Raw genomic sequence first — 54170 nt, forward strand, 5'->3', positions numbered from 1 at the left:
ATGGGGCGCAAACCCCTGAGGCGCAGGCTTGACGTCTATCTCAACGGGCGACTTGCCGGGTACTACGACTTTCATCCCTCTGCCGGCGCGCGCTTTCGGTACGATGCCGCCTGGCTGGGCTGGGAATACCGGTTTCCGATTTCGCGCGCCCTGCCGCTGACGCCCGACACCCAGGCGGGCGACAATGTGGGCGCGGTATTCGAGAACTTGCTGCCGGATGTTCCGGAGTTGCGCAAGGTGATCGCCGAGCGCACCGAGGCGCGCAGCGATCGCCCGCACGATCTCTTGGCCGCGATCGGCAAGGAATGTGTCGGGGCGATGCAGTTCCTTCCGCATGGGGCCGCACCCGGCGATCCGTTCAGGATCGACGGCACCCCGCAATCGGACGCGCAAATCGCCGAGACGCTCCGGTCGCTGAGCACCGTGCCGCTGGGCATCGACCCGGAGGCGCCGTTTCGGATTTCGCTGGCCGGCGCGCAGGAAAAGACCGCCTATCTCAGACAGGACGATGTCTGGTTGCGCCCGACGGGGATGACGCCCACGACGCATATTTTCAAACGCCCCATGGGGATTGTCGGCGGCGGGTTGGACCTGTCGGGCAGCGTCGAGAACGAGTTCCTTTGCCTGGCGCTCGCCCGGGGCATGGGGCTCGAGGCGGCGCAGGCGGAAATACACCGGTTCGAAGATCAGGTCGCGCTGGTTGTCGCCCGGTTTGACCGGAGGCTGCGGCGGGCAGGGGGGCTGGTGCGGGTTCCGCAGGAGGATTTTCTGCAAGCCCTGGGCCTGTTCTCCGGCGACAAATACCAGCAGCATGGCGGCCCGTCGATGGCCGACTGCTTTGCGCTGCTTCGGCAGGCCGATGATCCGATCGGCGATCAGACGCGGTTTCTGAAGGCGCAGATATTCAATTGGTTGATCGCCGCGATCGATGGTCATGCCAAGAACTACTCGATCTTTCTGGAGGGCGACGGTTTTCGCCTAGCGCCGCTCTACGACATCATCAGCGCGGCGCCGGCGCGGCTTCGTTCGAATGTCCGGCACAAGGATCTGCAATTGGCGATGTCGGTGGGCAAGCGCGGGCACTATCGCCTGGATCAGATCGTGCCGCGCCATTTCGACGAAACGGCGGCGCGCGCCGGCGTGCCGCTCGCGGTCCGCCACCGCGCTTTCAAGGAACTTGCGGCGGCAGCGCCCGGGGCGCTCGAAAGCGCCCCCGATGCGCTGCCCGCGAACTTTCCCGCCGACCTCGCCGACCAGATCCTGCGGTATGCCGCGGACCGGCTGAGGCTGTTGACGGAATACGCCGACAACCTGGGATGAGCGATCGGAAAGGTCGGGGGCCAGAGAGCGGCGTTTGCTTTGGAAGCGTTTATTTTCAATGGTATCAGTATATTACATAATTCGGCCTATGCGTTTACAAGCCTGCGGCGCGCGCCATACTCGCTCTGCCCCGAGCTCGGCGGCCGTTATTCCGAAGCCTGCGCCGCCTTCCACTCGGGCAGCGGAAAGAGCCTGTCGTAGGCCCAATTGAAGCCAAAGGCATAGACCATGTAAAACAGTGCGAACGACACATCCATCACAAAGGCCTGCCAGAGCGAGATGCCGAGATACCAGGCAATGAACGGCATCAGCATAACGAGCAGCCCGACCTCGAACAGCACCGCGTGCAGAATACGCAGGCGGCCGGTTTTCAAAGTGGTGCCGGAGAGCCGCCGCATGGCCAGGTCAAAGATATAATTATACAAGATATTCCAAAGGGTTGCGAGCGTCGCGCCGACGATGCTGACAACCCCGATGTCCTGCATCGGCATGGCAAAGACCGTCGCCCCGAGCGGGATCATCAGGATCAGGGCGAGCAGTTCGAAACTGATGGCATGGCGAAGACGATCAAGCGGAGAGCGCATGGCAACCTCTGAGATGGTGCCGGGTCGTCCCGGAAATTGTCCGTTCTGGGGAGGTCGTCCTCGCGTATCGGCAGATAGGAAGCCCGGGCCGCGCCGTCAAGGGGCCCGGCCCGTTCCGGATTACAGCCGGATATCGTCGAGCCGCTGGTCGCCGGGCAGCTTGGAGCGTTCCAGGATGATCTGCGAGATCGCCCGCGCCCGCACCGGATCGAGCGCGGCAAGGATCGGCGCGGCGTCGCGTTCGTCCATCGTGCCCATCACCATCACCGAAACCTCGAGGTCGAGATCGTTCATGATCGCCGCCGCATCCTTGGGCTTCATGTTGCGGTAGAGCGCCACCAGCCGGTCGACATCGGCGGTATGTGCCGCCTCGATGCGCGCCATCAGGGTTTCCAGCTCGGTTTTCAGGTCGGCCAGCCGCTGGCGTTCGATTTCCAGCGTTTCGGAGGCCAGGTCATGTTCGGCCGCGCGTTCGGCGCCGCGGGCCTTCTGCGCCTCCAGCAGCTCGCGCTCGCGACGGATCGAGGCCAGCAGCGCCTCCGGCGCCTCGCAGCTCTGCGGCGCGGTGCTAGCGGCCTGCGGCGCAGGGGCCTCGTCGGTGGCGGCCGAGGCGGCCGAGATGAAACCGGCCAGCGCCGGCGGCATCCCGGGGTCGGACCGGTCGAGGAAGGTGGTCGCCGCCTTGGCAAGCGCCAACGCGGCAATCGCCGGCAGGATGAGGGTGAAGGGACGCATCAGGCCTCGCGCTGGCGAACGGTGTCGAAAAAGCCGCGGATCAGCTCGGACTTGCCGGAAATCGGCGTCGCATCGGCCGGCCGTGGCGCTGGTTCGCGTTTGCTGCGAAAGGCCGGCTCGGCGCCCGGATCGGAGGTCTCCGGCGCGGCCTCGGCGCGGGCTTCGGGCCGAGGTGGCTCGGGGCGTTTGCGCAGCGGCGCCACCTCGCGCGCGGCGCGCAGGGCCGACACGGTGCTTTCGCTGCGGTCCACCGCCTGGCTGAAGCTGCCGATCATCGGCTCCATCTCGCGCATGGCCTCCATCATCCGGCGCACCCGGCGGTCGACGAGCCAGGCATAGCCCAGCGTCCCGACAAGCAGCACAAGGACAGCAATATCAATCGCGAAGGACATCTGACAGCTCCTCTTCCTGATAGAGTTTTTCGGTGAATTTCAGCGCCACGCGCCCGTTCTTGCGCCGCCCGACCTCGGCCCGCGCGATATCGAGACCGGAACAGCGCAGCGTCACCGGATCCTCGGCCTGAAGCCCGAGGTCGAGCACCTGCCCCGGCGTCCAGGCCAGAACGTCGCGCAGCGGCAGCGCCGCCTGATGCATCACCGCCGCCAGTTCGACGCTGGTGCCGCCCAGCATGTCGGTCATCTTCTGTCGCCAGCCGCTGTCGCCGCCCAGCTGGCCGCCGGTGAAATTCTGCGACAGCACGTCGGCCACCTGTTCAAAGGCGGTGTTGGGCAACAGGAAGATCAGCTCGCCGATCCGTTCGTCGATCTCGACGCTGACCACCGCGCGCACGCAGGCGCTGGCCGGCGGCGCGATCAACAGACCGCGCGGGTTGGTCTCGAGATAGTCGATGCGGAAACTGACCGGCGACACCTTGTCGAAGGCGGCCGAAAGGTCGGTCAGCACGGTGTCGCAAAACACCCGGCCGACGCGTTTCTCGATGCCGGTGAAATTGCGCGATTGCGGCCGCCCGGCCGGGCACATGCGCCCGCCGAAGGTGACCTCGACGATGTTGAACAGCAGTTCGGGGCTGACGATCATCGCGATGGTGCCGCCCCAATCCTCGGCCTCGGTCACCGCGATCAGCGCCACATCCGGCAGATCGGCGATGGCCTCCTGGCAGGACAGGTAGTCGATGCTCTTCAGCTCGGTCTCGGCGACGCCGCCGAAATGGCTGCGCAGCACCTGCGCCAAGGACAGCGCGAAGCGGTCGAAAGCGACTTCGAGCATCGGCAGGCGGGCATAGGACTCCTTGGCGCGCTGCACCATGAGCTCTTGCACGGCGCGGGTGGTGCTGGTCTGGGCGGTGTCGGCGGTCATTGGATGATCAGGTCCGCGATTAGGAATTGCTGCGGCGCGTCGCTTTCCGAAATCGCCCGGGCGCGGCGCAAGAGCTCGGCTTTCAGCCGCACCAGGCCGATACTGCCTTGCAGGTCGGTTTCATTGAGCTGGCGCAGGTACTCCTGGAAACTGTCGCGCAGGAAAAGCTTGCGGGTCTCGATATTGTCGGCGCCGGGCAGCGTGGCGTCATAGGCCAGGGCGATGTTGAGCTTGAGAAAGCGCGAGGTCTGCCGGCCGGTGGCGGTGGTCGCGGTGATATTGACGATGATCTCCTGAAACGGCGTGACAACCACGTTGTCCTTGGCCGGGGTGTCGGCGGACGGAGCCGCCTCGGGCCCGGCATCGGCCGTTGCCTCTTCGGGGGCGGCTTCGGCATCGCCAAGAGGCAGCAGCGACAGGGCCCGTTGCGGGCCGATCGACACCACCAGCCCGCCCGCCAGCGCCAGCCCGCAGGCCAGCAGCAGCGCGAAAACGCGCAGCAGCCGGCCGCCCTTGCTGGGCGCCTTGGGTGCCTGATTGGCCGAGGATGCCGCCATGGATCAATGCTTCCGAGTTCATCCAGTTCTTGGTGCATGATGCGAAAACATCGCCGGTATGGCAAGTATAAAACAGTATAATATCCTTGATAGACAAGAATAGATGTGGTTAGTTTCTACAAGAAATAGTTGCGGGCAGATTTCCACGTGCAGGCAGTCATCGAAAACCTCAAATCGCTTGGCAGACCGCGGCTGATCGCTCTCGGGGCGGTCGGGCTGGCGCTGGTGCTGGCGGTCTTCGTGGGGCTGACGATGCTCGGCTCGCGCGATTACGTGGCGCTCTATCGCGACCTGTCGCCAGCCGAGGCCGGGCCGATCGTCGAGGCGCTGGAACAGGCCGATATCGCGGCGCAGGTCGAGGCGGCGGGCACCGCCGTCAACGTGCCGGCCGAGGATCTGGCGCGCGCCCGCATGGTGCTGGCCGGCGCCGGCCTGCCCGGCGATGGCACCCCCGGCTGGGAGCTGTTCGACGGCGGCACCGGGCTGGGGATGAACAGCTTCATGCAGCGGGTGAACCGGCTGCGCGCGCTCGAGGGCGAGCTAGCCCGGTCGATCCAGACCATCGACGGCATCGAGGCGGCGCGGGTGCATCTGGTGCTGCCCGAACGCGAACCCTTCAGCCGCGAGCGGCCCCGGCCCTCGGCCTCGGTCATCGTGCGCGGCGCGCGCCAGATCGCCACCCGGCAGGCCCAAGCGATCCGGTCGCTGGTGGCCTCGGCTGTGCCCGACCTCTCGCCGACCCAGGTGACGGTGCTCTCGGCCTCGGGCGAGACCATCCTGGCCGAAGACGGCGCGCCGGGCAGCGAGGCCTCGCTGCAATCGGCGCGGGCGCAGATCGAGGACCGGCTGTCGCAGCGCATCGCCCAGATCCTGACGGCGCGGGTCGGGGCCGGCAATGCGCGCGTGCAGGTCAGCGTCGATCTCTCGACCGAACGGCGGGTGATCCACCAACAGACCTTCGATCCGGCCCAGCGTGTCGTCCGCTCGACCGAGACCCGCGAGGAAAGCCGCGAGGACCAGCGCGCCGCCAGCGGCGAAGTCGGCGTTGCCGACAACATTCCCGCCGCGCTGGCCGCCGATGTGCCCGGTGGCGCGTCGAACAGCTCGAACAGCACCAACGAGGTGATCAACTACGAAATCGGCGGCACCACCTCGGAGATCGTGCAGGAGCCGGGCGAGATCGAGAAGGTCTCGGTCGCGGTACTGGTCAATGGCATCTACAACGTGCAGGGCGGCGGCGCGGTTGATTACCAGGAACGCGGCGCCGACGAGCTGGCGCAGCTTCAGGCGCTGGTGCAGAGCGCCATCGGCTTTGACCAGACGCGCGGCGACAGCGTCGAAGTGGTCAGCCTGCGGTTCATGGATTACTCGATGGATGTGGGCGAGCCGATCGGCGGCGGCTTTACCCGCCTGCTGACCGACAATCTCGGCACCGCGCTGCGCGGCACCTTTGCGCTGGCGCTGGTGGGCTCGGTGCTGCTGCTGGGGGTGCGCCCGGCGCTGAACCGCATCCTGCAACCCCAAGCACTGCCCGAAGGCGGCGACGCCCTGACCCCGCCCGCCGATGCCGCCCGTCTGGCCGGCGGCACGGCAACCGGCGCGGCCACCGGCAATGGCCCGGCTGCGGCCGACGCGGGGCCGGTGTATCAAAGTGGCACGATCCTCGATCCGCTGCCGCCGGGATCGGAAGGCGATACCGTGGCGTTGGCCTCGGTTCAGGGCGGGGTGCAACGCGGCTGGATCAACACCGTCGGGCAGCTGATCGAGCATGAGCCCGAGGATGCGGTCAAGGTGCTGCGCGGCTGGCTGGCAGAGGGGCCGAGCGCATGAGCTATCTTTTCGATCGCAATTTCGACGCCGAGACCGAGGCCCTGACGCCAGAGGCGGCCCCTGCCCCGGAACCGCTGTTCACCCGCTCCGATCACGAACTGGCGCTGGCAGAAGCGCGGGCGGCGGCCTTCGAGGCGGGGTATCAGAAAGGCCGGGCCGAGGCGCAGGAGGCGGCGCTCGCTTCGGATGCCACGCGCCGGTTGCAACTGGCCGAGGCGGTGGTGCCGGTGCTGCGCGATCTGTTTGCCGATGCCGAAGCGCATCATGCCGCGCTCGAGGCGCAGATGATCGATTTCGTGCTGTCGGTGTTCGAGCAGCTGGCCCCCGATGTCAGCGCGGCACTGGCCGAAGGGCAGGCGCGGCGCGAGGCGCGTTCGGCGGTGCGGATGGCGCTGGGGGCGGCGCAGTTGACGCTCTATTTCCCGCCCGACAGCCTCGAAGCCGCCACAGCCGAGCTTGAGGCCGCCGCGCGCGAGGCGGGCTTTGGCGGCCGGCTGTCGCTGCGCCCCGATCCGACGTTGCAGGCCGGCGCGGTGCGGGCCGCCTGGGACCAGGGTGTGATGGCCTACAGCTTTGCCGAGATTTGCGCCCGCATCCTCGAAGCGCTGGGCCTGGCGCGGCAGGAGATCGAGCAGAGGCTGGGGCAGAAACTCACAGGAGAGCCGTCATGAACGAAATGACCGACACCAGCGGCGAGGCCGTCACCGAAGACGGCCCCCCCGCGCTCGAGGCGCCGGAGGCCCCGCAGGCCGATACCGGAACGGCGGCGGCCGCCGCCGCAGCCGCGGCCATGGGCGGCGGATCGGGGATCGATGCGATGCTGAACGTCGGGCTCGACGTGCAGATCGTGCTGGGCCGCGCCAAGATGCCGATTGCCCAGCTGCTCAAGCTCAGCCGCGGCTCGATCATCGAGCTGGACAAGGCGATCGGCCAGCCGGTCGAGGTGGTGATCAGCGACCGGCTGGTGGCGCGCGGCGATCTGGTCAAGCTGTCCGACGACCGTCTGGGGGTCTCGCTGACCGAGATCGTCAAGGATTACGTGTCCGAGAAATGACCCTGTCGCGGGCCCTTCCGGTCGGCCTTGTCGCCGTGCTGCTGTTGGGCTGGGCCGCTGCGCCGGCCGGCGCGCAGCAGGCCGGCAGCGACCTGCTTGGCGCGATCGGCGATGCGCTGAGCGACGCCCCCGCCGGATCGGACGAACGCGCCAGCCTCTCGGGCCGGATCATCCAGCTTGTCGCCGCGATCACCGTGCTGTCGCTGGCGCCCGGGCTGCTGGTGATCATGACCAGCTTTACCCGCTTCGTCATCGTCTTCTCGATGCTGCGCTCGGCGCTGGGGCTGAACCAGACACCGCCCAACATGGTGCTGAGCTCGATGGCGCTGTTCATGACCTTCTTCGTCATGCAACCGGTGTTTCAGGACGCCTGGGACAGCGGCGTTCAGCCGCTGATGGACAATGCGATCAGCGAGGAACAGGCGCTGCGCCGGATCGGTGATCCGTTCCGTGCCTTCATGTTCGTCAACACCCGCGAAAAGGACCTGGCGCTGTTCCACGAGATCGCCGGGCGCGACGCCGCCGAACAAGTGCCGCTGGCCGCAACCGCCGAAGAGGCCGACTGGCGCACGCTGGTGCCGGCCTTCATGATCTCGGAGCTGCGCCGCGCCTTCACCATCGGCTTTCTGATCTATCTGCCGTTTCTGGTGATCGATCTGATTGTCGCCTCGGTGCTGATGAGCGCCGGCATGATGATGTTGCCGCCGGTGCTGATTTCACTGCCGTTCAAGGTGATCTTCTTCGTTCTCATCGACGGCTGGTACATGCTGGCCGGCAGTCTCATGGAAAGCTACGTCCCGGTCACGGGCGGCTGACACCACGGTAAGGAGCAGAGCCATGGCCGTTGCAGACCTCAAGCGCAAGAGTGCAACCGATGCGCGCCCCCGGCGGCGCAAGCTCAGCGGGCCGCAGAAGACCGCGATCCTGTTTCTTTGCCTCGGCGAGAAACGCGGCTCGGCGCTGTTGCAGCGGCTTGACGATCTCGAGATTCAGCAGGTCACCCGGGCGATGTCGGGGCTGGGCTCGATCTCTTCCGAGACGGTGGAGCAGGTGATGTCGGATTTTGTCGATGACATCACCAACGGCGGCGGCGTGGTGGGCTCGTTCTCGGTCGCCGAGAACATGCTGCGTTCGCTCCTGCCGGGCGAGCAGGTCGATGGCATTCTCAAGGACATCCGTGGCCCGCTGAAAGAGCGCGATCTCTGGGCGCGGTTTGGTGCCCTGTCGGAAAACGTCATCGCCAACTATCTGAAAAACGAGCACGAACAGACGGTTGCGGCGATCCTGTCGAACGTCAAGACGGATGTGGCGGCCAAGGTTCTGCCGCTGCTGGGCGCGGACAAGATGAACGATGTGGTCGAGCGGATGATCCGCATGGAGGCGGTGCCGCACCACATGATGGCGCAGATCGAGGAATCGCTTCAGGCCGACATCATGAACGCCGGCGCCCAGCCCACCGTCAATGAACAGCACCAGCGCATGGCCGATCTGTTCAACAAGCTCGACCGGGTGGCCTTTGACGCGATGGCGACGGCGCTGACCGCCTCGGTGCCCGACAGTTTCGAGGCGATCAAGGCCAAGATGTTCACCTTCGAAGACCTGGCCAAGCTGGAACCGATGGATCTGGCCAAGGTGATGCGCAACATGCCGGGCAACACCCTGCCCACGGCGCTGAAAGGCGCCAGCCAGGACACCCGCGAGGCGTTTCTGGCGGCTTTGCCGCAGCGGTCGCGCGACATGTTGCAGGACGAGATGCAGGCAATGGGCCCGGTGCGCCGCCGCGAGGTCAGCGCGGCGCAGGCGCTGGCGCTGGATTACGCCCGCTCGCTGGCCGAGGACGAACAGATCCGCCTGCCGCTCAACGACGACGAGGACGACATGATCTGATCAGCGCAGCTTGTAGCCGCTGAAGCCGGTGACCGCGCTGATATCGAGGGTGACGGGCACGAAGCTGCCCGAGCCGACACCGCTGCTCAGGATCTGCAAGGCGGCATTGTTTGCGGTCAGGTCCGAGGTCGCGTCGGAAATGGCCACGTAGCGGGTGACCAGCTTCTCGACCTCGGCCGGATCCTTCAGGCTCTCGAGGTCGAGCTTTTCGGCGATGAACTCGGCCTGACGGTCGATATCCAGCGCCGCCACCGCGTCGGGCAGGCCGAGCACGGTGCGCACGAACTTCGAGATGTCGGAATCCTTGAGAATGTCGTAGGCGGTGTTGATGTCAGCGGCCTTGCGCCGGAAATCCAGTGCAATGCCAAGGGCTTCGTTCTCGTCGGCCTTTTCGTTGACATATTGCGTGTCGATGAACTTGTCGACCATCCGGGTCTTCCAGTTGCCGAGCATGGTGTTGATATTGCCGATGCCGTCGGTGCCAAAGCCCATGGTGGTGTAAAGCTCGGTGAACCGGCTGTCGGTCAGCTTGTTCACCAGCGCGTCTTCCTCTTCGATGTTGCTCTTGAGGATCTTTTCCATCATCGCCTTGCCGAAGATCTGATCTTCGAGGTCATGCGCCTTCATCACGAAGCTGTAGAGCTCGTAATCCGCCATCAGGTCGTCGACCGTCTCGACCGTCTCGATATTTTCCAGGAAATAGGCGATGGCGCGGGCGTTCTGCGGCGCGTCGCGCATCATTTCCTGTTCCTTGGTCTCGGTGGCATCCACCAGCCGCAGCGCCACATTGCCCGACATGCCGGCGACCGAGATCATGCGCTCACCTCCTGCCGCGCGCCGAGGATCTCGGTCTCGCGTGCGAGCAAGGGCCGCAGGTTGCGCAGGGCGGTGAAATATTCGCCGCGACTGACGTTGTTGGCGGTCTCGAAGACATGGCCGCGCAGCTCGGCCCCGAAGGTGGTGGCCAGCACCGCCAGCCGCTTCTGCGCCGATTTGGCGGTCTTGTCGCGGGTTTCGGGATCGATCAGCGCGCTCTGGATCAGGAAATAGACCGCCGTTACCGGCGTGGTCGCCGCCTCGGGGCCGAGCAGGTCGGTCTCGCGGATGATGTCGGCCCGTGTCTCGACCGTCAGCGTGCTCTTGCGGCCGCCGTTGCGCAACATGCAGCCGTTGACGATGATCCGTTCAAACGGCTTGAGCGTGAGATTGAGTGCCATCGGTTTCCAATGCCGTCGGTGCCGGGCGACGCCCCGAAAGACCGCCCAGGATGTTCTGATTGACGTCGATCAATGCTTGCAGCCCGTCGCCGCCGCCCAGCACTTCGCCGCAGGCCCGGTCGACCCAGAGCGACAGCGAAATCAGATTGGCCTTGAGTGCGGCGGGAAGCTGGTTGCCGGCGCCGGCAAGATCGCCCTGAAGGCGCGCCCAGAGCTGACGGTTTTCGGCGATGTCCGCGCGCAGGCCCCGCGCGAGGATATTGGCGCGTTCGGCCTTGTCTCCGGCCTTGGCCCAGGCCTCGAGATGCTGGCTCATGGCGCCGGTGATGCGGGCGAAGACCCGGGCTTCGATCTGCCGCGGGCTGGCGCTCTCGCGGATCGTGCTCTTGTATGCGTTGATGCTCATGTGCTGCTCTGCCTCTTTCCCCGTCGTTGCGGGGGGATTTCTGGCCGGGCACGGCATGTCCGTCACTCCGGCGAAAGGGAGGCGCCGCCGGGCGCCTCCCCGTTGTCAGATTTGCCGGGGCCCGGGGGCGCCCGCAAATGCCGTTAGCGGAACAGCGACAGGATGTTCTGCGGCGCCTGGTTGGCGATCGACAGCGACTGGGTTGCCAGCTGCTGCTGCACCTGGAGCGCTTGCAGACGCGCGGCCTCTTCTTCCATGTTGGCATCGATCATCGAGCCCACCGAACCGTCGATGTTGTCGACAACGGCTTGCAGGAAGGTCTGCTGGGTCTCGACCGACTTTTCCGACTGGCCCAGCTTGGTGGCGATGTCGGTGACGCCGCTGAGGGTCGTCTCGGTGGTGGCCAGCACGCCGCTCAGGAAGGCGGCGCCGTTGGTCGCGTTGCTGGCGTTGGTGCCAAAGTTGGTCGCGATGGTCTTGAAGTCCGACACCAGGATGCCGAGGTCGTGGGTGCCCACGGTGATCGAGGTGGTGGCATAGGTGCCGCCGGCCCGGCTGACGCCGGTCACGGTGTTGCGGTCGACGCCGACGGCGGTGTCGGTTTGCGCCGCCGCGGCGCTGAAGGTGCCGTTGGTGGCATCCAGCGTGGCCGCGGTGACATCACCGTCCGAATAGGCGCCCGCGCCCAGCATGTCGTCGCCGTTGAAGGTCGACTGGCTCAGCGTGGTTTCCATCGATTTGACCAGTTCGTTCAGGTCGTTCTCGATCTCGTCGAGACCGCTGGTCGCGCCCTGGGCAAAGGCCACGCGATCAAGGAATTCCTGCGCCAGATCCTGAACGCTTTCGGCCCCGAGACGCGCGGTGGACACCGAGCTCTTGGTGATGGTCAGGCCTTCGTTGATCGAGGAATAGACCGAGCTGTCGCTCTTCATGGTTTCCGAGATCTGGAAATAGGCGGCGTTGTCCTTGCCCGATTCCACCTTGAGACCCGAGGAGATCCGGTTCTGGGTGCTGCCCAGGTCGTCGTTGATGTTGCGCAGGGTTGCGAGTGCAGCCATTGCGCTGCTGTTCGTATTGATTGAAGACATTTACTGCTCCGATTTTCTATCGTTGGTCTTCGTCTTTCTGACGAAAACGGCACTGCCGTGCGCCATGGGTAACACGGGTCCGGCCGAGCAGAAGGCCAAAAAAGCGTTTGTCTTAAACCGATTGATCCAAACGTTGCGGTTGAGTCACATCCCCGGTTTTTCGCGCACCACCCCGATCATAGAGCCCGCGAAGGCTCTGACGGTCGCGAATGCGGTCGATTTCCTGCGCTACGGCGCCTGTAGCCTCGGTCATGCGCTGCAAAAGCGACAGATCCGTCTGGATCAGCCCGTGCAGCTCCTCGAGCTTGCGGCGCAGGGCAACCGTCGCCGGTGCGCTGCCGGATAAAAATTTTTCCTGATTTTCAAAGGCGGCCTCAATTTCGCCCAAAAGCTCTGTCTTGCGGGGATAGAGCTCTTCGACCCGGGCCAGCTGCCCCTGCCCGATCGCCGCGATCTCGTCGCGCAGCAGCCGGGCCAGCTGATCGACAAGTTGGGTGGCGCGGGCCGGTGTCATCTCGCTCATCCGCCCTGCTCCTGCTCTGCCTTGGTCTGGGCATAGGCCTCGAGCGCGCCGCGCAGGCTGGCGGTGATGCCGGCGCCGCCCTGTTCGGCGATCTGCCGGCCAAAGGCCTCGGCCATGAAGGAGCGCCAGTGTTCCTCTGCCTGGCCGCCGCCGAAATCGCCGATATCGACCTGTGCCAGCATCTCGTCGACCATCTGGCTCAGAAACATCGCCTCGAACTCGCGCGCCGCCGATTGCGCCGCGTCGGGCGCGGCCTTGCCCGGCTCGGCCGCCTGCGCGCCGGTGACCTGAAGCGCCGCCATATTGGTAGCAATGTCCATGTGGCCTCCTCAGATGATTTCCAGATCGGCATGCAGCGCGCCGGCGGCCTTGATGGCCTGAAGGATCGAAATGGTCTGCGTCGCCGTCAGGCCGATGGCATTGAGCGCATCGACCAGCCGTTGCAGGCTGACATCGGCGCCCTCGAGAATGGTGAAATGGGTTTCGGTCTCTTCGACCTCGACCGAAGTTCGGGGCACCACCACCGTGGTGCCGCCAATGGTCACCGGGTTGGGCTGGCTGACCTGCGGATCCTCGCGCACCATCACGGTCAGCCCGCCCTGGCTGACGGCGACACGCGCAATGCGCACATTGGCCCCGATCACGATGGTGCCGGAGCGCGCGTCGATCACCACCTTGGCGGTGCTGTCGGGGGTGACCAGCAGGTTTTCGACGTCGGCCAGCACGCCGGGCACATCCAGCTTGTCGGCGCTTCCCAGAGCGATTTCCACCGTCGCCGGATCGAGCACCCGCGCGGCATTCCCACCCAGTCGCGCCTCGATCACCTCTTCGACGCGGGCCGCGGTGGTGAAATCGGGGTTGCGCAGGTTGAGCCGGATGTTGCGCAGCGAGGTCAGCTCGAATTCGATCTCGTTCTCGACGGTGGCGCCGTTCTCGATCCGCGCTACCGTCGGCACGCCCTCGACCACCGAGGCCGCCTGCCCCTGCGCCGCCCAGCCGGCCACCGCGATCGGCCCCTGCGCCACCGCATAGACCTCGCCGTCGGCACCGGTCAGCGGCGTCACGATCAGGGTGCCGCCGCGCAGCGACGAGGCATCGCCCAGAGACGAGACCACCACATCGATCGGCGAGCCGCGCCGGGCAAAGGGCGGCAGCATCGCGGTGACCATGACAGCGGCGGTGTTGGCGGTCTTGATGCTGTCTTCCGACAGGTTGCCGACCCCCAGCCGTTCAAGCATCGCCTCGATGCTTTTCTCGGTGAAGGGGCTGTTGCGCAGGGTGTCGCCGGTGCCGTTGAGCCCGACCACGAGGCCATAACCCACCAGTTGGTTCTCGCGCACGCCTTCGAAGGTGGCGATATCCTTGATCCGCACCTCGGCCCAGCCCGGCAGGGCCGGCAAGAGCGCGGTGGCAAGGGCGGCAAAGAGGGCGGCGATACGCATGACGCTCCGAAACTGGCTGGCCCGGGCCGCTCGGGACCCATTGCCAAGAGTAAACATCGGAGCGAAGAAAATCGCAATGTTTAATTCTTGATTAACCATTCTATTCTTGTGTTATGCTTGACCGCACCACAGGTTTTGCGCATTGTATGCTTGTCAAAGCATGGCGAAGTCAAAAATCGGTCAGGGGGCGTGGTGCATATCTACCTTTACGACGCGCGAACGAACGCCCTCGGCGGTCTGTTGTTCGGTCTCGCCGATGCGGATTGGCAGCCAGTGACGGTGACCGACGACTTCTTCGAACGTCAGCTCGACCTGCTCGCGCCCGAGGGCTGTGCCGACCGGCCGGTGCTGATGTGGGCCCATTCCCGCGCCTTCAAGCATATCGCCCGCCTGCGCCGGGCCGGATGCTGCAACCCGGTGCTGGTGCTGCGCGGCACGCGCGACCCGGAAGCGGCGATGGAAACCCTCGATGCCGGCGCCGACGACGATATCGTGGGCCCGCTGACCGGCCATGAACTGCGTGCCCGGGTCAATGCCATCACCCGGCGGTTCCACGGCCATGCGGCGGCCTCGATCAATGTCGGCGATGTGACCGCGTTCTTCGACGGCCGCGATCCGGAAGTCGCCGGCCAGCCGATGAAGCTCTCGCAGCGCGAGTTGGCGATCTTTCAGCAGATCGCCCTGGCGGCGCCACGGGTGGTGTCGAAATCGCGGATCTACGACGCGGTCTACGGCATGGCCGACGATCAGCCCTTCGACAAGGTGATCGACGTCTACATCCACCGCATCCGGCGCAAGATCGAAGAGATGTCGCCGCTGGGCGATCCGCATATCCGCACCCTGCGCGGCCGCGGCTACAAGCTCGACCCGGCGGAGTCCGACGAGACGACCGCCCCGCTGCCGCCGCGCGGATCAACCCATGTAGTTCAGAAAGCTCAGTTGGGATAGCCGCGCGGTCACCGCGTAGCTGGCCTGAAGCTGGGTTTCCAGCGCGGTGATCTCGGTTGCCGCCTGATAGCTGTCGACGCCGATCAGATCGCTCACCCGCGTGGAATAGACCAGTGCGCGGTCCTGCATCCGGGTGTTGGCGGCGTCGATCCGGGCCGAACCGGCGTCCAGCCGGACCTGGCTGTCAAGCAGGCCCTCCATGCCCGAGGCCAGCCGCGCGGTGGCGGCGCCGACCCAGTCGGCATAGGCGGCGGGATCACTGATCTCCTGCGCATCGGTGGCGGCCAGCATGGCAAGCCCCTGAAGCACATCGCGAAATGCCGGATCATTGGCCTGCACGTCAAGCCGCAGGGTTTCGCCGTCGCCGATATTGACGGTGACGGCGCTGCCGCCGCCGGTGTCAAACAGCGCGTCGAAGCTGCCGTCGGCATTGTCGAACAGCGCATCCATCTCGGCGATCCGGGCGGTAACTTCGACACCGGTCCCCATCCCCTGGGCCAGAAGCGCGCCGATTGCCGCGCCGGGGGTCTCGCCGCTGCTGGTGCTGGTCTGATCCCAGGGGGTCAGCGACCGGGTGTCGCTGGCGCTGCCGGAAAACAGCGCCAGCCCGGCGTGGGACGCATTGGCCTGGCCGATCAGCGCATCGAGCGCGACCCGCGCCTGAAGCTGCAAGCCGCTGCCGGTGGAGCCGCCGACAGTGCTGTTGGCCACCGCCAGATCGAACGCCGGCTGCACGCTCTCGCGGATGGTGCCAAGGGCGCGGCTCATGCTGTCGAACCGACCGCCCAGCAAGGTGTTGGCGGTGACCTGGGCCGCGTCGCGATCGAGCGCAGCATTCAGCGCCAGCGCCTCCGAGGCGCTGGCGCCGAGCGAGGCGTAGATGTCGCTCTGGACGCCGGTGGCCAGCTCCTGCTCGGCCTGGGCAAGACGGTTTTGCAGCTCGGCATTGGTATTGCGGCGCAGCAGGTTGCTGTAGAGCGTCGAGGGGCCGTTTGTCATGTTGTAGATCATCTGTGCATTCCTCAGGCGGCGCCGAGCAGGGTGTCGATCATCTCCGACGCGACGGTCAGGACACGGGCGTTGGCGGCATAGGATTGCTGGATCGCGGTGAGCTGTTGCAGCTCGTCGTCGATGTTGACGCCGGCAAAGGCCATGCGGCTGGATTGCACCGCCACCGCCCCGGCAGCCAGCGATTCCGCCGCCGATCCGGCGCTGGCGCGGGTGGCGTTCTGGCCGGCGATCAGCGCGGCGACATACTCCGGCAGCCGGTCGCTGCCACCGAGGCCCGCCGCCGCGTCAAACGCAGTTGTCGCATCGAGCGTGTCGACAAAATCGAGGATCAGGCTGTTGTCGCCCGAGGTGCCCGGCGCGGTGGCCCCCATGCCGTCGCGGATCCGCCAATAGCCGCCGCCGGCCTCGGGCAGCACCGCCGGGTTCACCGCGATGCGCGCGGCCAGGCCGGGCGCGGCCGGATCCGCCAGCGCCGCGCCGGCATCGGTGAACAGCCCCGCCTCGCCCGGTGCCAGGCTGGGATCGGCCCCGGCCATGCCCTCGATCAGCGCGCGGGCGACCTCGTCAAGCTGGGCCTGCATCTCGGGCAAGGTCTCGGAATAAAGCGTGATCCGGCCGGCCAGGGCGCCTTCGGAAATGCCGCGCACACCGGTCTTGCCCGGCGTGATCTCGATCTCGCCGGCATACAGCGTGCCGGTCGTGGGTTCGAACCGCAGCGGCTGCCGCAGATTGTCCGACAGCAATGCGGTGCCGCCGGTGGTGAACAGCGCCACCTGGCCATCCGTGTCCTTGCGCAGGGTGAAATCGGTGATCTCGGCCAGCGCATCGAGTTCGGCGGTGATCTGGTCTTCCAGCGCCAACCGCGCCTCGCCCTCGAGCCCGCCGGCAATCCGCTCGTTCAGCCCTTGCAGCCGCGTCAGGCTGGCGTTCAACGCGTCCACATCGGCGCCGATCGCGGCGGCGGTGTCCTTGGCGGTGTCGGCCAGCGCGCGACCGGCGCGGTTCAGCGCCAGCGCCAGCCCCTGGGCACCATCGACCGCGCTGCGTTGCAGGCTGGCATCCGAGGGCGCGACCGACACGAGGTCAAGCGCGTTCTGGAATTCGGTCAGCCGGGTCAGGATGGTGTCGCTGCTCTCGCTGTCGCCGAGGATCGCGGTATAGGGCGACAGGCCCGTGGCCATAGCGTCCTGGGTCGCGGTGCGCGACACCTCGTTGCGATACATCGCATCGAGCGAGCTGTCGACGGCACGGGCGATCGTCGACACCCCCGGCACGCCCTGCGGATCGGTGGTGACCGCAAGATCGCGGCGGGCATAGCTGGCATTGCCGGCGTTGGCGATATTGCCCGACACGGTTTCGGCCCAGCGCGAGGTGGTTGTCAGCCCGGCGCCGGCGACGCTGAGCGCGGAAGTCAGGCTCATGGCGTTCTCCTGTCAGGCCGACGCATTGATTGCCGCTCTGGCCGGTTAGCGTTTCAGGTTCACGGTTTCCGACAGCATTTCGTCGGCGGTGGTGATGATCTTGGCGTTGGAAGAATAGGCGCGCTGGCGCTGGATCAGGCTGGTCAGCTCCTGCGCGATATCGACATTGGCGGATTCCACGCCACCGGAGGTCAGGGTGCCGGTTTCGCCGCTGCCGGCCTGGCCGAGATAGAAATCGCCGGAGTCCATCGAGGTGGAGAAGGTCGAATTGTTGGTGGTCTGCAAGCCATTGGCGTTCGAGAAAGTGGCCAGCGGCACCTGGTAGAGCGCCGAGCGGGTGCCATTGTCGAACACGCCCCAGACATTGCCGAATTCGTCGAATTCCACCCGCGTCAGCGTGCCGCTCTCGGAGCCGTCGGCCTCGATGGTCAGGGGCGAGTAATCGCCCGAGAACTGGCTCAGCCCGTCAAAGCTGCCGGGCGCGCCGAGCGAGACGTCGACCACCTGCGGCGTGGTGCCGTTGTTGACGGTCAGCGTCATCACGCCGGTTGCCGGGTTGAAGGCAAAGCCCGCCGGGGCGGTGGCGGTCGATGTGGCATTGGCATAGGCCAGCGGCGCGCCGGCGTTGGGGCCGCTGTCGGCAAAGCTCATGGTGACTTCGCCGTAGCTGGTATTGGCGTCGCTGATCGTCACCTGCCAGCTGTTGGGCGTGGTGGTGGGCTGGAACGACAGGGTCAGCCGCTCGGCCGCCCCGAGGGCGTTGTAATATTCGACCGAAGAGACAAAGGGATCGCCGGCGGCGGCCTGTCCGGTTTCCTGCGACGGCAGGTTGCCGCCAATCGCGATATTGCCGGTGATCGACCCGGCAATCGTCTGGTTGGCGACATTGACCGGCACCAGATCGGCAAAGCTGTTGCGGTCGACCGCGCCAAGCGCGCCGTTGGCGCCATAGGCATACCCCATCAGGTAGAGCCCGGCTGAATTGACCATATTGCCGTTGTCATCGGGCTCAAAGCTGCCGACGCGGGTGAACAGGTTGCCGTTGGTGTAAGAGGCATCGATGTTCGAGTTGACCACGAAAAAGCCGTTGCCGGTGATCGCCAGATTGGTGGCGATCGCGGTGTCGAGGTAATTGCCGTCAACCGTGTTGCTGTGGATCGAGGTGGTCTGCACGCCGGTGGCCATGGCGCCACTGGCGCCCGAGGCCCCGGCGGTAACCATCTGCTCGAAGCTGCGGCGATAGCCGACCGTATCGGCATTCGCGATATTGTAAGAGATGCTGCTGACCGCCGTGGAATTCGCCAGCAGCCCGCTGACGCCCGACGCCATCGCGTTGGTAATGCTCATATCCGCCTCGTCTTTGCCGTGCCGGTGTTGGGTCACCGTTGCCCCTACATATAGACCAGCCTGGTTACACCAAGTTTAAAGACGGCTGTTCTTGGCGATGTTTTACAACCGCTTCGCTGATCCTTGCCTGTTTTTGCGGCTGCCGGCGCGGGGCCTCAATTGACGCTGCGCGGTGCCGACAGCGTGTCGAGCATTTCCTGTGCGCTGTCGATCCGCCGGCGGGCGGCGTCCTGGCGCAGCGGCAGAAGCTCCGGCACCTGGGCGGTCAGGGTGGCGGCAATCTCGGTCCATTCCGGCAGGTCGGTCAGGGCGGCGAAGCGACCGACCAGATCGGCGGCGGTGGCCACGTCGCCGCTGCGATGGGCGGCAAGCAGATAGCGGATCGCGTCGGGCAGCGGCAGATCGGCCCCGGTGCGCGCCGCCAGCGCGGCATAGGCGGCCTGCGCCTCGGGCCATTCGCCGCGTTCGAACCGGGCCTGGGCGCGCAGCCGCAGCACCTGTTCGGGCGCCTCCGCCGCGCTGGCCGACAAGAGCGCGGCGCGCTGACCGGTCTCGTCGAGATAGCGCGCCGAGACCAGCGCCAGTCGCGCGGCCAGCGCCGGCTCCTCGGGCCTGGGCGGCTCTGCCAGCCGCAGGCCCAGCGCCTCGAACTGCCCGCCCTGCAACAGCGCCTCGGCCTCCTTGACGGCCAACCGGTCGAGCTGGCCGGGAAGCGGCGCAAACAGGCCCAGATCCTGCGCCGCGGTCAGGTGGTCGCGGATCGTGGCGAATTCCTGCGCCGCGACGGTGGTGGCGCCTGCGGCCAGGAACCCGTCGGCGAACCGCTCGGCCGACAGGGCGTAATCGGCGGTAAAGCGGAACCAGGGCGCAATCCGGGCGTGCAGCGCCATGAAGGCCGAGAGCGAGATCTCGCCGCTGGCGCCCTGTTCGTAGAGCTTGCCGATCAGATGTTGCGCTTTCTGCTGCGCTCCCCGCGCCTGGTCGGTGCCCGGATGGCGCTGGCGCAGCCGGCCATAGGTCTCTACCGCCGCGACCGGATCGCCCGCGATCTCTTGCAGCGCCGCCAGATCGCCCAGGGTGTCCGCCGCCGCGGCATCGCCCCGCCAGATCTCGGTTTCGAGCGCCAGCAGGTCGGCGGCCTCGGCAGAGCTCAGCGCATCCTGGCGCAACCCGAGATCGACCAGCGCCCGCCGCGCCCGGTGGCCCCAGCGATCAGCACCCGATTGCGCCAGCGCATAGCTGTCGAAGGCCGCCAACGGCGCATCACCGGCTTCGGCCACCTTGCCCAGCAGGAAATGCAGCGCCGGGCTGTCGTGCAGGGTGACATGATCCTCGAACCGGCTGGCGATATCGCGGGCAAGCTGCCATTGCCGGTCGTCGATGGCGCATTCCAGCAGCGCCGGCAGCGCCTGTTCGCGGGCCACCTCCGGGAACCGTTGCAGCCGCTCGAAGGCGGCGCGCAGCCCCGGCGCGGCCTTGGCGCACGCGCCGGCGCGCAGATCCGACATCACCAGCAAGAGCGGCTGATCGGGCCATTTGGCGTAATGCGGCGCCAGCAGATTGGCGGCGCGCTCGGTCAGCGGCCGGCCCAGCGGATCGAACAGCCCCAGCGCCAGCTCCAGCGCCGCCGCACGCAGGCCATGCGCCGGCGGCACCTGCGGCCCGCGCACCTCCGAGAGGATCGACAGCGCCTCCGGGATCATGCCGTGGGCAAAGTGAAATTCGGCCAGCTCGATCAGCACCCGCATCCGCGCCGGCCCGGTTTCGCCGGCGCGCAGCAGCGCCGCCATCAGTGCCGTGCGCCCGGCCAGGAACGGCTGCGACTCGCGCGGCGCGAGGTAAAGCACCGGCGGCTCGATCCCCCAGATCGGCGCCTCCAGCCCCTGCACCGCCGGCATCGCGCGCACCGTCTCGGTGGCCGCCGCAGAGGATTGGGGCAGCGCCAGGGTCAGCGCCGCGACAGCGCCGAGAAAACAAGAATAGGCCGAGTTTTTTCGCCGTTTCATCATGATTGTTCTTGATGTACACCAAATGAAAACGCATTGTCAGCAAGAAAAGAGCGTCACGCAAGCGGTAGAACAAGAATTGATTGAGATGATCGATGGATAATTCCACCTATGTCGCCCTGTCTCAGCTCACCGCGCTGGAGCGTCAGCTTGACGTCACCGCCAACAATATCGCCAACGCCAATTCCACCGGCTTCAAGGCCGAGCGCGTGCTGTTCGAAAGCTACCTGAACCCCGACAGCACCGACGTCACCGGCGAGGGCACCAGCTACCTGATCGACCGCGGCTCCTATCTCGATGACCGCTCCGGCGTCGTGCTCCAGACCGGCAACCCGCTCGACATGGCGCTTTCGGGTGCCGGCTGGTTTGCCTACGAACTGGAGGACGGACAGCAGGCCTTTGGCCGCGATGGCAATTTCGTGCTCGACCCGCAGGGCCGCGTTGTCACCACCAGCGGCGCCCAGGTGCTGGACGCGGGCGGCGCGCCGCTGGCCCTGCCGCCGGCCCTGGCCGCGACGGTGGCGATCTCGGGCGATGGGGTGATCTCGTCGCAGCAGGGCGGCGTGCTGGGCCAGATCGGCATTTTTGCCCTGCCCGACCGCCAGTCCCTGGGCCGCGCCGGCGGCGGCATGTTCGTCCCCGAGGACGGCACCGCCCAGCTTGCCCCCGACGACACGGGCACCGAAGTGATCCAGGGCGCGCTGGAAGCCAGCAACGTACAGGCGGTGAGCGAAGTGACGCGGCTGATCGACATTCAGCAGGCCTATCAGCACGCGCTCAACCTGATTTCGTCAGAGGACGACCTGAAAAAAGAGATGCTGAGCCGCATCGGCCAGACCAGCTAGAGAGGGAGACGCAGATGAAAGCCCTGGGTATCGCCGCCACCGGCATGATGGCGCAGCAGACCAATGTCGACGTGATTTCCAACAATATCGCCAACGCCAATACCACCGGCTACAAGACCGCCCGCGCCTCTTTTACCGATCTGGTGTACGAAAACCTCTCACGCGAGGGGGCGGTGACGGCGGAAGAGGGCAACACCCGGCCGGTGGGCCTCGACGTCGGCCTCGGCGTGCAGGCGGTGGGGACGGTCCGGCTCAACACCCAGGGCGGGCTGGTGCAGACCCAGAACCAGCTAGACATGGCGATCGACGGGCGCGGCTATTTCACCGTCAACCTGCCCGATGGCGATCAGGCCTATACCCGCGACGGCTCTTTCCGGCTTTCGGCCGAGGGGCAGATCGTCAATGGCAGCGGCTACGAGATCGATCCCGGCGTGGTGCTGCCGGCCAATACCACCAAGATCGAGATCAGCGACACCGGCATCGTCAGCGCCTTTGTCGACAACGATCCGGTGCCGGTCGAGATCGGCCAGCTCACCCTGGCCACTTTTGTCAACGACGCCGGCATGCGGCCCCTGGGCGACAACCTGTTGCAGGCCACCGTCGCGTCGGGCGATGCGATCCCCTCGCTGCCCGGCGATGAGGGCGTCGGCATCCTGCGGCAGGGTTATCTCGAAAGCTCGAACGTCGATATCGTCCGCCAGATCACCGATCTGATCCAGGCACAGCGCGCCTACGAGATGAACTCCAAGGCCATTTCAACCGCCGACGAAATGATGTCGGCCGCCAACCAGATCCGGTAAGCCATGCCTGTCCTTGCCCTGATCCTTGCCCTTGTTCTTGCTCCGCTTTCGGCCCGCGCCGAAACCGCGGATGTGCTGATCGAGGAGCAGGTGCGCCAGAGCTGGGGCAACGAGCTGCCGGCCGAGGCGCTGATCCGCATCCGCTTCTCCGGCAATGCCGCCGCCGAGGCCGAGATGATCTCGGCCTTCTGGATGGACCGCGACAGCGGCCGGTTTCTGGCCAATGCGGTGACCGAGACCGGCGTCACCCACCGGCTCGAGGGCATGGCGCTGCCGGTGCTGGCGGTGCCGGTGCCGGCGCGGCGGCTGATGCCGGGCGCCATTATCGGCACCGATGATATCGCCATCACCGAGCTTCCGCTGCGCCGCATCGGTGCCTTCACCATCACCGAGCCCGGGTTGCTCGAGGGCATGCAGGTCCGCCGCATGCTGGCCCAGGGCCGGCCGGTGATGACGCAATCGGTGATGCAGCCGCTGGTGATCGACCGCGGCGACAAGGTCAACATCCTCTATGACGACGGCCGGCTGGTCCTGACCGCCCCGGGCCGCGCGCTCGACAGTGCCCACCGCGGCGCCGAACTGCGCATCGTCAATCTGGTCAGCAATGCCCCGCTCGAGGCGATTGCCCGCGGGCCGGGGCTTGTGGAGGTGATCCGATGATCCGTTTTCGCCAAATTCTGCCGGCCGGCCCGGCGCTTGTGCTGCTTGCCGCCTGTGGCAAACCGGTCTTCGACCGCGACCCCGAGCTCAGCCCGATCGGCGTCGACCGCCGCGACCTGGCCGCCGCGCAGACGGTCAACGTGCCGATGCCTCCGCCCGAGATGCCGCGCATTCCCGACCGGGCCGAACGCGCCTCGCTCTGGGAGCCGGGCAGCGGCGGCTTCTTTGCCGATCAGCGGGCAACCCAGATCGGCGATCTTCTGACCATCGTGATCGAGATCGACGACGAGGCCAGCCTCGACAACGCCTCGGACCGCAGCCGCAGCGGCGACAGCTCGCTGACGCTGGCCGGGTTCTTCGGCTATGGCTCGCAGATCGACAAGATCCTGCCCGGCGTCGGCCCCGCCGACCTGCCCAGCGGCGACATCGTCGATATCGGGTCGACCACCAGCGCCAGCGGCGACGGCTCGATCGATCGCCGCGAGTCGATTTCGCTGCGCATGGCGGCGCTGGTGGTGCAGGCGCTGCCCAACGGCAATCTGGTGGTGGTCGGCCGGCAGGAGGTGAAGGTGAACGAAGAACTGCGCGAACTGCGGGTCTCCGGCATCATCCGCCCGCAGGACATCGACCGGGGCAATACCATCCGCTACGACAAGATGGCCGAAGCGCGCATCAGCTATGGCGGCCGCGGATCGATCAGCCGCCAGCAGGTGCGCGGCTATGGCGAGGACGTGATGGACGTAATCCTGCCATATTAGACCTAACTTCCGACAAAGTTTGCGAAAAGTTTTGTCTGATTGCCAAGCGATAACCGATTCCGAGACAACCAGTTCGGAATCAGGACATGCAGAAGACCGCTATCGCCTTTGTCGCCCTGCCGCTCGCCTTTGCCGCGGCGGGATATGCCGGTGGGCAGGTGATGCCCGCCGCCGTCGTGACAGCGGCGCCCTCCGAAATCGATCCCCCGGGCCAGACCCCGGCGGCGCAGGTTCTCGACGAACTCGCCGACAAGGAAAGCGGGCAGGAGAGCCCCGACGAAGGCGCCGCGACGCCGGACGCCGACCATTCGCAGACCGCGGCCGCGCGCAACGAGGCCAATGTGGTGCGTCTCGGCCGGATGAGCGTGCCGGTCTATCGCGCCCATAGCGTGACCTATGTGGTGTCGGAAATCGGCGTCGAGATGCGCGACACCGAAGCGGCCGCCAAGTTCAGCGATGCCGAGAACACCTCGCGCCTGCGCGACGCGGTGCTGGCCTCGCTGCACCGGGCGGCCGAAGGGCTGAGCCTGACCGGCGAACGGGTCGAGACGCCGCGGCTGGCCGAAACCCTTGTGGCCGATCTTCGGGATGATTTTGGCGCGGATGTCGCCGAGGTGCTGCTTCTGTCGCTGCTTCAGGCCGAGGTGCCGCGCAGCTGAGACGGCTCAGCGCACCTCTTCGATCAGCCCGGCGAGCACCGCCTCGCCGGTTTCCAGCTGCAACACCGCCAGCCCCTGATCATAGGTCAGCCCGGTGACCTGCGCCAAGGCGAAGGTCTGCGAGGTCACCGTGTTGCCATCGAGATCCAGCGCCGTGAGCTGCACCGAATATTGCCCGTCGGGCAGGGCCGCACCGGCGTCGTCCAACCCATCCCAGGCGACCTCGTGCAGGCTTCCGGTGCTGCCCGGCAAGCCGTAGAAGCTGCGCAGGATGGTGCCGTTTGCGTCGGTCACATCCATCGTCACCAGCTGTGCCTCGTTGCCCAGCCGATAGCCCAGCGTCGCCCCGCCACCGGACAGGGCCACTTCTGACGACGGCGCCACCACGCTGTGGCCGATCAGGTTCAGCCCCGAGATCGCCGACAGGCTGGTGAGCTGCGCGGCAATGCCTTCGAGGTTGGCATTCTGCGCCACCGCCTGTTCGACCTGGGTTAGCGTCGCGAGCTGCGAGACAAAGGCGGTGCTGTCCATCGGCTCGAGCGGATCCTGGTTCTGGATCTGCGCGGTCAGCAGGGTGATGAAGCTCTGATAATCCTCGCCGAGCTGGCTCAGGGCGTTGTTGGAGCCGGAGGCGGTACCGTTGGTCGCGCCAGTCAGGCCATAGGGATCGATTGCCATTGTTCTGTCCTTGTCAGACCGTGATATCGACGCCGCCAGAGGCGGGCGCGGCGGGGATCGGGGGATCGGTCGGCTCGGCGGCCGTCTCGCCGGCCCATGTCTGCGGCAGCGCGGTCTGTCGCGCGCCCTGCCCGGTGTTCTGGCGCGCGCCCTCGCCGCTGCCCTGGCTGCCCATGTCGGCGAAGCTGAGCCCGCGCGCCTCGACCTGATGGCCGGCATCGCGCAGCAGCGTCAAGAGCCCCTCGCGGTCGGCCCGCAGGCTGCCCAGAACCGAGGCCTGATCGGCCCGGACCGTGACGCTGATCTGGCCGTCGTCGCCGGGTGCGAGGCTGATCTCGACCCGGCCGAGCCCCTCGGGCCGAAGCGCGATGCGGATGGTGCCGCCCTGATCCACCTGGGCGCGGAGCTGGCCGAGGATCTGGCCGCTGTCGGGCAGCGGCGCACGGGCCTGCTGTGCCACCACCTCGGGCGGCGGCGCCGGGGTGAATACTGTCCCGGGCTGCGCCGGAGCGGGCGCAGGCGCGGCGGCCATGTCGGCGATCACCGGCGCGCGCAGCTCGGCCCCCGCGGCTGCCGGGGGGGCGGGCACGGCCGCGACGCCGGCGCGCAACTCCACGCGCGAAGGGGTCAGGTCCACCGGCGGGCGCTCAGCCATCTGCCGCATCTCCGTGGCACCGCTCGCAGGGATCTGCGGCACCGCCCTGTCGCCGCGCAATGGCGGCTCGGCCTGCGCCTGCGGCGTCTCTGCCACCTGCGCCGAGATCTCCGAGATCAGCCGGGACACCTCGGTCCGCACCTCGGTCGGGCCGGTGCGCGCCGCCGCTTCCACCACCGGCGCAGAGGGTGCGCGGAGCGCCTGAAGCGCCTCGGCCAAACGCCGCCCGGCGGGAACGGGCGGTCCGGCCTCGATCCCGGGCGCCGCCGGCGGCAACACGACCTCCGCCAGCGCGGCGACCAGCGGCACCAGAGCCTCGGCCAGTTCCGCATCGGCAAGCTTCGGATCCTCCAGCGCCGCCTGGGCCTCGGCCAGAAGCGCTTCGAGCCCGCCGTCAGCCGTCTCCTGCGCCGTCTCGCGGGACGTGCCGGAGGCCGCTTTGGGTGCCGGCAGATTGCCGGAGCCCTCTTGCCCCTCGCGCCGACCCAGCAACGCGGCGAAAAGCCCGGCACCGGCCGCGTCAGGGGACGCGCCGCGCGCGGACGTCTCGGTGCCGGTGGCAGAGGCCAGACCGGCCAGGGCGCTGAGGATGTTCATCACGGCTGCAACAGGCTGCGCGAAAAGCCCGCCTCCACCAGATGCCGGCGCAGTCGCATCATCGCCCGCCGCTCGACCTGGCGCAGCCGCGCCGGGGACAGGCCCATCTCGGCGGCAAGCGCCAGATGCGGTTCGGGATCGGCCGACAGATGCCGGCGCCGCACCACCTCGATTTCCTGCGGATCGAGTTGCCCCAGCGCCCGCGCCAGAAGCCCCGCCAGCTGCGCCTCGCGGTCGAGGCGGCTGATTTCCTCTTCCGGCCCCGGGGCGTCACAGACCAGCGCGGTGCGCGGATCGGCCGGGCCGTCGCTGGCGCCGTCGATCTCGATCGCGGCCTGCACGGCCAGGCGGATCAGGTGATGTTCCGGCTCGGGCAGCCGGCCGGCGCGGGCATCGAGATAGGTTCGCGCGGGAATGTCGATCACCGCCTTGATCCGGGCCACGGCCGCGGAAATCGCGTTGCGCACCCACCAGCTGGCATAGGTGGAGAACCGCACATCCTGGCTTCGGTCGAAACTGTCGGCGGCGCGCAGCAAGCCCATCATCCCCTCGGCGGCCAGATCCTCGAGATGCGTCGGATTGTCGGTAAACCGCGCCGCCAGCGCCCAGGCCTGGCGCGCATGGGCGCAGACCAGAAGCTCCAGCGCCTTGCGGTCGCCGCGATCCTGCCAGCCGCCAATCGCGGCGCGCTCCTGCTCGAAGCTGAGCAGCGGCACCCGCATCGCGGCCTGGTACGACATCGAGTTCATGAAGAGCGTCGCCCTATCCTTGCTTTCAAGGATAGAAAAACACATTTCACGGAAAACAGAAAGAAATTAAAGATTTAGTGAAAGTTAAAGCGCGCGCTGATATCCTGTGGCAGCGGCTCGAACTCGCTTTCCGGGGCGCCGAGGCAGGCGCGCAGCATCATCGAGGTGCGGCCGATCCATTCTTCCAGTGCCAGCGGCTCTGACGAAACATCCAGCAGGCGGCTGCCGAACAGGCAAAGATCGGGTTCAGCAAAATCCGGGTCGAGCCGTGTCAGATGGGCGATCATCGCCGGGCTGGTGAGGAAATCGGGCGTCGCGGTCAGCGTCTCGCCGGCCATCCAGTACCGGCCGAGGCCAAGCGCCATGCCGCGCCGGAAGCCGGCCATGTCAAGCGCGGCGCCGGCGCCTTCCAGCTCGGCGGCGCGGCGCAGGGCGGCTTGCGCCAGGGCATGCAGTGCCTCGTTTTCGCGCTCCAGCGGCATCTCGCCCAGCGACAGCGCGAGGATCAGGCTTTCGGCCACCGCCCCGCCCAGCAGGGAGCCGAGGTTCTGTTCGCCACTCGGCAGCATCACCACCAGCGTGTCGTAATCGAGATCCAGCGGCAGCTCTTCGACAAGCACATCCCCGAGCGGCAGACCGGGCGCCAGCTCCAGGCTGTCGGACATGGCGAGCGGTCGTTCACAGGCGGCGCCGGCAACCAGCGGCGCGGTGCGCACCGGCAGGATGCGCGAGAACAGGTTCAGGAAATATCGGGAGGTTTCAGCGTCCGGCATGGCGACGCCATCTTCCCAAATGAGGTCGAGCACCTGTTGTCCAAGCATCCTTAAATCCGCTCCCTGAACTTGTTTAAACGATCAGCTACCCCTCAATCAGTACGTGCGGATTAACCCTGCTTAAAGGATTCAAGTGTAAAGGCTCATACCATATCTAGGCGGTGAGCTTGGGGCGATATCTATATAGAGCCATGTGATTCGCCGGCCTTTGCCGCTTGAATCCAAGGGTCCGGGCCACCTCCGCGCCGCCTGCCGCGCCGCAGAGATTCATGAACACCCCCTGAGTTTTCGTTACAAAACGGGATTCAACCCCCATATTTTGCGTTATTCTGCGCGCTCGCCCGCTATATAGGGCCGCTTCCACTGGGTTTTGCCGCGAAATCCCGGGGTAAGCGTAACGTATTTCAGGGAATCGGTCGCCGGAGCGGCGCATCCTGGCCCATCGGATAGACCACCATGATGCTGATGCGGCGGTTCTCGGCCGCATCGGCGCTGATACCGTCCAGCGGCTCGGTATCGGCCAGGCCGGAAATCCGGGTGATCCGCAACTGGTTGACGCCATTTTCCACCAGAACCCGCCGGGTGGCATTGGCGCGGTCGGCCGAAAGCTCCCAGTTGGAATAGGGGCCGCCGTTCTGGAACCGGAGCGAATCCGTATGCCCGGCAATCGTGATCTCGTTCGGCAGCTCGGCCAGCGATCCGGCCACCACCTCGAGAAGATGCCGGGTGCGCTCGGGGATGCGGGCGCTGCCCGAGTTGAACATCGACCGGCCGGTGCGGTCGACGATCTGGATTTCCAGCCCGTCGTCGCGGCGTTTGAACTCCAGGTGTTCGGCCAGCGTCTCGAGCCCCACGGTATTGGCGATATCCTCGGCAATCTGCTGCTCGAGCCGGTCCTGCGCCGCCGCCCAGGCCTCGCGCGCGCGGGCCATCTCCAGGGTATCGAGCGCCGCGGCCGCCTCTGCTTCCGCCTCGGCCTCGGCCTCGGCTTGCGCCGCGACCTGTTCCGCCGGCGTCGGGCTTTCGTCGCGCAGCCGGCTGTCGAACACGGCCAGCGGGTTTTCCTGGCCGAAACTGGGCAATTGCACCGGGGTGGCGGCGCCGTCGGTGCCGCTCAGCACGCCCTCGGCGGCCAGAACGGTGCCATCGAGCAACCCGTCGCCCTTGCCGCCGCTCTGCGACAGGCTGGGGGAAAAGTAATCCGCCAGGCCGCGCAGCTTCTCTTCGTCCGAGGCGGCGAGAATCCACAGCAGCAGGAAAAACGCCATCATCGCGGTCATGAAATCCGCATAGGCGACTTTCCAGGCGCCGCCGTGATGGCCGTGGTCCTCGCTCTCCTCGGACCGCCGGATGATGATTGTCTGTTCGTCCGATTGCGCCATGCCGGGGCCTATGCCTCGCCGGTGACGACAGACCGTTCATATTTGCCCAGCCCCGCCTTCCGGGCGTGTTTGGCCTTTTTGCGGGAATAGCTCGGTGCGACCAGCGGGAAATCCTCGGGCAGATCAAAGGCGGCGCGATAGCCGGCCTCGGTCATGCCATGTTCGGCTCCCAGATGACGCTTGAGCATCTTGAAGCTGCGGCCGCAGCACAGGCAGGTCACCCGATCCTCGGACACCGCCTGATCGACCGGCACCGCCGGCCGCAATCGGCCGGTCTCCGGCGCGATCGGCACCGCGACCGCGGAGCTTCCCTGACGCGAGAATTCCTCGGCCAGCCGCCGATAAAGCGCCACGATCTCATCCTGGCCAACATCCGGCCGCGAGGCATAGGCCGCGACGATGCGGCCGGCGGTTTCCTCTTTCATGCCCTGAGTAGTCATCTTCATCTCCTGCCCGCCCGATCTTTGACGCCGCCGGGTCGCTGCCTGTGGCCGATGCGCGGGCCGTCGGGGGCACTGGCAGTCGGGCCATTGTACGGGAAACTCACGTGTTAATCTTGCAAATTCTTGAGCCGCGCAACCCGCCTCGGCCGAAACCGGCCGGGATCCGCCGCCCCGGGCAAGGAATTATCGCCCGGTTCTCAAGTGGATCACCGCGCAGCCCGGCGAAAGGCGCCAGGCCCCTGGGGCCATCGGATACGAGATGATATTGCATGCCTCAAACGTGACTTTCTCGGTTTCTTCATGATTGTCGAAAGATAGATAGCGCGCCAAGGTTAATCGGAGTTGAAAATTCACGAAATTTTGCACAAACCTCTCTAAAGAGTTCAGGACTAACCTTGGGAGTATCTACCGGCTCATGAAGAACAGGGGCTCTTTCGCCGCCGTGGTCGAACGTGACACGGGTCTGCGGACGGCCTGGGCCGGGGTCTTGCAGGATTGCGGCCTGCCCAAGGTGCTGCGCCGGGCCCGGCCGGCGGAATTGCGCGACACGCTGACCGAAGGCGCCCCGCTCAGCGCCCTGATCGTCGGGCTTTCGGCCCGGCACATTCCCGACGAGGCGATGTTGACGCTGATTGCCACCGCCCGGCGGCACGCCAGCGAGGCGGTGATCCTGGCGATCGATCATGCCAACCGGTCGCAGGGCGCGATTGCCGCCTTTGCCGCCGGCGCCGACGATGCCCTGCGCGCCGATCACGATCCCGGAGAGCTGCGCGCGCGGCTGTCGCTGCGGCTTCAGGGCGCGGTGCGCAAGAACCGCAAGGCGGCGCGGCTGGTCCAGCTTGGCCTGACCCCGGTCGAAGAGCGGATTTTCAGATACATGAGCCGCCACACGGGCGAGATCGTCGACCGCGCGGCGCTGGCGCAGGTGCTGGGCGAGGCCGACTGGGCTTATGGCGACCGCCGCATCGACGTGCATATCGCCCGCATCCGGCAAAAGCTGGAATCCCGGTCGGACGGGGGGTTTCGCGTGCGCTCGGCACGCGGGCGCGGCTATATCCTCGACGACAACGACGACTGAGGCCCGGGCGGCCAACTACCGCGCGGCGAACCGCGTCTCGGACGGCTGCGGCGCGTCGATGGCGCCCGATTTCATCGGCAGGAACGGCAGCGAAAACGGCGCATCCTCGCGCAGCATCGCGCCGGCGGCGAGACCGAGGCAGACCATGCCGATCAGCGCCGAGCGTACCGGCGAAAACAACCGCCGGCGCCGCGCCGGAGCTTCGGCCTCGGGGGGTGGCGGCGGCAAGAGCGCGCCCGGCGTGACAAAGACGCCCTGGCCGGTGATCGTGACCTGCGCCTGGCGTGGCCCTTGGGCGTAGCGCGCGCGCAGCGCCTTGGGAAAGCCCTCCTCCGGCATGTCGATCACCAGCGACTCGCCCGGGCTCCAGCCCGCCGCCACCGGCCGCGGCAGCACAAAACAGGAGAAATCGTCGCGAAAGCCGATCTTGCGGGTCCGCCGCGCCGGCGTCTGGATGCTCAGCAGCTCCGGCGCCAGGCTCAGCCGCAGCCCGGTGCGCCCGAGTTCGAGCACGCCGTCGGCAAAATCGCATTCCGCCTGGGCGTCGAGCGCCGCGAACCCCTCGGGCAGATCGGGCTTGCGCGGCGGTTTCGGCGCGGTCTCCGAAAGGTGCAGCCGCGGCTTCCAGCGAAAGACATCGGTCAGGGTGGCCGCCTTGGGCGCGGGCTTGGGCGCCGGCGCCTCCGGCTTGCGCGAGGCCTCGAACCGGTGATTGATCAGGTAGTCCTGCGCCAGCTCGGCCAGATCGTCCTCGTCGAGGATCAGCGCCATCAGCTTCTGTTCGTCGGTAAAGAGCACCCGCCGCGTCGGATAGCCCGCAACCTCGGGCACCACCTCGAGCTCGGCCCGCGCGCAGCCCAGAACCGCCGCCGCCTTGGCCGGCATCCGGTCGCGTTCGCTGACATGGAACAGCAAGAGCTCGCACAATCCCGCCGCATCGAGGCAGAGCACCAGACCGATCTCGTCGGGCCAATCCGCGAACAGATGCGCCAGATCACGGGCTTCGAAGAAATAGGCGAGCTTGCCGGAGGCCATGCCGCAACTCCAAGGATTGTTCTTCACTACTCAAAACTATCCTTATTTATGCTTGAAAGAAAGTCAATTATACTTATAATTTACCGGAATACCCCCGCGCGCGCATTGATAGTGAAAGCAGAGACCCCTCCATGACCTTCATCCTCGGGCTTGCTCTTGTGTTCGGACTCGTCTTTGGCGGCTTCATGCTGTCGGGCGGCAAGATGGACATCGTGCTGTATGCCCTGCCCTTCGAAGGCATGATGATCGGCGGCGCGGCAATCGGCGCCTTCGTGATCGCCAACAGCGTCTCGGTGATCAAGAGCTCGGCCGGCGGTGTACTCAAGGTGATCAAAGGCCCGCGCTGGAAGGCCAAGGATTACAACGATCTGCTGCAACTGATGTTCGAGCTGACCCGAGCCTACAAGGCCAAGGGCATCCTGGCGCTCGACAGCCATATCGAAGACCCGCAGAGCAGCGACATCTTTGGCCGTTATCCCCGCATCATGGCCGATCATTTCGCCGTCGACCTGATCCGCGACAGCTTTCGCATGCTGTCGATGCAATTCGACGACCGCTATGCCACCGAGGACGTGATCAACCGCAAGATTCGCAAGCATCACCATGAATCGCTGGCTTCTGTCCATGCGGTGCAGCAGGTCGCCGACGGCCTGCCCGCCATCGGCATCGTCGCCGCCGTGCTCGGCGTGATCAAGACCATGTCCTCGATCGATCAGCCGCCTGAGATCCTCGGCAAGATGATCGGCGGGGCGCTGGTGGGCACCTTTCTCGGCGTTTTCCTGGCCTATTGCATGGTGCAGCCGGTCGCCGGCCGGCTGAAGCAGATCGAAGAGGAAGACGGCGCCTTCTACCTGGTGATCCGCGATATCTTTGTCGCCATGGTGTCGAACCATCCGCCCAATATCTGCATCGAGATCGGCCGAGGCAGCATCCCCTCGCGCATGCAGCCCGATTTCTACGAGGTCGAGGCGGCGCAGAAAGAGCTGCCGGCGGCATGAGGCGCGCGCTGGCCGTCGCGACGCTGACGCTGGCATCCGCGCCGGCCCTGGCTGCCGGCCCGGACGACGCCAAGACCGAAGCCGCCAAGCCCGAGTTCACCTCGGCCGCCGTGGCCGGTGTCTTCAAGGCGCTGCCGCCGGGATCATCGGGCTATCCGATTGATATCCTGCTGAAGATGCGCGAACGCCTGGGCGGCGATCCGGTCCCCGGCCCAGAGGAGCCCAAGGCCGATGGCCCCTGACCGGCTGCGCCCGCTGGCCATCATGGAGCGGGTGAAAGAGCTGGAAACCCGCGAACATGCCGCCGCCGTGGGGGTGCTTCGTGCCCGTTACGACCGGCTCGAGACCGAGCGCGAGGCGCTGCTGGCACGGCTGTCGAGTGAATCGCATATCGACGGCCTCGAAGGCGCGCCCTACCTCGGCCGGTTCATCGGATCGATCCGCGCCGAGCTCGAGCGCAACGCCCGCGAGGCCGCCAAGCTGGCGCCCGATCTGGCGCAGGCCGAGGAAAAGCTGCGCGCCGCGCTGTCCGAGCAGAAGACCTTCGAGATCCTGCGGCTTTCGCGCATGCAGCAGCAGCGCAAGGACCGCACCCGCCGCGCCGCCGCCGCGCAGGATCTCAACACCTTGCAGCGCTGGATCCGGCCGGGCTGATCAGCCGGCGGGCACCGCAATGCCCGCGGCATCGAGACAAGCGCGCAGGTTCGCAAAGGTCTCTTCCGGCGCCAGGGTCTCGCGCTTGCTCTGGCCCAGGAGCGCCTCGAGCGGGCCGGACAGGCGGATTGCTGCGTCGACCTCGGCATCGCTGCCCTTGCGATAGGCGCCGATGCGGATCAGCTCTTCCATGTCGGCATGGCGCGCCGCAGCCTGGCGGGCGGCCCGGTAGAGCGCATATTCCTCCGCCGTGTGGCACTCCGGCAGCATCCGCGACAGCGAGCGCAGGATATCCACTGCCGGAAAGCGGCCGCGTTCGGCGATGCGGCGATCCAGGATGATATGGCCGTCAAGGATGCCGCGCACCGCATCGGCGACCGGGTCGTCCATGTCGTCGCCATCCATCAGTACGGTGTAAAGCGCGGTGATGTCCCCCGCCGCGCCGCTGCCTGGCCCGGTCCGCTCCATCAGCCGCGGCAGCTCGGCAAAGGTGGTCGGCGGATAGCCCTTGGAAGTCGGAGGCTCGCCCCCGGCAAGGCCGATCTCGCGCTGCGCCATGGCAAATCGGGTCACACTATCCAAGAGCAGCAGCACCTGCTTGCCCTGGTCGCGGAAATGCTCGGCCACGGCGGTGGCGGTCCAGGCCGCCTGGCGCCGCATCAATGGCGGCTGGTCGCCGGTCGAAACCACCACGACCGAGCGCGCAAGCCCTTCTTCGCCCAGGTCGTCGCGGATGAAATCCTGCACCTCGCGGCCCCGCTCGCCAACCAGCCCGACCACGATCACCTCGGGCTGGGCATGCCGGGCCAGCATCGCCATCAGGGTGGATTTGCCGACACCCGACCCGGCAAAGACCCCCATCCGCTGACCGCGACAGAGCGGCGTGAAGGCATCCATCACCTTCAGCCTGGTCGCCAGCCGCGGCCCGACGCGGCGCCGGTCAAAGGCCGGCGGCGGCCCGGCGCGCACCGGGCGGGGCGCGTCGCCCTCGGGCAGATGGCCGCGCCCGTCAAGCGGCCGGCCCAGCGCATCGACCACCCGGCCGAGCCAGGCCGCATCGGGGCGGATCTCGGTCGCCGCCTGGGTGACCTTGACCGGATCGCCGCTGCGCACCCCGTCCCAATTGCCGAAAGGCAGAAGCCGGGTGCCCGCGGCGTCCACCCCCACCACTTCCCCCAGCACCGGGCCGCCGCTGCCCTGAACCGTACAATGCGCGCCGATGCCCACCGCCCGCTCCAGCCCCGAGACCACCAGCGACAGCCCCAGCGCCGATGTCACCTGGCCGGCGACGCTGCTGCGTTCCATCCGCCGGGCAAGGCTAGACAGCTCTGAAAATGGCGTATGCATGGCTACTATCCATTGCTATTCAGTTTTTATTAATGCTATTCTTGGTAAAAGAGAAAGGGAATTGTTGATGAAGCTGTCCGGCATGTCCTTTTTTCAGCTCGCCTCGCAGCGGATGAGCTGGCTCGGCGCCCGGCAGGCGGTGATTTCGGAGAATATCGCCAATGCCGACACGCCGAATTACCGCGCCAAGGAAATCAGCAGCTTTGACCGCATGGTGCAGGCCCGCACCCCGACCCAGGGGCTTGCGGTGACCGATGCCCAGCACATCCAGACCACCGCCTCAGCCCCTGCCGGCGTGCGGGTCGAGGCCGATGACAGCGCCTGGGAAAGCGCGCTCGACGGCAACAACGTCGTGCTCGAACAGCAGACCATCAAATCGGCGGAGGTCGCGGGCAGCTACCGGCTTGCCGCCGAGCTCTACCGCAAGGGCCACGAACTTCTCACCGTCGCCGTGACCGGCATTCGCTAGGAGCCCCGCCATGGACATTCTGAAATCCATCCTGACCGTCGCGGCCAGCGGCATGCAGGCCCAGGGCGAGCGGCTCAAGGTCGTCTCGGAAAACGTCGCCAACGCCAATTCCACCGGCTCCGCCCCCGGCGAAGACCCCTACCGCCGCAAGATCGTCTCTTTCGAAGAGATGATCGATCGCGAGACCGGCACATCGGGCGTCGCCGTCGCTGAGGTCAGCCGCGACGAATCCAGCTTCGAGCTGCGCTATGACCCGTCGCATCCGGCCGCCGACACCGACGGTTTCGTCAAGGTGTCGAACGTCAATACCATCATCGAAATGGCCAACATGCGCGAGGCCTCGCGCAGCTATCAGGCCAACCTCAACATGTTCGAGACCGGCCGCAGCATGCGCTCGCAGCTTCTCGATCTGCTCAAGTAAGACGAGGCGCCCATGGCCGAACCCACCTCCCTGATGTCCGTCAACGCCGCCTCGGGCGCCTACCGGGCCTCGCGCGACATGACCACCGAAAGCACCGGCGCCGCCACCGAGGCCGGCAGCAGCTTTGCCGAGATGGTGGCGCAATCGGGCCGCGAGACGGTGAACGCGATCCGCGACGCCGAGGCGACGGCAGTGACCGGGCTGCATGGCGGCGCCGACACCCAGGCGGTTGTCGAGGCGACGCTGGAGCTGGAATCGACGGTGCAGGTGGCGGTTTCGGTGCGCGACAAGCTGGTCGAAGCCTACAAGGAAATCCTGGCCATGCCCGTCTGATCGTGAAAGCGCCATGACCGAAGCCGATGTTCATACCGTCCTGTCCAACGCCTTTCTGACCGTGCTTTACGCCTCGGGTCCGATCATGGCGATTGCGCTGGTGGTCGGTCTGGTCATCGCCTTCTTTCAAGCGCTGACCCAGGTGCAGGAGATGACGCTGACCTTCGTGCCCAAGATCGTGGCGATCTTTGTCGGGCTGCTGGTCTTCACCCCCTTCATGTACGCCATGGTCAAACGCCTGTCCGACCGGGCCTTCGACCTGATCGTCAGCGGGGGGGTGTGATGCGGCGGGGCCTGCGCGCATTGATCCTGGCGGCGGTCTGGGCCGCAGCGGTGGCCACCCCGGCCGCCCGCGCCGACTGGAGCGCCTTCTACGCCCCCTCGCCCGCCCCGGCGGCAGAGCCCGCACCGCGCATGGCTGCCACCTCGGGGGTCTGCATCCGCGAGATCCTCAAGGCGCAGCTGCGCCACAACATTCCCGGCAACCTGCTGCTCGGCATCGGGCTGCAAGAGGCCGGCATGATGCATGCGGGCGAACTCACCGTCTGGCCCTGGGTCGCCAATGCCGATGGCGACGGGCGGTTCTTCGACACGCCCGGCACCGCCGCAAGCTGGGTGCGCGCCCGCCAGGCCGCCGGCATTTCCTCGATCGATGTGGGCTGCATGCAGATCAACCTGCGCTGGCACCCCGAGGCCTTTGCCACGCTGGAACAGGGCCTCGACCCGGCGGTGAACGTCGATTACGCCGCCCGGCTGCTGGTTGCGCTCCATCAGCAATCGGGCAACTGGACCGAGGCCGCCGGACGCTATCATTCCGCCACCGAGACCCACAAGACCGCCTATCTCACCCGGTTGCGGCAGAATGTGGCCATCGCCAATGAGCGGCTCGAGGTGTTCCGCGACCTGGCCGCCCGCGGCGGCGGCCGCAGCTTGGCCGCCACTGGCCGCGCGCCCTTGCCAGAGGGGCATTTCTGGACCTCGGACATGACCCGCCGCTCCGGCGCCGCGGCCGAGGGCGCCCGCAGCCTGTTCGGCCGCGAGACGCTGCAACCGGTGCTGCCCGCCTTCGAGAAGATGTTCTGATGGCGCTGACCGATCACCTCAGGCCCGGCGGCGGCAATGCGCTGATGGCGCGCGGGCTGGCCAATCGCGACATCGGCTTTGCCGCCGCCGTGGTGCTGATCCTGGCCATGCTCTTCGTGCCGCTGCCGCCGGTGCTGCTCGACCTCGGACTGGCAATCTCGCTGTCGCTCTCGGTGCTGATCCTGATGGTGGCGCTGTGGATTCCGCGGCCCCTGGATTTCAACTCCTTTCCCTCGCTGCTGCTGATGGTGACAATGCTGCGGCTGTCGCTCAACGTCGCCTCGACCCGGCTGATCCTGTCGCAGGGCCACACCGGCTCGGACGCCGCCGGCGGGGTGATCGAGGGCTTCTCGCGCTTCATCATCTCGGGCAATTTCGTCATCGGCGTGGTGGTCTTTGCCATCCTCGTGGTGATCAACTTCGTGGTCATCACCAAAGGCTCGACCCGGATCGCCGAGGTCTCGGCGCGGTTCTCTCTCGATTCGATGCCGGGCAAGCAGATGGCGATCGACGCCGATCTCGGCGCCGGGATGATCGACGAAGATCAGGCCCGCGCCCGGCGCAAGGTACTGGAGGACGAAAGCAGCTTCTACGGCGCCATGGACGGGGCCTCGAAATTCGTGCGTGGCGATGCGGTGGCGGGGATCATCATCACCCTGATCAACGTCGTCGGCGGCATCCTGATCGGCGTGGCACAGCACGATCTCACCCTGTCCGACGCCGCCGGCTTCTATACCGTGCTGACCATCGGCGACGGTCTGGTGACCCAGGTGCCGGCGCTGATCGTCTCGCTCGCCGCCGGTCTGATCGTCACCAAGGGCGGCACCGAGGGCGCGACGAACGAGGCCGTGCTGGGCCAGCTTGTCCGCTTCCCCAAGGCGCTCTTCATGGCCGCCGCCCTGCTCTTTGGCATCGGGTTGCTGCCGGGGTTTCCGGTGCCGGTCTTTGCCGTGCTGGCGGCGCTGATGGCGGGCCTGGGCGTGGTGATCGCCCGCAAGGCCGAAGAGGCCCGAAAGAATGCCGCCGCCAGCGAGGCCGCGCTCAAACGCGCCGAGCCCGCCCTGCCCGAGGACAACATCAAGGATACCCTCAAGCTCGACAGCCTGCGGCTCGAGCTGGGCCAGGGCCTTGTGCCACTGATCTCGAGCAGCGACGCGGCGCTGGCCGGCAAGATCAAGAGCCTGCGCAACCTCTTTGCCCGCGAGTTCGGCTTTGTGCTGCCTTCGGTCAGGATCAAGGACGAACCGATGCTGCCGGCGCAGAGCTATGCGCTGGTGGTGCAGGGCGTCGAGGTGGCGCGCGGCGAGGTGCGGCCCAACGGTCTGATGGTGGTCAATCCCGGCGATTGCGGCCTGCCCGGCGAACGCGGCCGTGATCCGTCGTTCGGGCTCGAGGCGCTCTGGATCGACCAGGCCACCGCCCCCAAGGCCGAGGCGATGGGCCTGACCGTGGTGGACCCCGAAAGCGTCATCATCACCCATCTGACCGAGGTGGTGAAGGAGCATCTGCCCGAGCTGATGACCTTTGGCGCAGCGCAGGAGCTGGTCGCCGGGCTGGACCGCGATTACCAGAAGCTGGCGGGCGAGGTGACGCCCAATGCGCCGCTGGTGCTGATCCAGCAGGTCTTGCAGGGGCTGCTGGCCGAGCGGGTCTCGGTCCGCAATCTGCCGCTGATCGTCGAGGCGATCGCCGATGCCCGGCGCGGCACGTCGAACGTGGTGCAGATCACCGAGGCGGTGCGCCGGCGGCTGGCCAACCAGATCTGCAAATCGCTGATCGACGGCAATGGCTTCATCTCGGTGATCACCATGTCGCCGACCTGGGAAAAGGAATTTCTCGAGGCGCTGCGGGTCAATGGCGACGAGCGCAATTTCGTCATGTCGCCGCAGCGGGTGCAGGAATTCGTCCTGCACGCCCGCCGCGAGATCCAGAAATACGCCGAGCAGGACCAATGGCCGGCCCTGCTGGTCTCGCCCGAGGTGCGCAGCTATGTCCGCTCGATGCTGGAACGGGTCAGCCCGATGACAGTGGTGCTGTCGCACAATGAAATCCACCGCAAGGCGTCGCTGCGTACGGTCGCGACCATCGGGCAATAGCGGTGGACCTCTCGGCCTTGCTCACCGGGCAGGTCATGGGGGTGGCGCTGGTCTTTGCCCGCATCGGCGGCGTCGTGATGTACATGCCCGCCCTGGGCGAGGCCTTCGTGCCGGTGCGCCACCGCATCGCCTTTGCGCTGCTGCTGTCTCTGGCGCTCTATCCGGCGCTGCCGGTCGGGCCGCAGAGCCTCGATGCGCCCGGCCTGCTGCTGGCGGCCCTGGGGATCGAGCTGACCCTCGGGCTCTGGATCGGCATGACCGCCCGCATCCTGTTGACCGGGCTCCAATTCGCCGGGGCCCAAATCGGCATGATCATCGGCTTGTCCAACGCCTTTGCCCCCGAAATCGGTTCGTTCCAGGGCTCGACACTGATTTCGACCGGGCTGATGCTGGGCGCCGTGGCGCTGATCTTCGCCATGGATCTGCACCACCTGATCCTCGGCGCCATGGTGATGAGCTACGAGGTTTTCCCGCCCGGCGCCCTGCTCACCGGCGATCTGGCGCAGCAGATCGTGCGGGCGGTGGCGCAGAGCTTCTACATCGGGCTGTCGGTCGCCGCGCCGTTCTTTGTCATGGGGCTGCTGATCAACCTCGGCATGGGGTTGGCGGCGCGGATGATGCCGACCCTGCCGGTGTTCTTTGTCGCCGCGCCGCTGCTGATCGCCGCCGGTCTGCTGGTGCTCGGGGTCGCCGCACCGCTGATGCTGCGCGAGTTTGCCGAGCGGTTCGCCGCCTGGCTCGGCCTGCTGATGTTCTGAGGGGGGCGCGATGGCCGAAGAGGACAAGGACAACAAGACCGAGGAACCGACAGAGCGCCGGCTGAAAAAGGCCCGCGACAAGGGGGATGTCGCCTCATCGAAGGAAGGCGGCACCCTGATGGCGATGCTGTCGCTCTTCGGCATTACCGTCTTTGTCCTGCCCAGCACCGCCGGGCCGCTCTCGGGCCTGTTGCGCGGCGTCTTCGAAACCGCCGGCCAGATCGATGTCGGCGTCGGTGTCACCGGGCTGCGCGATCTCGGCACCCTGACCCGCGAGCTGATCGGCGGCGTGGCGCTGCTGCTGGCGCCGCTGGTGCTCCTGATGGTGCTGGGCGCGCTGGCCGGCGCCGCGCTTCAGGGCGAGGTCGTGATGGCGGCGGAGCGGCTGCGGCCGAAATGGTCCAAGATCTCGCCGCTGGCCGGGCTCAAGCGGCTGGTCTCGGCGGCGAGCCTGGTGGAATTCGCCAAGAGCGTCGCCAAGGTGCTGCTGGTCGGTGCGATTGCCGGCGTGGTGACCTGGCAGGCGGTGCGCCAGATCTGGCTGGCGCAGGGGCTGCTGCCGGAGGCCCTGGCCGAATTCGCGCGCGCGGCGGCGGCGCGGATGCTGCTTTACACGCTGGCGCTGGCGGCGGTGATCGCCGCCGCCGACATCATGTGGAAACGCTTCGATCACCGGCGCAAGCAGCGGATGTCGATGAAAGAGGTGCGCGACGAGCACAAGGAAACCGAGGGCGATCCGCTGATCCGCGCCAAGCGCATGGGGCTGCGCCGCGAACGCGCCCGCCAGCGGCTGGCCAGCGCGGTGCCGCGGGCCACGGTGATCCTGACCAACCCGACGCATTACGCCGTGGCGCTGAAATACGAAAGCGGCAAGGATCTGGCCCCGGTCTGCCTGGCCAAGGGCACCGACCTGATCGCCGCCCGCATCCGCAGCCTCGCCACCGAGGCCGAGATCCCGATCGTCGAGAACCGCCCGCTGGCCCGCGCGCTGCACGACGTCGCCGAGATCGACCGGGAAATCCCGGTCGAGCACTGGGAGGCGGTGGCGGCGATCATCGGCTATGTGATGGACCTCAAGTCCGACAAGCACCGCGCCCCGCCCGCCGGATCGCAGCTGCGGCAGGACGGCCCGGACCCGGCCGAAACCTAGTCCGCCGCCATCCTCGGCGCCCGCGCGGCACGGCGCGATGCACCGACCGGACGCCTCTATTGCGTCACGTACAGCGACTTGGCGTTGACGAATTCCTTCATGCCAAAGCCGCCATGCTCGCGCCCGTAACCCGAGTTCTTGACCCCGCCGAACGGCATGTTGGGGATCGCCAGGTTATAGCCGTTGATACAGACCATGCCGGTGTCGAAATGGGTCGCGGCCAGCGCCCGGGCGCGGGCTTCATCCTTGGAAAAGATGCCGCCGCCGAGCCCGTAACGGCTGTCATTGGCGATGCGTATCGCGTCATCATCGTCGCGCGCCCTGATCACCGAAGCGACCGGGCCGAACAGCTCGTCGTCATACGCCGGCTGGCCGGGCTTCACGTCCACCAGCACCGTTGCCGGATAATAGGCGCCCTTGCGCTTGGGCACCTTGCCGCCACACAGGGCGCGGGCGCCGTTTTCCACGCTTTTTTCGACCTGCTCGGCCAGCGTGTCACGCAGATCGTCGCGCGCCATCGGGCCAAGGCCGGTGTCCGCGTCGCGCGGGTCACCCATCTCGACCGCCTTCATCCTGGCGGTAAAGCGCTCGACGAAGGCGTCGTAATGCCGCTCGGTCACGATGAACCGCTTGGCGTTCACGCAGGTCTCGCCGTTGTTGTAGATCCGGCCCGCCACACAGGCCTCGACCGCAACATCGAGATCGGCATCCTCGAGCACCAGATAGGCGTCGTTCGAGCCAAGCTCGAGCACGGTTTTCTTGAGGTGTTTGCCCGCCTGCTGCGCCACCACCTTGCCGGCGCCATCGCTGCCGGTCAGGGTGACACCCCGCACCAGATCATTGGCGATGATGTCGTCGGATTGGTCGTGATCGATCAGCAGCACGGTAAACAGGTTCTTGGGCAGCCCGGCCTTCTCCATCAGATCGCGCAGGAACAGCCCGCTGCCGGTGCAATTGGCCGCATGTTTCAGCAACACGCCATTGCCCGCCATCAGGTTGGCGATGGTGTAGCGGATCGCCTGATAGGCCGGAAAGTTCCACGGCTGAATGCCATAGATCACCCCGGTCGGCGCATAGGTGATGACGCCGGTGCCGCCGGGGATCTCGCGTTCTTCGTCGGCCAGCTCCTTTGGCCCGTGTTCGGCGGTGAAATCGCAGATCGCGGCGCAAAGCTCGATCTCGTCGCGGCTGTCGCCGATCAGCTTGCCGACCTCGCGGGTCATCAGCTGGGCAAAGTCCTCGGACGTGTCGCGCAACGCCTGACCGATGGCCTTGATCGTCTCGGCCCGCTTGTCCAGCGGCACCAGCCGCCACTCCTCGAAGGCGGCGTGACAGGCCTCCACCGCCTCGCGCGCCGCCGTGTCCGACATGCGGTCATAGGTTTCCAGGGTCTCTTCGGTCGCCGGATTGATCGTGGTGATCGGGCTGCTCATGGATGTCTCCTGTCTTGCATGTGCCCTGCCCCAACACCCCGCGGCCCGGAATGTTTCAACCGGATCCGGCCGCGCATTACATTTGACATATTATTTGACACTTGTAAGGTTGAGATGGCCCGCCTATAGTGCCCCTGAAACAAGCTTCGAAGGGGTGCTGCCATGAATATCATTCTTGTGCTGGTCGACAGTCTGACGCGCAACTGCCTGCGGGCCTATGACCCGGCCAGCCCCTGCCAGACCCCAAATATCGACCGTTTCGCCAAGCGCGCCGCGATCTTTGACAACCATTTCGTCGGTTCGCTGCCCTGCATGCCGGCACGCCGCGAGATCATCGCCGGGCGCAAGGAATTCCTCTGGCGGCCCTGGGGCTCGCTCGAGGTGTTTGACCCGCGCCTGCCGGCCGAGGTGCGCAAGGGCGGCCATCGCACCCATGTGGTGACCGACCATTATCATTACTGGGAAGAAGAGGCGAACGGCTACATCCAGAGCTATGACACCACCGAGATGATCCGCGGCTACGAGGTCGATCGCTGGCAGGCGCAGGACCCGGCCGAAGAGAAACCCGCCTGGGTCAAGAACGTCGAGAAATTCCGCGCGCCCGAGCACATCGGCCAGTATTACGCCAATACCCGCGACTTTGGCGGCGAAGAGGATTATTTCTCGGCCAAGACCTTCGGCGGCGCCTGCGACTGGCTCGACCGCAACGCCGGCAAGGGCGATTTCTTCCTGCATGTCGAGACCTTCGACGTGCACGAGCCGTTTCACATCCCCGAACCCTACGAGAGCATGTATGCCGAGGGCGCGAGCAAGAACGAGTTCAATGTCTGGCCACCCTACCAGGTCTACAAGGATCTCGAGAGCTTCATGGACCAGACCACACCCGACGAGCTTAAATTCCTGCGCTCGCAGTTCATGGGCAAGGTCACGATGATGGACAAGTGGTTCGGCACGCTGCTCGACAAGCTCGACGACCAGGGGCTGTGGGAGAATACGATGGTGATCCTGACCACCGACCATGGCCACGACATGGGCGAGCGTCGCGCCTTCGGCAAGCAGCACCCGCATTTCGACAGCCACGCCAACATTCCGCTGATGGTCTGGCACCCGGCCAACCCCGGCAATGGCAAGCGCCTCACCGGGCTGACCCAGACGGTGGACATCTTTGCCACCATCGTCGAGGCGGCCGGCGTCGAGGTGACCGAGGCCAACCGGCACAGCCGTTCGCTCCTGCCGATGATCGTCGAGGATGCGCCTTCGCCACGCGAGGCAGTGCTTTACGGCACCTTCGGCCAGGGCATCTGCGCCACCGACGGCACCTGGACGGTGATGAAGGCGCCGGACCCGTCACAACCGCTCTACCTCTATTCCACCGCGATCTTTCGGCCGCTGATCGTCGACAACCCGGTCGACGGCCGGCTGGCCAAGGCACCGAACAAGCCGGTGGATACCGGCTATTTCGACCCCTCGGTCGACCTGCCGATGTGGAAGACGCCGATCTCGATCGATCCGCGCACCCAGGAGGATTTCCTGTTCAACCGCGCCGAGGATCCCGGGCAGGCCCGGAACCTCTGGGACAGCGCGCCGGAGCAGCGCGACCGTATGCTCGACCTGGTGCGGGCGCTGATGCAGGACGAAGGCTGTCCGCCGGAGCAATACGCCCGGCTGGGGCTGAAAGAGGCGGTGCCGGCATGATCGAGGCCAGCCCAGGCTGATCCGGGCGTCGACGGCGGGCAACGCCCGCCGCGCAGTGCCGCGTCGCGAAGCAGGGTGGGTTCGCAACCCACCGCGCCGCAAGCCTCACCCTTCGAGCAACGCCAGAGCCAGGGGCTTGTCCACCACCAGATGCGTCGCCAGCCCGCCGCGAATGCAGGCCAGCGTCGCCTCGGCCCGGTCCACCCCGCAGACCACCAGCAGCTTCTTGCGCGCCGCCCGCAGGTCGGCGACCTCGGCCGCGATCAGCCGGTCATGCGGCGGCAGGTCGATCTGTTCGCCCCCGGCCGAGAGATAGCGGCAGCAGAGGATCCCCGCCGCCCCGGCCGCCACCGCCTGCGCCAGCTCTGCCTCCGAGGTCATGCCCGCCGCCACCAGATGCGTGCCGGCCTGCACGTTGCCCACCGAATAGATCGCCATGTCGAGCGATTTCAGCCGCTCGAGCTGCATGTGGATCGTCGGTTCGGAACAGAATTGCCGCGCCAGCTCGGGCGAGGAGATCAGCCCGGGCGCGTGCAGGGTGAAACATTGTGCCCCCAGCTTGCCGGCGATCTGGATGGTGCAGTTCTCCGAGGCCGGCACCCGGTCGGAGATCATCGAGCCGATCAGCTGGCAGACCTCGACATCGGCCACCGCGTTGCGCGGCATGGCATCGGCCACCGCCATGATCGTCTCGCCCCAGGCCACGCCGCAGCGGTCGCCCGGTTCGACCACGTCGAGCACCGCCATCGCCGCCACCCGCGCCAGTTGCCGCAGGCTGTCCTCGCGACCCAGCGCCACCTCGTCAGAGGCCGGCTGCGCCACATAGACATCCGCCAGCCCGTATTTCTCGCGCAGCTCGCGCGCTAGGCTCGATCCGGTGAGGAACTGGCCGTCGACGCGGATCTCCACCACCCCCAGATCGCGGCTCTCGCGCAGCATGTTGACGATGGTCGCACGCGAAACCTTCATGCGCTTGGCGATCTCGCCCTGGGTCAGCCCCTCGCCATAATAAAGCAGCGCCACATTCGACAGCAGCGCTTCCTTTTCGGCAGAATTCCGTTGCGGCGGCGTGGGTTTGTGCATCTTCAAGCGTTTACCTTCTTTGCCCCGGCTTGGCCATAGTTCTGGCGGAACCAAGCATAGCAGCGGTCGATCTCGTCCTGCGGCAATTCTTCGACCGGACCGCGCAGCATGGCAAGATGCGTCGTCATCGCCGCCTCCTCAAGGTACATCGCCACCGAGGTCGCCTCGGTGGCCGATCTGCCCATGGTAAAGACCCCATGCGCCTTGACCAGCGCCGCCATGCCGCCCTCGGCCGCTTCCAGGATCGCCGCGCCGGTGTCAACTTCGCCCGGGGTGGCATAACGCGAACAGGGCACATCGCGGCCCAGCATATGGGTGATCGGGGTCAGCACCGCCGGAATCCGCTCGCCGCGCGCGGCAAAGCTCGAAGCATAAGGCGAATGGGTGTGGCACATGCCCATCACATCGGCGCGGTGGCGATAGATATAGAGGTGAATGCCGGTGTCGACCGAGGGTTTCATCGCCCCCTCGATGACAGTGCCATCGAGATCGACCACCACCATGGTGTCCGGCGTCAGCTTGGCAAACTTCACGCCAGAGGGTTTGATCACCACCAGCCCGGTTTCGGGGTCGCGCCCCGAGACATTGCCGCCCGATCCCACCACCAGCCCGTTGCGCGGCAGCTCGTGGTTCTGTTCGCAGACCTCTTCCTTCAGCGCCTCCAGCATCACGCGGCCTCCTGCTTGGCGGTCGGGATCCCATGCGGATAGACCACGATCTTCAGGCTCTTTTCCGCCTCGACCAGCATGCGAAACGCCTCTGGCGTATCCGCCATGTCGAACCGGTGCGAGATCGCCTCTTCCGCCTTGATTCGCCCGGCTTCGAGCAGGCGGATATAGCTGTAGGTGTCGGTATGATCCGAGGAATAGCGCGAGGTCACGGTGATCTGATCGAAATAGGCGGCATTGCCGTCGCGCGCCCAGGTTTCGCCCGGCGGCATCGGCGCGCCAAGGTGCAGGCAGCCGCCAACCTCGGTCAAGGCCAGCGCCTGCTCCCAGGCCGGGGCAAAGGGCGCGATCACGATCACCGTATCGGCCAGCCGGCCATTGTTGAGCGCGCGCATCGCCTCGACCGCATCCTCGGTCTTGGGGTTGATCGTATGGGTCGCGCCGAACTCCCGCGCCTTGGCCAGCCGCCAGTCGGAGAAGTCGAGCGCCACCACTTTGCCGGCACCGAAGAGCGGCGCCATGTGCACGAACCCCTGCCCCATAAAACCCGCGCCGACGACGGCCACGGTGTCACCCGGCTGGATGTTGCAGACCTTCAGCCCCGAGAGCACGCAGGACCAGGGCTCGATCGTCACCGCCGCCTCGGTCGAGATGCTGTCGGGCAGCTTGTGGGTGTCCATCGCCAGATGCTGCGCGGTGACGCGGTAATAGTCGCAGACCCCGCCGGGATCGAGCTTCATCGACTTGTAGAATGGATCGCGGGTGAAATGGCCGCGACGCGACAGGTGGGAATCGACCCGCCCGACGTGGTGATTGACGAAAACCCGGTCGCCGATCTTGTAGTCGGTGACACCCGCGCCCACCTCGACCACCTCGCCCACCGGCTCATGCCCCAGCACCTTGGGCTCGGTCTTGTACCAGGCCATGGTCTCGCCGCCGCAGAGCCCGCAGGCCAGCGTCTTGAGCAAGAGCTCGCCGGGGCCGATCTCGGGAACCGGGCGTTCCTCGATGCGGATGTCATCGATGGCATATTGCACGGCGGTGGTCATCATGTTGGTCATGTCTGGGTCTCCCGCAAGGTATTGAGGTCTGCCTGCAAGGCGCGGTGATGGCGCGAAATCAGGGCGTATCTGGCGTAAACCGGCCCATAGGCCGCGTGATTGTTCGGTGTGTAGCTCTGCAAAGCCTCGTCGCGACGGGAGAGCTCGACCGCCGCGCCGCGCCCGGCCGCCGCAGCGCCGAGACAGGCCGCCCCCCAGAGCCCGTGATCCGAAGCCGCGCTGACCAGCACCGGCTGGCCCACGACATCGGCGATGATCTGGCACCAGACCGGGTTTTTCGAGCCGCCCCCGGTGAGCTGAACCGGCGCGGTGGGCAGGCCGGTTTCCTCTTCGAAGCAATGCCGCAGGCTCAGCGCCGCGCCCTCCATCACCGCCCGGCCCATGTCGCCGGTCGAGGTGGTCGACGACAGCCCGTGAAAGGCGCCGCGCAGGTTGGGCGCCACGAATGGCGCGCGTTCGCCATTGAGATAGGGCAGAAAGGTCACCCCGTTGGCCCCCGGCGGCACCGTCTCGACCAGCGCATTCATGCGCGCCGCCACCTCGCCGGCCGAGGCGCCGCCAAGGCTCTTGGGATGCAGCGCCGCGAACCAGTCGAAGGCGGCGGCGCCGGTGGTCGGCGCCAGAACGCGGATGGTAACCGGCGCGGTGGGGTGCAGACAGCTCGCGCCGACCGGCGCATCGCTCGGGGTGATCCGGTCGGTGAGGATATTGACCACGGCCGTCGTGCCCATGATCATCATCGTCTCGCCCGACTGCGCCAGCCCCATGCCGACGATCATCGCCGACAGGTCCAGCGTGCCGACCGAAACGGTCAGCCCTTCGGGCAGCCCCGTGGCGCCCGCCGCCGCATCCGTCACCTGCCCCAGCACGCTGTCGGCGGTGCGCGGCGCGATCAGCTTGTCGGCCAGCTCTTCGCAATCGAGCGCCGCAATCTGGCCCGCGTCATAATCGCGGCTGGCAATGTCGAGAAAGGGGATCGTCGCATCCGAGAAATCGGTGCCGAGCGCGCCGGTCAGCTTCAGCCCGATCCAATCGACGCAAGTCATCACATGCGCGGTCTTCGCCGCCATCTCGGGCCGGTTCTCCCGCACCCAGCGCCAGAGCATGCCGGATGTGCCCGACCAGAGCGAGGTGTTGCAGCCCCGCCCGATCACCCCGGTCGCGCCCGACGCCTCGAGCGCCGCCAGATCATCCGCGGTCCGCGTGTCGTTCCAGAGCATCGCCGGGCCGGCGGGCGCGCCGTCCTCGGTCACGCACCAGAGCCCGTCGCCCTGCGCCGCGATCCCCAGCGCCTCGAATTCCGCGCCGTCACAGCGGCCGACCAGATCGGCCAAGACCGCCACCACCGTCGCCCAGACCTGGCCCATGTCCTGTTCGCTGCCGCCGCCGGCCACCTGGGTGACCTGGCTCGGCGCCTCGGCCAGTGCCACCTGCCGGCCCTCGGGCGTATAGGCGGCGGCCTTGACGGCGGTGGTGCCGACATCCAGCCCCAACCAGAGTTTTGTCATGCTCCCCTCCTTCATTCCGCGCCGCCCGCGATCCGCGGCGGCCGGTCGACGCTCAGCGCCGGCAGCGGCCCGGTCCATTTCTCGACCCTGACCAGCGCGGTATGGGCGATGTTGCCCTGGCTCAGCTCCGAACAGCCCTTGTCCAGCGTCAGCACGTTGGGGTTGCCATGCACCTCGAGCCTGTCGCCGCTCACCTCCTGCGGATCGAACCAGGCGCCGGTGGCCAGCGCCACGCAGTCACGCCGGAGCAACGGATCGAGCCGCAGCCCGGCCAGACAGGCCCCGCGCGCGTTCCACAGCCGCAGGATATCGCCCTCGGCCAACCCGTGGCGGGCGGCCGTCTCGGGATGCAGCGCGACCGGTTCGCGCCCTCCGATCTTGTCGCCCTGCGCCTCGCTGCCGCGGTCATTCTGCGAATGCAGCCGGGTGTCCGGCTGGCCCGAGATCAGGTGCAATTCGCCCGCCGCCGCCGTCAGCAGGCTCTCGGCCGGCATCAGCCAGCTCGGATGACCGGGGCAATCCTCCAGACCGAAGCCCGCAATCGTTTCGTTGTGCAGCGTGATCCGCCCGCTTTCGGTATTCAACGGATGCGCTTCGGGATCGGCGACAAAGCCTTCAAACGCCACGGTTTCGTCAAAGGCATCGGGCACGTCGAAACGGCCCTCGTCGCGGAAGGTCTCGAAGGTCGGCAGGGCAAATCCCGCCTCCTGCGCCACACCCTGCGCCCGCGCCCAGAGATGGCGCAGCCAACCTTCCGCATCGCGGCCCTCGGTAAACGCCTCTTCGACACCGAAATGCCGGGCAATGCCGCGAAAGATCTCGTGATCGTCGCGCGCCTGGCCCATCGGTTCCTGCATCTTCGACATATAGAGCAGTGACGGGTCGCGCCGGTTGATCATCAGGTCGTCACGCTCGAACGGCGTGGTTGCCGGCAGCACGATATCGCCGCGCCGCGCTGTGGCGGTCCAGCTGTGATCCTGCACGATCACCGTCTCGGGGCGGGTCCAGGCCTGCTCCAGCCGGAAAAGATCCTGGTGGTGGTGAAACGGGTTGCCACCGCACCAATAGACCAGCCGGATATCGGGGTAGCTCCGTTCTTCGCCGTTGAACCGATAGGCCCCGCCGGGATTGAGCAGCATGTCGGCGATGCGCGCCACCGGAATGGCCTCGGTCACCGGGTTCTGCCCCTGGCTCACCGAGGGCCAGCCGATCCAGCGCATCGGCCGGCCGACCGGCGTGGTCGAGCCGTAGCCGAAGCCGAAGCCGGTGCCGGGCTGGCCGATCTGGCCGAGGATGCAGGCCAGCCCCAACGCCGCCCAGATCACCTGTTCGCCATGATCGGCCCGCTGCAACCCCCAGTTCACCGCGATCATGCTCCGGCTGTCGCTCAGCGCGCGGGCCAGAGCGCGGATGTCCTCGGCCGGCAGGTCACAGAGCGGTGCCGCCCAATCGGCGCTTTTCGCCTGACCGTCGGTCTCGCCCAGCAGATAGGCGCGCCACGCCGGCCAGCCGCTGGTGCGCGTGGTCAGGAAGTCCTCATCCGCCCGCCCGGCCGCCACCACCTCATGCGACAGCGCCAGCAGCAGCGCCGCATCGGTGCCCGGCCGGATCGACAGCCATTCGGCGCCCGGCAGATCGCTGCCACGCGGCGAGACATTGACGATCCGCCCGCCCCGCGCCTGCATCTGCGCCAGCGGCCCGCCAATGTCGTGCCGGGTGACCCCGGAAGAGGCGACCTGCGCCGTGCGCTCGGAGATGCCGCCAAAGGCCAGCAGCAGATCGCAATGCTTGCCGACAAGGCTGAGGCTGGTCATCGCATCGAACATGCCGCGATTGCTGAGGCCGAGGATATGCGGAAACAGCACCTCTGCGGCGGCATGGGAATAGGTCTCATGCGAGGCGGTGAAGCCGCCGACGAGATTGAGGAACCGCCGCATCTGGCTCTGCGCGTGGTGAAACCGGCCGGCGCTGGCCCAGCCGTAAGAGCCGCCAAAGATCGCCTGGTTGCCATGCGCCTTGCGCACGCAGCGGATCTCGCGGGCGACCAGCGCATTAGCCTCGTCCCAGGTCATCTCGCGATAGCCGTCGCGGCCGCGCCCCTTGCCGCCATCACCGTCAAGCCAGCCATCGCGCACCATCGGCGCAAGGATGCGGCTGTTCCGGTCCCGCGCGGCCGAAAGCCAGCCACGCCCGATCCGCGAAGGGCGCGGGTCGTCGTCCAGCGGGCGCAGCGCGTCACCCTCGATCCGGTAGGCGCCCCAATGTGCTGCGGTGTATTTCATCATCCGTCCTTTCCGCCGCACGACCGCGCGGCGCTTGACTTTTACATATGATCGATTTACTGACTTTTGTAAAGCAGCAAATCAGAGGAAGCCATGCAAAACGAAAGAACCACAGAAGACGTCGCGCTGGGACTCCGGCGTCGGGTCTTCGAGCACACGATCCGCAACAACGGCGGCTATCTGAGCCAGGCCTGTTCCGCCGCCGAGCAACTTGCGTGGCTGTACAATGAGGAATTGAAGCTGGGCGACCCGACGCTGCCGATGATTCCCAAGCCCTTCGAAGGCGTCCCCGCGCCCTCGAACCCCGGCTATCACACCGGCGCCGGCTACAACGGCCCGGCCGCGCCCGAATATGACCGGCTGTTCATCGCGCCCGCCCATTACGCGCTGGTGGCCTATGCCACGCTGATCGAGGTCGGCCGGATGGCGCCCGAGGGGCTCGAGATGTTCAACAAGGACGGCTCGTCGGTCGAGATGATCGGCGCCGAGCATTCGCCCGGCATGGAGGTGCACAACGGAACCCTGGGCATCGGCCTCTCGACCGGCGCGGGCCTGGCCTATGGCCGCAAGCTGCGCGGCGAGCCGGGGCGGACCTGGGTCTTCATGTCCGACGGCGAGGTCCAGGAGGGCCAGACCTGGGAGGCGGTCGCAGCGGCGCAGTTCCACGGCATCGACAATCTCTGCGCCATCATGGACGTCAACGACCAGCAATGCGACGGCGCCATGGACAGCGTGATGGAGGTGGGCGACATCCGCGCCAAGTTCATCGAATTCGGCGCCACCTGCGTCGAGATCGACGGCCATGACATTCAGGCCATGCGCGACGCCGCGAAGGAACCGCATGACGGCAAGCCGCTGATCATCCTGGCGCGCACCTCGCCCTATCAGACCATGCCGATCCTCGAGGAACGCTTTCCGCGGCTGCATTACGTGCGGTTCAAATCGCCCGACGAACGCGCCCGCTTCAACACCTCGATCGCCGCCGACCTGGGCGTCGATCCTGTCGAATACGCCCATTGAGGAGCTCTGCACATGGTTGAAATGGTATCCCGCCCCTACGCCGCGGCCTTCGAGAAATTTGCCGCCGGCAAGCCCGAGATCCTCTGTCTCTCGGCCGATCTGACCTCCTCCTGCGAGATCGACGGTTTCCGCGACCGCCACCCCGGTCAGTTCCTGTCGATGGGCATGGCCGAGCAGAACATGCTCAGCTTTGCCGGCGGTCTCGGCCTGGCCGGCTTCCGGCCGTTCATCCACACCTTCGGCGTCTTCATGTACCGCCGGCCTTATGACCAGCTGATGGCCTCGATCGCCTATCCCCGGCGCAAGGTCCGGCTGATGGGCTTTCTGCCCGGGGTCACCACGCCGGGCGGCATGACCCACCAGTCGATTGAGGATATCTCGGTGATGCGCTCGATCCCCAACATGACGATCCTCGAGACCGGCGACGCCACCGAGGTGGAAAGCATCTGCGAGGCCGCCGACAGCATCGACGGCCCGGTCTGGTGCCGGGTGCTGCGCGGCTCGGTGCCGCGGCTGTTCGACACGCCGATCAAGGTCGGCGAAATGCGCGTGCTGTCGGAAGGCACCGACATCCTCGTCGTCTCCTCCGGCATCAGCACCGAAGAGGCGATGCGCGCCCGCTCGGCCCTGGCCAAGGCAGGCCTGTCGATCCGCCACATCCACCTGCACACGATCAAGCCTTTCGATCACAAGCAGCTTCTGGACCATATCGGGTCGGTCAAACATGGCGTGGTGACGCTGGAAAACCACGTCACCGAAGGCGGCGTGGGCTCGCTGGTGGCCGAGACCATGGCCGACGCCGGCATCGGCAAGCGGCTGGTCCGGCTGGGGCTGAAGGACACCTATGCCCACGGCGGCTCGCGCGCCTATCTGATGCGCTATTACGGCCTGGACGCGCTGGCGCTGGTCGGCGGCATCGAGGATCTGATGGGCGCGAGGTTCGGCATCACCGAAGACGACCTCGCCACCGCCCGGGTCGACGACGTGCATTCGCTGGTCAAGGCCGAAGCGCTCTGATCGCCAGCCTATCCCCGACCAACGCCCCCGTCCCGGCCCCCGCGCCGGGACCCCTTCCCCCGCACCGCAAGCCGCAAAGTGGCCCCGGATCAAGTCCGGGGCGCGAACGGCGCAGAACACCGCCGCCGACACGCAACCATTCCCCCGCCAGCGCCCCCCGTCCCGGCCCCCGCGCCGGGACCCCTTCCCCCACCCCGCACCGCAAGCCGCGAAGAGGCCCCGGATCAGGTCCGGGGCGCGAACGGCGCAGCGCACCGCCGCCGTCACGCAGCCATTCCCCACCAACGCCCCCCGTCCCGGCCTCGCGCCGGGACCCCTTCCCCCACCCCGCACCGCAACCCGCGAAGAGGCCCCGGATCAGGTCCGGGGCGCGAACGGCGCAGAACACCGCCGCCGACACGCAACCATTCCCCCGACCAACGCCCCCCGTCCCGGCCCCCGCGCCGGGACCCCTTCCCCCACCCCGCACCGCAAGCCGCCACGAGGCCCGGATCAGGTCCGGGGCGCGACGTGACCGGCATCCAGACCAGCAGCGCCAACCCCCGGGCCCCCGCCCAACAAAAAACCGCGTCAGCCCAGAGGACCGACGCGGGTGAAGTCGCCCCGAAGGGCCAGGGAGGTTCCCGTGAGTGTCAGTGATCCAGCATCCCCCACAAACGGCGCTTGATGGCGAGGAACTCTTCGGTCAGCCGCATCTCGTCATTGCGCGGCCGCGGCAGGCTGACCTCTTCGATATGGTGCACCCGGCCGGGGCGCGACGACAGAACGATGATCTTGTCCGACAGAAAGATCGCCTCTTCGATGTCATGGGTGACAAAGACCACGGTCTTTTTCGACTTCTGCCAGGTGGTCAGCAAGTCGGATTGCATCCGCTCCTTGGTCTGGGCATCCAGCGCCCCGAACGGCTCGTCCATCAACAGCACATCGGGATCATTGGCATAGACCCGGCCGATATCGACCCGCTTGCGCATCCCGCCAGACAGCTCGCGCGGCCAGCGGTCTTCAAAGCCCCTGAGCCCCACCATCTCGGTCCATTTCGCCTCGATCTCGGATTGCTCGGCCTTCGAGGCGCCGCGCAGGCGCGGGCCGTAAGAGATGTTCTTGGCCACGGTCATCCAGGGAAACACCGCATCCTGCTGGAACACCATGCCCCGGCGCCGGTCGGTGCCCTCGATCACCTCGCCATCGAGCGTCATCTGCCCGTCCGAGGGCGTGAACAGCCCGGCCATCATCTTGAGCAGCGTGGACTTGCCACAGCCCGAGGTGCCGATGATCGAATTGAACGACCC

58 protein-coding genes (1 of these 58 running past the window's edge) are annotated in these 54170 nt (G+C 66.8%); 27 read left to right on the forward strand and 31 right to left on the reverse strand.

Annotation, left to right across the window (positions count from 1 at the left end; genetic code table 11):
• A partial coding sequence (locus tag AC0J5K_RS20170; RefSeq protein WP_283638616.1) for a type II toxin-antitoxin system HipA family toxin occupies window positions 1-1320 on the forward strand: 1320 nt, incomplete at its 5' end.
• Between the two features lie 146 nt (window positions 1321-1466).
• Here AC0J5K_RS20170 and AC0J5K_RS20175 read toward each other — a convergent pair.
• The 5 genes from AC0J5K_RS20175 to AC0J5K_RS20195 form a co-directional block, all read right to left on the reverse strand.
• Window positions 1467-1904, reverse strand: a complete 438-nt coding sequence (locus AC0J5K_RS20175) for a PACE efflux transporter (RefSeq protein ID WP_420398511.1) — start codon at window positions 1902-1904, stop codon at window positions 1467-1469.
• A gap of 120 nt (window positions 1905-2024) precedes the next feature.
• A complete protein-coding gene (locus AC0J5K_RS20180) occupies window positions 2025-2639 on the reverse strand; it encodes a MotE family protein (RefSeq protein WP_074837706.1) in 615 nt (204 codons plus the stop codon).
• Window positions 2639-3031 (reverse strand): hypothetical protein, encoded by a 393-nt coding sequence (locus AC0J5K_RS20185; protein ID WP_048535237.1) that lies wholly within the window; start codon window positions 3029-3031, stop codon window positions 2639-2641. The genes AC0J5K_RS20180 and AC0J5K_RS20185 overlap by 1 nt, the downstream gene beginning before the upstream one ends.
• A complete protein-coding gene (locus tag AC0J5K_RS20190) occupies window positions 3015-3956 on the reverse strand; it encodes a flagellar motor switch protein FliM (RefSeq protein ID WP_074837707.1) in 942 nt (313 codons plus the stop codon). Before AC0J5K_RS20190 ends, AC0J5K_RS20185 begins: the two co-directional genes overlap by 17 nt.
• Complete coding sequence (locus AC0J5K_RS20195; RefSeq protein WP_074837708.1) at window positions 3953-4513, reverse strand: flagellar basal body-associated FliL family protein; 561 nt, start codon at window positions 4511-4513, stop codon at window positions 3953-3955. Before AC0J5K_RS20195 ends, AC0J5K_RS20190 begins: the two co-directional genes overlap by 4 nt.
• A 147-nt stretch (window positions 4514-4660) precedes the next feature.
• Here AC0J5K_RS20195 and fliF point away from each other — a divergent pair, with 147 nt between their 5' ends.
• From fliF to AC0J5K_RS20220, 5 genes are read left to right on the forward strand one after another with little or no spacing between them, the layout of a single operon-like run.
• Entirely contained in the window at window positions 4661-6343 is a 1683-nt protein-coding gene (gene fliF / locus AC0J5K_RS20200; protein ID WP_074837742.1) for a flagellar basal-body MS-ring/collar protein FliF, read from the forward strand.
• A complete protein-coding gene (locus AC0J5K_RS20205; protein ID WP_074837709.1) occupies window positions 6340-7014 on the forward strand; it encodes a FliH/SctL family protein in 675 nt (224 codons plus the stop codon). The genes fliF and AC0J5K_RS20205 overlap by 4 nt, the downstream gene beginning before the upstream one ends.
• 5 nt (window positions 7015-7019) lie before the next feature.
• Window positions 7020-7397, forward strand: coding sequence for a FliM/FliN family flagellar motor switch protein (locus tag AC0J5K_RS20210; RefSeq protein WP_048535381.1), 378 nt, complete (start codon window positions 7020-7022; stop codon window positions 7395-7397).
• Window positions 7394-8212 (forward strand): flagellar type III secretion system pore protein FliP, encoded by an 819-nt coding sequence (gene fliP, locus AC0J5K_RS20215; RefSeq protein ID WP_420398512.1) that lies wholly within the window; start codon window positions 7394-7396, stop codon window positions 8210-8212. Before AC0J5K_RS20210 ends, fliP begins: the two co-directional genes overlap by 4 nt.
• A 22-nt stretch (window positions 8213-8234) precedes the next feature.
• The gene (locus AC0J5K_RS20220) at window positions 8235-9284 is read left to right on the forward strand and encodes a flagellar motor switch protein FliG (RefSeq protein WP_048535247.1); all 1050 of its coding nucleotides are present in this window, start codon (window positions 8235-8237) and stop codon (window positions 9282-9284) included.
• On the opposite strand, the gene AC0J5K_RS20225 is transcribed toward AC0J5K_RS20220, so the two are convergent.
• The 7 genes from AC0J5K_RS20225 to AC0J5K_RS20255 form a co-directional block, all read right to left on the reverse strand.
• The gene (locus tag AC0J5K_RS20225; protein WP_283638611.1) at window positions 9285-10100 is read right to left on the reverse strand and encodes a DUF1217 domain-containing protein; all 816 of its coding nucleotides are present in this window, start codon (window positions 10098-10100) and stop codon (window positions 9285-9287) included. It lies immediately after the preceding gene.
• A complete protein-coding gene (locus AC0J5K_RS20230; RefSeq protein ID WP_048535251.1) occupies window positions 10097-10501 on the reverse strand; it encodes a flagellar biosynthesis repressor FlbT in 405 nt (134 codons plus the stop codon). Before AC0J5K_RS20230 ends, AC0J5K_RS20225 begins: the two co-directional genes overlap by 4 nt.
• Entirely contained in the window at window positions 10470-10907 is a 438-nt protein-coding gene (locus AC0J5K_RS20235) for a flagellar biosynthesis regulator FlaF (protein WP_074837713.1), read from the reverse strand. Before AC0J5K_RS20235 ends, AC0J5K_RS20230 begins: the two co-directional genes overlap by 32 nt.
• A 143-nt stretch (window positions 10908-11050) precedes the next feature.
• Window positions 11051-11995: a flagellin N-terminal helical domain-containing protein gene (locus AC0J5K_RS20240; protein ID WP_074837714.1), complete on the reverse strand. Its 945-nt coding sequence runs from the start codon at window positions 11993-11995 to the stop codon at window positions 11051-11053.
• A gap of 112 nt (window positions 11996-12107) precedes the next feature.
• Complete coding sequence (locus tag AC0J5K_RS20245) at window positions 12108-12518, reverse strand: flagellar protein FlgN (RefSeq protein ID WP_048535256.1); 411 nt, start codon at window positions 12516-12518, stop codon at window positions 12108-12110.
• Window positions 12515-12838: a hypothetical protein gene (locus AC0J5K_RS20250; RefSeq protein ID WP_139211450.1), complete on the reverse strand. Its 324-nt coding sequence runs from the start codon at window positions 12836-12838 to the stop codon at window positions 12515-12517. Before AC0J5K_RS20250 ends, AC0J5K_RS20245 begins: the two co-directional genes overlap by 4 nt.
• A 9-nt stretch (window positions 12839-12847) precedes the next feature.
• Complete coding sequence (locus AC0J5K_RS20255; protein WP_074837715.1) at window positions 12848-13960, reverse strand: flagellar basal body P-ring protein FlgI; 1113 nt, start codon at window positions 13958-13960, stop codon at window positions 12848-12850.
• Between the two features lie 192 nt (window positions 13961-14152).
• Between AC0J5K_RS20255 and AC0J5K_RS20260 the strand changes: the two genes are divergently transcribed.
• Complete coding sequence (locus tag AC0J5K_RS20260) at window positions 14153-14908, forward strand: winged helix-turn-helix domain-containing protein (RefSeq protein ID WP_420398513.1); 756 nt, start codon at window positions 14153-14155, stop codon at window positions 14906-14908.
• On the opposite strand, the gene AC0J5K_RS20265 is transcribed toward AC0J5K_RS20260, so the two are convergent.
• From AC0J5K_RS20265 to AC0J5K_RS20280, 4 genes are all read right to left on the reverse strand, one after another.
• Complete coding sequence (locus tag AC0J5K_RS20265) at window positions 14873-15919, reverse strand: flagellin (RefSeq protein ID WP_420398514.1); 1047 nt, start codon at window positions 15917-15919, stop codon at window positions 14873-14875. The two genes, AC0J5K_RS20260 and AC0J5K_RS20265, sit on opposite strands and share 36 nt — an antisense overlap.
• A gap of 11 nt (window positions 15920-15930) precedes the next feature.
• Window positions 15931-17340, reverse strand: a complete 1410-nt coding sequence (gene flgK / locus AC0J5K_RS20270; protein WP_420398515.1) for a flagellar hook-associated protein FlgK — start codon at window positions 17338-17340, stop codon at window positions 15931-15933.
• A 45-nt stretch (window positions 17341-17385) separates the two neighbouring features.
• A complete protein-coding gene (locus tag AC0J5K_RS20275) occupies window positions 17386-18687 on the reverse strand; it encodes a flagellar hook protein FlgE (protein ID WP_048535264.1) in 1302 nt (433 codons plus the stop codon).
• 155 nt (window positions 18688-18842) lie between these two features.
• Window positions 18843-20693, reverse strand: coding sequence for a hypothetical protein (locus tag AC0J5K_RS20280; protein WP_420398516.1), 1851 nt, complete (start codon window positions 20691-20693; stop codon window positions 18843-18845).
• A 95-nt stretch (window positions 20694-20788) separates the two neighbouring features.
• Here AC0J5K_RS20280 and AC0J5K_RS20285 point away from each other — a divergent pair, with 95 nt between their 5' ends.
• From AC0J5K_RS20285 to AC0J5K_RS20305, 5 genes are all read left to right on the forward strand, one after another.
• Window positions 20789-21538, forward strand: coding sequence for a flagellar hook-basal body complex protein (locus AC0J5K_RS20285; RefSeq protein WP_048535268.1), 750 nt, complete (start codon window positions 20789-20791; stop codon window positions 21536-21538).
• A 14-nt stretch (window positions 21539-21552) separates the two neighbouring features.
• A complete protein-coding gene (gene flgG / locus AC0J5K_RS20290) occupies window positions 21553-22338 on the forward strand; it encodes a flagellar basal-body rod protein FlgG (RefSeq protein ID WP_048535270.1) in 786 nt (261 codons plus the stop codon).
• 3 nt (window positions 22339-22341) lie between these two features.
• A complete protein-coding gene (gene flgA / locus AC0J5K_RS20295; RefSeq protein ID WP_048535271.1) occupies window positions 22342-22998 on the forward strand; it encodes a flagellar basal body P-ring formation chaperone FlgA in 657 nt (218 codons plus the stop codon).
• Entirely contained in the window at window positions 22995-23756 is a 762-nt protein-coding gene (gene flgH / locus AC0J5K_RS20300) for a flagellar basal body L-ring protein FlgH (protein WP_283638607.1), read from the forward strand. The genes flgA and flgH overlap by 4 nt, the downstream gene beginning before the upstream one ends.
• A gap of 86 nt (window positions 23757-23842) precedes the next feature.
• The gene (locus AC0J5K_RS20305) at window positions 23843-24415 is read left to right on the forward strand and encodes a hypothetical protein (protein WP_048535274.1); all 573 of its coding nucleotides are present in this window, start codon (window positions 23843-23845) and stop codon (window positions 24413-24415) included.
• Window positions 24416-24421: 6 nt separating this feature from the next.
• Here AC0J5K_RS20305 and AC0J5K_RS20310 read toward each other — a convergent pair whose 3' ends face one another.
• The 6 genes from AC0J5K_RS20310 to AC0J5K_RS20335 form a co-directional block, all read right to left on the reverse strand.
• Complete coding sequence (locus tag AC0J5K_RS20310) at window positions 24422-25093, reverse strand: flagellar hook assembly protein FlgD (protein WP_048535276.1); 672 nt, start codon at window positions 25091-25093, stop codon at window positions 24422-24424.
• Window positions 25094-25106: 13 nt separating this feature from the next.
• Window positions 25107-26345: a flagellar hook-length control protein FliK gene (locus tag AC0J5K_RS20315; RefSeq protein ID WP_420398517.1), complete on the reverse strand. Its 1239-nt coding sequence runs from the start codon at window positions 26343-26345 to the stop codon at window positions 25107-25109.
• Window positions 26345-27094, reverse strand: a complete 750-nt coding sequence (locus AC0J5K_RS20320; protein ID WP_048535281.1) for a sigma-70 family RNA polymerase sigma factor — start codon at window positions 27092-27094, stop codon at window positions 26345-26347. Before AC0J5K_RS20320 ends, AC0J5K_RS20315 begins: the two co-directional genes overlap by 1 nt.
• 74 nt (window positions 27095-27168) lie before the next feature.
• The gene (locus tag AC0J5K_RS20325; RefSeq protein WP_074837722.1) at window positions 27169-27915 is read right to left on the reverse strand and encodes a hypothetical protein; all 747 of its coding nucleotides are present in this window, start codon (window positions 27913-27915) and stop codon (window positions 27169-27171) included.
• A 356-nt stretch (window positions 27916-28271) separates the two neighbouring features.
• The gene (locus tag AC0J5K_RS20330; protein ID WP_074837723.1) at window positions 28272-29249 is read right to left on the reverse strand and encodes a flagellar motor protein MotB; all 978 of its coding nucleotides are present in this window, start codon (window positions 29247-29249) and stop codon (window positions 28272-28274) included.
• 8 nt (window positions 29250-29257) lie between these two features.
• Window positions 29258-29689 carry a Ros/MucR family transcriptional regulator gene (locus AC0J5K_RS20335; protein WP_074837743.1) on the reverse strand — a complete coding sequence of 144 codons (432 nt, stop codon included), beginning with the start codon at window positions 29687-29689 and terminating at the stop codon, window positions 29258-29260.
• Window positions 29690-30107: 418 nt separating this feature from the next.
• Here AC0J5K_RS20335 and AC0J5K_RS20340 point away from each other — a divergent pair, with 418 nt between their 5' ends.
• Window positions 30108-30770 carry a helix-turn-helix domain-containing protein gene (locus tag AC0J5K_RS20340; protein ID WP_074837724.1) on the forward strand — a complete coding sequence of 221 codons (663 nt, stop codon included), beginning with the start codon at window positions 30108-30110 and terminating at the stop codon, window positions 30768-30770.
• A gap of 15 nt (window positions 30771-30785) precedes the next feature.
• Here AC0J5K_RS20340 and AC0J5K_RS20345 read toward each other — a convergent pair whose 3' ends face one another.
• Entirely contained in the window at window positions 30786-31805 is a 1020-nt protein-coding gene (locus AC0J5K_RS20345) for a hypothetical protein (RefSeq protein ID WP_283638605.1), read from the reverse strand.
• Window positions 31806-31936: 131 nt separating this feature from the next.
• Between AC0J5K_RS20345 and motA the strand changes: the two genes are divergently transcribed.
• From motA to AC0J5K_RS20360, 3 genes are read left to right on the forward strand one after another with little or no spacing between them, the layout of a single operon-like run.
• The gene (gene motA / locus AC0J5K_RS20350; RefSeq protein ID WP_048535291.1) at window positions 31937-32803 is read left to right on the forward strand and encodes a flagellar motor stator protein MotA; all 867 of its coding nucleotides are present in this window, start codon (window positions 31937-31939) and stop codon (window positions 32801-32803) included.
• The gene (locus AC0J5K_RS20355; RefSeq protein WP_048535293.1) at window positions 32800-33045 is read left to right on the forward strand and encodes a hypothetical protein; all 246 of its coding nucleotides are present in this window, start codon (window positions 32800-32802) and stop codon (window positions 33043-33045) included. Before motA ends, AC0J5K_RS20355 begins: the two co-directional genes overlap by 4 nt.
• Complete coding sequence (locus tag AC0J5K_RS20360; RefSeq protein WP_074837726.1) at window positions 33035-33457, forward strand: hypothetical protein; 423 nt, start codon at window positions 33035-33037, stop codon at window positions 33455-33457. Before AC0J5K_RS20355 ends, AC0J5K_RS20360 begins: the two co-directional genes overlap by 11 nt.
• Here the strand turns inward: AC0J5K_RS20360 and AC0J5K_RS20365 are convergent, their stop codons facing one another.
• Window positions 33458-34762, reverse strand: coding sequence for a FliI/YscN family ATPase (locus AC0J5K_RS20365; protein ID WP_283646438.1), 1305 nt, complete (start codon window positions 34760-34762; stop codon window positions 33458-33460). It lies immediately after the preceding gene.
• A 124-nt stretch (window positions 34763-34886) separates the two neighbouring features.
• Between AC0J5K_RS20365 and flgB the strand changes: the two genes are divergently transcribed.
• The 8 genes from flgB to AC0J5K_RS20405 are packed head-to-tail and all read left to right on the forward strand — an operon-like array spanning window position 34887 to window position 41114.
• Complete coding sequence (gene flgB, locus AC0J5K_RS20370; protein ID WP_244526544.1) at window positions 34887-35273, forward strand: flagellar basal body rod protein FlgB; 387 nt, start codon at window positions 34887-34889, stop codon at window positions 35271-35273.
• A gap of 10 nt (window positions 35274-35283) precedes the next feature.
• The gene (flgC, locus tag AC0J5K_RS20375) at window positions 35284-35694 is read left to right on the forward strand and encodes a flagellar basal body rod protein FlgC (protein WP_048535298.1); all 411 of its coding nucleotides are present in this window, start codon (window positions 35284-35286) and stop codon (window positions 35692-35694) included.
• Between the two features lie 12 nt (window positions 35695-35706).
• Entirely contained in the window at window positions 35707-36027 is a 321-nt protein-coding gene (fliE, locus tag AC0J5K_RS20380; RefSeq protein ID WP_420398518.1) for a flagellar hook-basal body complex protein FliE, read from the forward strand.
• A gap of 13 nt (window positions 36028-36040) precedes the next feature.
• On the forward strand, window positions 36041-36310 hold the full coding sequence (locus tag AC0J5K_RS20385; RefSeq protein WP_048535301.1) for a flagellar biosynthetic protein FliQ: 270 nt from the start codon (window positions 36041-36043) through the stop codon (window positions 36308-36310).
• Entirely contained in the window at window positions 36310-37110 is an 801-nt protein-coding gene (locus AC0J5K_RS20390) for a lytic transglycosylase domain-containing protein (RefSeq protein WP_048535303.1), read from the forward strand. The genes AC0J5K_RS20385 and AC0J5K_RS20390 overlap by 1 nt, the downstream gene beginning before the upstream one ends.
• Window positions 37110-39206, forward strand: a complete 2097-nt coding sequence (flhA, locus tag AC0J5K_RS20395) for a flagellar biosynthesis protein FlhA (protein WP_420398519.1) — start codon at window positions 37110-37112, stop codon at window positions 39204-39206. Before AC0J5K_RS20390 ends, flhA begins: the two co-directional genes overlap by 1 nt.
• Before the next feature lie 2 nt (window positions 39207-39208).
• A complete protein-coding gene (locus tag AC0J5K_RS20400; protein ID WP_193388075.1) occupies window positions 39209-39964 on the forward strand; it encodes a flagellar biosynthetic protein FliR in 756 nt (251 codons plus the stop codon).
• 10 nt (window positions 39965-39974) lie between these two features.
• Window positions 39975-41114, forward strand: a complete 1140-nt coding sequence (locus tag AC0J5K_RS20405) for an EscU/YscU/HrcU family type III secretion system export apparatus switch protein (RefSeq protein ID WP_420398520.1) — start codon at window positions 39975-39977, stop codon at window positions 41112-41114.
• 56 nt (window positions 41115-41170) lie between these two features.
• On the opposite strand, the gene AC0J5K_RS20410 is transcribed toward AC0J5K_RS20405, so the two are convergent.
• Complete coding sequence (locus AC0J5K_RS20410; protein ID WP_048535309.1) at window positions 41171-42547, reverse strand: NAD-dependent succinate-semialdehyde dehydrogenase; 1377 nt, start codon at window positions 42545-42547, stop codon at window positions 41171-41173.
• Window positions 42548-42709: 162 nt separating this feature from the next.
• On the opposite strand from AC0J5K_RS20410, the gene AC0J5K_RS20415 reads away from it, so the two are divergent.
• The gene (locus tag AC0J5K_RS20415) at window positions 42710-44242 is read left to right on the forward strand and encodes a sulfatase (protein WP_350154078.1); all 1533 of its coding nucleotides are present in this window, start codon (window positions 42710-42712) and stop codon (window positions 44240-44242) included.
• Window positions 44243-44347: 105 nt separating this feature from the next.
• On the opposite strand, the gene AC0J5K_RS20420 is transcribed toward AC0J5K_RS20415, so the two are convergent.
• From AC0J5K_RS20420 to AC0J5K_RS20440, 5 genes are read right to left on the reverse strand one after another with little or no spacing between them, the layout of a single operon-like run.
• On the reverse strand, window positions 44348-45325 hold the full coding sequence (locus AC0J5K_RS20420; protein WP_420398525.1) for a sugar-binding transcriptional regulator: 978 nt from the start codon (window positions 45323-45325) through the stop codon (window positions 44348-44350).
• 2 nt (window positions 45326-45327) lie between these two features.
• Window positions 45328-45993, reverse strand: a complete 666-nt coding sequence (locus tag AC0J5K_RS20425) for a class II aldolase/adducin family protein (RefSeq protein WP_074837734.1) — start codon at window positions 45991-45993, stop codon at window positions 45328-45330.
• Window positions 45993-47054: a zinc-binding dehydrogenase gene (locus tag AC0J5K_RS20430; RefSeq protein ID WP_074837735.1), complete on the reverse strand. Its 1062-nt coding sequence runs from the start codon at window positions 47052-47054 to the stop codon at window positions 45993-45995. The genes AC0J5K_RS20425 and AC0J5K_RS20430 overlap by 1 nt, the downstream gene beginning before the upstream one ends.
• Window positions 47051-48562: an FGGY-family carbohydrate kinase gene (locus AC0J5K_RS20435; protein WP_420398521.1), complete on the reverse strand. Its 1512-nt coding sequence runs from the start codon at window positions 48560-48562 to the stop codon at window positions 47051-47053. The genes AC0J5K_RS20430 and AC0J5K_RS20435 overlap by 4 nt, the downstream gene beginning before the upstream one ends.
• Window positions 48563-48573: 11 nt before the next feature.
• Window positions 48574-50844, reverse strand: coding sequence for a molybdopterin-dependent oxidoreductase (locus AC0J5K_RS20440; RefSeq protein WP_420398522.1), 2271 nt, complete (start codon window positions 50842-50844; stop codon window positions 48574-48576).
• Between the two features lie 93 nt (window positions 50845-50937).
• On the opposite strand from AC0J5K_RS20440, the gene AC0J5K_RS20445 reads away from it, so the two are divergent.
• Window positions 50938-51864 (forward strand): transketolase, encoded by a 927-nt coding sequence (locus AC0J5K_RS20445; protein WP_283644228.1) that lies wholly within the window; start codon window positions 50938-50940, stop codon window positions 51862-51864.
• A 12-nt stretch (window positions 51865-51876) separates the two neighbouring features.
• Entirely contained in the window at window positions 51877-52881 is a 1005-nt protein-coding gene (locus tag AC0J5K_RS20450) for a transketolase family protein (protein ID WP_420398523.1), read from the forward strand.
• A 632-nt stretch (window positions 52882-53513) separates the two neighbouring features.
• On the opposite strand, the gene AC0J5K_RS20455 is transcribed toward AC0J5K_RS20450, so the two are convergent.
• Window positions 53514-54170, reverse strand: the 3' portion of a protein-coding gene (locus AC0J5K_RS20455; RefSeq protein ID WP_048535324.1) for an ABC transporter ATP-binding protein. The gene runs 99 nt beyond the window's last position; only the last 657 of its 756 coding nucleotides appear in the window; its start codon lies off the right edge, out of view; it ends in the stop codon at window positions 53514-53516.

This window comes from Marinovum sp. E3 (assembly GCF_055755275.1).

Excerpts from the sequence above, each read along its gene's own strand:
- AC0J5K_RS20230 (WP_048535251.1), bottom strand. The coding sequence starts at position 10,501 with ATGGCACTCAATCTCACGCTCAAGCCGTTTGAACGGATCATCGTCAAC.
- AC0J5K_RS20305 (WP_048535274.1), top strand. The coding sequence starts at position 23,843 with ATGCAGAAGACCGCTATCGCCTTTGTCGCCCTGCCGCTCGCCTTTGCC.
- flgB (WP_244526544.1), top strand. The coding sequence starts at position 34,887 with ATGTCCTTTTTTCAGCTCGCCTCGCAGCGGATGAGCTGGCTCGGCGCC.
- AC0J5K_RS20310 (WP_048535276.1), bottom strand. The coding sequence starts at position 25,093 with ATGGCAATCGATCCCTATGGCCTGACTGGCGCGACCAACGGTACCGCC.
- AC0J5K_RS20315 (WP_420398517.1), bottom strand. The coding sequence starts at position 26,345 with ATGAACATCCTCAGCGCCCTGGCCGGTCTGGCCTCTGCCACCGGCACC.
- fliP (WP_420398512.1), top strand. The coding sequence starts at position 7,394 with ATGACCCTGTCGCGGGCCCTTCCGGTCGGCCTTGTCGCCGTGCTGCTG.
- AC0J5K_RS20365 (WP_283646438.1), bottom strand. The coding sequence starts at position 34,762 with ATGGAACGCAGCAGCGTCGCCGGCCAGGTGACATCGGCGCTGGGGCTG.
- AC0J5K_RS20335 (WP_074837743.1), bottom strand. The coding sequence starts at position 29,689 with ATGACTACTCAGGGCATGAAAGAGGAAACCGCCGGCCGCATCGTCGCG.
- AC0J5K_RS20265 (WP_420398514.1), bottom strand. The coding sequence starts at position 15,919 with ATGATCTACAACATGACAAACGGCCCCTCGACGCTCTACAGCAACCTG.
- AC0J5K_RS20320 (WP_048535281.1), bottom strand. The coding sequence starts at position 27,094 with ATGAACTCGATGTCGTACCAGGCCGCGATGCGGGTGCCGCTGCTCAGC.
- flgA (WP_048535271.1), top strand. The coding sequence starts at position 22,342 with ATGCCTGTCCTTGCCCTGATCCTTGCCCTTGTTCTTGCTCCGCTTTCG.
- AC0J5K_RS20175 (WP_420398511.1), bottom strand. The coding sequence starts at position 1,904 with ATGCGCTCTCCGCTTGATCGTCTTCGCCATGCCATCAGTTTCGAACTG.
- AC0J5K_RS20255 (WP_074837715.1), bottom strand. The coding sequence starts at position 13,960 with ATGCGTATCGCCGCCCTCTTTGCCGCCCTTGCCACCGCGCTCTTGCCG.
- AC0J5K_RS20275 (WP_048535264.1), bottom strand. The coding sequence starts at position 18,687 with ATGAGCATTACCAACGCGATGGCGTCGGGCGTCAGCGGGCTGCTGGCG.
- AC0J5K_RS20285 (WP_048535268.1), top strand. The coding sequence starts at position 20,789 with ATGGATAATTCCACCTATGTCGCCCTGTCTCAGCTCACCGCGCTGGAG.
- flhA (WP_420398519.1), top strand. The coding sequence starts at position 37,110 with ATGGCGCTGACCGATCACCTCAGGCCCGGCGGCGGCAATGCGCTGATG.
- flgK (WP_420398515.1), bottom strand. The coding sequence starts at position 17,340 with ATGAGCCTGACTTCCGCGCTCAGCGTCGCCGGCGCCGGGCTGACAACC.
- AC0J5K_RS20435 (WP_420398521.1), bottom strand. The coding sequence starts at position 48,562 with ATGACAAAACTCTGGTTGGGGCTGGATGTCGGCACCACCGCCGTCAAG.
- motA (WP_048535291.1), top strand. The coding sequence starts at position 31,937 with ATGACCTTCATCCTCGGGCTTGCTCTTGTGTTCGGACTCGTCTTTGGC.
- AC0J5K_RS20340 (WP_074837724.1), top strand. The coding sequence starts at position 30,108 with ATGAAGAACAGGGGCTCTTTCGCCGCCGTGGTCGAACGTGACACGGGT.
- flgC (WP_048535298.1), top strand. The coding sequence starts at position 35,284 with ATGGACATTCTGAAATCCATCCTGACCGTCGCGGCCAGCGGCATGCAG.
- flgH (WP_283638607.1), top strand. The coding sequence starts at position 22,995 with ATGATCCGTTTTCGCCAAATTCTGCCGGCCGGCCCGGCGCTTGTGCTG.
- AC0J5K_RS20405 (WP_420398520.1), top strand. The coding sequence starts at position 39,975 with ATGGCCGAAGAGGACAAGGACAACAAGACCGAGGAACCGACAGAGCGC.
- AC0J5K_RS20450 (WP_420398523.1), top strand. The coding sequence starts at position 51,877 with ATGGTTGAAATGGTATCCCGCCCCTACGCCGCGGCCTTCGAGAAATTT.
- AC0J5K_RS20280 (WP_420398516.1), bottom strand. The coding sequence starts at position 20,693 with ATGAAACGGCGAAAAAACTCGGCCTATTCTTGTTTTCTCGGCGCTGTC.
- AC0J5K_RS20205 (WP_074837709.1), top strand. The coding sequence starts at position 6,340 with ATGAGCTATCTTTTCGATCGCAATTTCGACGCCGAGACCGAGGCCCTG.
- AC0J5K_RS20345 (WP_283638605.1), bottom strand. The coding sequence starts at position 31,805 with ATGGCCTCCGGCAAGCTCGCCTATTTCTTCGAAGCCCGTGATCTGGCG.
- AC0J5K_RS20185 (WP_048535237.1), bottom strand. The coding sequence starts at position 3,031 with ATGTCCTTCGCGATTGATATTGCTGTCCTTGTGCTGCTTGTCGGGACG.
- flgG (WP_048535270.1), top strand. The coding sequence starts at position 21,553 with ATGAAAGCCCTGGGTATCGCCGCCACCGGCATGATGGCGCAGCAGACC.
- AC0J5K_RS20250 (WP_139211450.1), bottom strand. The coding sequence starts at position 12,838 with ATGGACATTGCTACCAATATGGCGGCGCTTCAGGTCACCGGCGCGCAG.
- AC0J5K_RS20425 (WP_074837734.1), bottom strand. The coding sequence starts at position 45,993 with ATGCTGGAGGCGCTGAAGGAAGAGGTCTGCGAACAGAACCACGAGCTG.
- AC0J5K_RS20445 (WP_283644228.1), top strand. The coding sequence starts at position 50,938 with ATGCAAAACGAAAGAACCACAGAAGACGTCGCGCTGGGACTCCGGCGT.
- AC0J5K_RS20325 (WP_074837722.1), bottom strand. The coding sequence starts at position 27,915 with ATGCTTGGACAACAGGTGCTCGACCTCATTTGGGAAGATGGCGTCGCC.
- AC0J5K_RS20180 (WP_074837706.1), bottom strand. The coding sequence starts at position 2,639 with ATGCGTCCCTTCACCCTCATCCTGCCGGCGATTGCCGCGTTGGCGCTT.
- AC0J5K_RS20210 (WP_048535381.1), top strand. The coding sequence starts at position 7,020 with ATGACCGACACCAGCGGCGAGGCCGTCACCGAAGACGGCCCCCCCGCG.
- AC0J5K_RS20355 (WP_048535293.1), top strand. The coding sequence starts at position 32,800 with ATGAGGCGCGCGCTGGCCGTCGCGACGCTGACGCTGGCATCCGCGCCG.
- AC0J5K_RS20410 (WP_048535309.1), bottom strand. The coding sequence starts at position 42,547 with ATGAGCAGCCCGATCACCACGATCAATCCGGCGACCGAAGAGACCCTG.
- AC0J5K_RS20235 (WP_074837713.1), bottom strand. The coding sequence starts at position 10,907 with ATGAGCATCAACGCATACAAGAGCACGATCCGCGAGAGCGCCAGCCCG.
- AC0J5K_RS20415 (WP_350154078.1), top strand. The coding sequence starts at position 42,710 with ATGAATATCATTCTTGTGCTGGTCGACAGTCTGACGCGCAACTGCCTG.
- AC0J5K_RS20245 (WP_048535256.1), bottom strand. The coding sequence starts at position 12,518 with ATGAGCGAGATGACACCGGCCCGCGCCACCCAACTTGTCGATCAGCTG.
- AC0J5K_RS20385 (WP_048535301.1), top strand. The coding sequence starts at position 36,041 with ATGACCGAAGCCGATGTTCATACCGTCCTGTCCAACGCCTTTCTGACC.
- AC0J5K_RS20195 (WP_074837708.1), bottom strand. The coding sequence starts at position 4,513 with ATGGCGGCATCCTCGGCCAATCAGGCACCCAAGGCGCCCAGCAAGGGC.
- fliE (WP_420398518.1), top strand. The coding sequence starts at position 35,707 with ATGGCCGAACCCACCTCCCTGATGTCCGTCAACGCCGCCTCGGGCGCC.
- AC0J5K_RS20360 (WP_074837726.1), top strand. The coding sequence starts at position 33,035 with ATGGCCCCTGACCGGCTGCGCCCGCTGGCCATCATGGAGCGGGTGAAA.
- AC0J5K_RS20220 (WP_048535247.1), top strand. The coding sequence starts at position 8,235 with ATGGCCGTTGCAGACCTCAAGCGCAAGAGTGCAACCGATGCGCGCCCC.
- AC0J5K_RS20330 (WP_074837723.1), bottom strand. The coding sequence starts at position 29,249 with ATGGCGCAATCGGACGAACAGACAATCATCATCCGGCGGTCCGAGGAG.
- AC0J5K_RS20190 (WP_074837707.1), bottom strand. The coding sequence starts at position 3,956 with ATGACCGCCGACACCGCCCAGACCAGCACCACCCGCGCCGTGCAAGAG.
- AC0J5K_RS20440 (WP_420398522.1), bottom strand. The coding sequence starts at position 50,844 with ATGAAATACACCGCAGCACATTGGGGCGCCTACCGGATCGAGGGTGAC.
- AC0J5K_RS20225 (WP_283638611.1), bottom strand. The coding sequence starts at position 10,100 with ATGATCTCGGTCGCCGGCATGTCGGGCAATGTGGCGCTGCGGCTGGTG.
- AC0J5K_RS20430 (WP_074837735.1), bottom strand. The coding sequence starts at position 47,054 with ATGACCAACATGATGACCACCGCCGTGCAATATGCCATCGATGACATC.
- AC0J5K_RS20240 (WP_074837714.1), bottom strand. The coding sequence starts at position 11,995 with ATGTCTTCAATCAATACGAACAGCAGCGCAATGGCTGCACTCGCAACC.
- AC0J5K_RS20390 (WP_048535303.1), top strand. The coding sequence starts at position 36,310 with ATGCGGCGGGGCCTGCGCGCATTGATCCTGGCGGCGGTCTGGGCCGCA.
- AC0J5K_RS20420 (WP_420398525.1), bottom strand. The coding sequence starts at position 45,325 with ATGCACAAACCCACGCCGCCGCAACGGAATTCTGCCGAAAAGGAAGCG.